The sequence below is a fragment of the Isoptericola sp. NPDC056578 genome (assembly GCF_042793275.1).
Lineage (GTDB): Bacteria > Actinomycetota > Actinomycetes > Actinomycetales > Cellulomonadaceae > Isoptericola.
Map to the genome: position 1 here is coordinate 1 of NZ_JBHTVC010000022.1, position 55,243 is coordinate 55,243.

55 protein-coding genes, 1 tRNA gene and 1 other RNA gene (1 of these 57 cut by a window edge) are annotated in these 55,243 nt (G+C 73.2%); 33 read left to right on the top strand and 24 right to left on the bottom strand.

Annotated elements, in window-relative coordinates; translation table 11 throughout:
* Positions 1-36: 36 nt before the first annotated feature.
* Complete coding sequence (gene aceE, locus ACFQ80_RS10645; protein ID WP_430563629.1) at positions 37-2,784, bottom strand: pyruvate dehydrogenase (acetyl-transferring), homodimeric type; 2,748 nt, start codon at positions 2,782-2,784, stop codon at positions 37-39.
* Positions 2,785-3,165: 381 nt separating this feature from the next.
* On the opposite strand from aceE, the gene ACFQ80_RS10650 reads away from it, so the two are divergent.
* From ACFQ80_RS10650 to chrA, 6 genes are all read left to right on the top strand, one after another.
* Positions 3,166-3,576 carry a DUF3052 domain-containing protein gene (locus tag ACFQ80_RS10650; RefSeq protein WP_429764203.1) on the top strand — a complete coding sequence of 137 codons (411 nt, stop codon included), beginning with the start codon at positions 3,166-3,168 and terminating at the stop codon, positions 3,574-3,576.
* A gap of 15 nt (positions 3,577-3,591) precedes the next feature.
* Positions 3,592-4,068, top strand: a complete 477-nt coding sequence (locus tag ACFQ80_RS10655; protein WP_430563630.1) for a peroxiredoxin — start codon at positions 3,592-3,594, stop codon at positions 4,066-4,068.
* Between the two features lie 68 nt (positions 4,069-4,136).
* Positions 4,137-4,213 (top strand) — tRNA-Val (locus ACFQ80_RS10660).
* A 486-nt stretch (positions 4,214-4,699) separates the two neighbouring features.
* Positions 4,700-5,191, top strand: coding sequence for a Chromate resistance protein ChrB (locus tag ACFQ80_RS10665; protein ID WP_430563631.1), 492 nt, complete (start codon positions 4,700-4,702; stop codon positions 5,189-5,191).
* A complete protein-coding gene (locus ACFQ80_RS10670) occupies positions 5,188-5,619 on the top strand; it encodes a chromate resistance protein ChrB domain-containing protein (protein WP_430563632.1) in 432 nt (143 codons plus the stop codon). Before ACFQ80_RS10665 ends, ACFQ80_RS10670 begins: the two co-directional genes overlap by 4 nt.
* A 21-nt stretch (positions 5,620-5,640) precedes the next feature.
* Positions 5,641-7,041, top strand: coding sequence for a chromate efflux transporter (gene chrA / locus ACFQ80_RS10675; RefSeq protein ID WP_430563633.1), 1,401 nt, complete (start codon positions 5,641-5,643; stop codon positions 7,039-7,041).
* A gap of 391 nt (positions 7,042-7,432) precedes the next feature.
* On the opposite strand, the gene ACFQ80_RS10680 is transcribed toward chrA, so the two are convergent.
* Entirely contained in the window at positions 7,433-7,996 is a 564-nt protein-coding gene (locus ACFQ80_RS10680; protein WP_430550016.1) for a helix-turn-helix domain-containing protein, read from the bottom strand.
* Between the two features lie 101 nt (positions 7,997-8,097).
* Here ACFQ80_RS10680 and ACFQ80_RS10685 point away from each other — a divergent pair, with 101 nt between their 5' ends.
* Positions 8,098-8,931, top strand: coding sequence for an oxidoreductase (locus tag ACFQ80_RS10685; RefSeq protein WP_430563634.1), 834 nt, complete (start codon positions 8,098-8,100; stop codon positions 8,929-8,931).
* A gap of 42 nt (positions 8,932-8,973) precedes the next feature.
* Here the strand turns inward: ACFQ80_RS10685 and ACFQ80_RS10690 are convergent, their stop codons facing one another.
* The gene (locus tag ACFQ80_RS10690) at positions 8,974-9,540 is read right to left on the bottom strand and encodes a dihydrofolate reductase family protein (protein ID WP_430563635.1); all 567 of its coding nucleotides are present in this window, start codon (positions 9,538-9,540) and stop codon (positions 8,974-8,976) included.
* Between the two features lie 86 nt (positions 9,541-9,626).
* Complete coding sequence (locus tag ACFQ80_RS10695; protein WP_430563636.1) at positions 9,627-10,223, bottom strand: hypothetical protein; 597 nt, start codon at positions 10,221-10,223, stop codon at positions 9,627-9,629.
* 147 nt (positions 10,224-10,370) lie between these two features.
* Here ACFQ80_RS10695 and ACFQ80_RS10700 point away from each other — a divergent pair, with 147 nt between their 5' ends.
* The 3 genes from ACFQ80_RS10700 to ACFQ80_RS10710 all read left to right on the top strand — a co-directional run bounded on the left by ACFQ80_RS10700 (position 10,371) and on the right by ACFQ80_RS10710 (position 12,698).
* Positions 10,371-11,354, top strand: coding sequence for a GlxA family transcriptional regulator (locus ACFQ80_RS10700; RefSeq protein WP_430563637.1), 984 nt, complete (start codon positions 10,371-10,373; stop codon positions 11,352-11,354).
* An 88-nt stretch (positions 11,355-11,442) separates the two neighbouring features.
* Positions 11,443-12,201, top strand: coding sequence for an SDR family NAD(P)-dependent oxidoreductase (locus ACFQ80_RS10705; RefSeq protein WP_430563638.1), 759 nt, complete (start codon positions 11,443-11,445; stop codon positions 12,199-12,201).
* Entirely contained in the window at positions 12,198-12,698 is a 501-nt protein-coding gene (locus ACFQ80_RS10710; protein ID WP_430563639.1) for a MarR family winged helix-turn-helix transcriptional regulator, read from the top strand. Before ACFQ80_RS10705 ends, ACFQ80_RS10710 begins: the two co-directional genes overlap by 4 nt.
* Positions 12,699-12,800: 102 nt before the next feature.
* Here the strand turns inward: ACFQ80_RS10710 and ACFQ80_RS10715 are convergent, their stop codons facing one another.
* The 3 genes from ACFQ80_RS10715 to ACFQ80_RS10725 are packed head-to-tail and all read right to left on the bottom strand — an operon-like array spanning position 12,801 to position 16,073.
* A complete protein-coding gene (locus ACFQ80_RS10715) occupies positions 12,801-14,414 on the bottom strand; it encodes a CotH kinase family protein (protein ID WP_430563640.1) in 1,614 nt (537 codons plus the stop codon).
* Between the two features lie 22 nt (positions 14,415-14,436).
* Positions 14,437-15,108, bottom strand: coding sequence for a DUF4956 domain-containing protein (locus ACFQ80_RS10720; protein ID WP_430550008.1), 672 nt, complete (start codon positions 15,106-15,108; stop codon positions 14,437-14,439).
* Positions 15,105-16,073: a polyphosphate polymerase domain-containing protein gene (locus ACFQ80_RS10725; protein WP_430563641.1), complete on the bottom strand. Its 969-nt coding sequence runs from the start codon at positions 16,071-16,073 to the stop codon at positions 15,105-15,107. The genes ACFQ80_RS10720 and ACFQ80_RS10725 overlap by 4 nt, the downstream gene beginning before the upstream one ends.
* A gap of 195 nt (positions 16,074-16,268) precedes the next feature.
* On the opposite strand from ACFQ80_RS10725, the gene ACFQ80_RS10730 reads away from it, so the two are divergent.
* Together ACFQ80_RS10730 and ACFQ80_RS10735 are read left to right on the top strand one after the other, a co-directional pair.
* The gene (locus tag ACFQ80_RS10730; protein WP_430563642.1) at positions 16,269-17,057 is read left to right on the top strand and encodes a response regulator transcription factor; all 789 of its coding nucleotides are present in this window, start codon (positions 16,269-16,271) and stop codon (positions 17,055-17,057) included.
* Between the two features lie 94 nt (positions 17,058-17,151).
* The gene (locus tag ACFQ80_RS10735; RefSeq protein WP_430563643.1) at positions 17,152-18,726 is read left to right on the top strand and encodes a sensor histidine kinase; all 1,575 of its coding nucleotides are present in this window, start codon (positions 17,152-17,154) and stop codon (positions 18,724-18,726) included.
* Here ACFQ80_RS10735 and ACFQ80_RS10740 read toward each other — a convergent pair.
* The 7 genes from ACFQ80_RS10740 to ACFQ80_RS10770 form a co-directional block, all read right to left on the bottom strand.
* The gene (locus ACFQ80_RS10740; RefSeq protein ID WP_430563644.1) at positions 18,718-20,841 is read right to left on the bottom strand and encodes an HlyD family efflux transporter periplasmic adaptor subunit; all 2,124 of its coding nucleotides are present in this window, start codon (positions 20,839-20,841) and stop codon (positions 18,718-18,720) included. The genes ACFQ80_RS10735 and ACFQ80_RS10740 overlap by 9 nt on opposite strands.
* A complete protein-coding gene (locus ACFQ80_RS10745) occupies positions 20,834-21,844 on the bottom strand; it encodes a hypothetical protein (protein ID WP_430563645.1) in 1,011 nt (336 codons plus the stop codon). The genes ACFQ80_RS10740 and ACFQ80_RS10745 overlap by 8 nt, the downstream gene beginning before the upstream one ends.
* Before the next feature lie 70 nt (positions 21,845-21,914).
* Entirely contained in the window at positions 21,915-23,132 is a 1,218-nt protein-coding gene (locus ACFQ80_RS10750) for an ABC transporter permease (protein WP_430563646.1), read from the bottom strand.
* Positions 23,129-23,881 carry an ABC transporter ATP-binding protein gene (locus tag ACFQ80_RS10755; protein WP_430563647.1) on the bottom strand — a complete coding sequence of 251 codons (753 nt, stop codon included), beginning with the start codon at positions 23,879-23,881 and terminating at the stop codon, positions 23,129-23,131. The genes ACFQ80_RS10750 and ACFQ80_RS10755 overlap by 4 nt, the downstream gene beginning before the upstream one ends.
* Entirely contained in the window at positions 23,878-25,257 is a 1,380-nt protein-coding gene (locus ACFQ80_RS10760) for an efflux RND transporter periplasmic adaptor subunit (protein ID WP_430563648.1), read from the bottom strand. The genes ACFQ80_RS10755 and ACFQ80_RS10760 overlap by 4 nt, the downstream gene beginning before the upstream one ends.
* A gap of 115 nt (positions 25,258-25,372) precedes the next feature.
* On the bottom strand, positions 25,373-27,136 hold the full coding sequence (locus ACFQ80_RS10765) for a serine/threonine-protein kinase (protein ID WP_430563649.1): 1,764 nt from the start codon (positions 27,134-27,136) through the stop codon (positions 25,373-25,375).
* A 157-nt stretch (positions 27,137-27,293) separates the two neighbouring features.
* Positions 27,294-27,857, bottom strand: coding sequence for a TetR/AcrR family transcriptional regulator (locus ACFQ80_RS10770; RefSeq protein WP_430563650.1), 564 nt, complete (start codon positions 27,855-27,857; stop codon positions 27,294-27,296).
* 118 nt (positions 27,858-27,975) lie between these two features.
* Between ACFQ80_RS10770 and ACFQ80_RS10775 the strand changes: the two genes are divergently transcribed.
* On the top strand, positions 27,976-28,710 hold the full coding sequence (locus ACFQ80_RS10775; RefSeq protein WP_430563651.1) for an SDR family NAD(P)-dependent oxidoreductase: 735 nt from the start codon (positions 27,976-27,978) through the stop codon (positions 28,708-28,710).
* A gap of 190 nt (positions 28,711-28,900) precedes the next feature.
* Here ACFQ80_RS10775 and ACFQ80_RS10780 read toward each other — a convergent pair whose 3' ends face one another.
* Together ACFQ80_RS10780 and ACFQ80_RS10785 are read right to left on the bottom strand one after the other, a co-directional pair.
* On the bottom strand, positions 28,901-29,596 hold the full coding sequence (locus tag ACFQ80_RS10780) for a sigma factor (protein ID WP_430563652.1): 696 nt from the start codon (positions 29,594-29,596) through the stop codon (positions 28,901-28,903).
* Positions 29,597-29,741: 145 nt separating this feature from the next.
* The gene (locus ACFQ80_RS10785) at positions 29,742-32,534 is read right to left on the bottom strand and encodes an AAA family ATPase (RefSeq protein ID WP_430563653.1); all 2,793 of its coding nucleotides are present in this window, start codon (positions 32,532-32,534) and stop codon (positions 29,742-29,744) included.
* A gap of 129 nt (positions 32,535-32,663) precedes the next feature.
* Here ACFQ80_RS10785 and ACFQ80_RS10790 point away from each other — a divergent pair, with 129 nt between their 5' ends.
* The 3 genes from ACFQ80_RS10790 (at position 32,664) to ACFQ80_RS10800 (ending at position 36,236) form a co-directional block, all read left to right on the top strand.
* The gene (locus ACFQ80_RS10790) at positions 32,664-34,394 is read left to right on the top strand and encodes an L-aspartate oxidase (RefSeq protein ID WP_430563654.1); all 1,731 of its coding nucleotides are present in this window, start codon (positions 32,664-32,666) and stop codon (positions 34,392-34,394) included.
* A gap of 122 nt (positions 34,395-34,516) precedes the next feature.
* Positions 34,517-35,467 carry an alpha/beta hydrolase gene (locus ACFQ80_RS10795; RefSeq protein WP_430563655.1) on the top strand — a complete coding sequence of 317 codons (951 nt, stop codon included), beginning with the start codon at positions 34,517-34,519 and terminating at the stop codon, positions 35,465-35,467.
* A 34-nt stretch (positions 35,468-35,501) separates the two neighbouring features.
* The gene (locus tag ACFQ80_RS10800; RefSeq protein ID WP_430563656.1) at positions 35,502-36,236 is read left to right on the top strand and encodes an alpha/beta fold hydrolase; all 735 of its coding nucleotides are present in this window, start codon (positions 35,502-35,504) and stop codon (positions 36,234-36,236) included.
* 95 nt (positions 36,237-36,331) lie between these two features.
* Here ACFQ80_RS10800 and ACFQ80_RS10805 read toward each other — a convergent pair whose 3' ends face one another.
* Positions 36,332-37,753, bottom strand: a complete 1,422-nt coding sequence (locus ACFQ80_RS10805) for a dihydrolipoyl dehydrogenase family protein (protein WP_430563657.1) — start codon at positions 37,751-37,753, stop codon at positions 36,332-36,334.
* Positions 37,754-37,900: 147 nt separating this feature from the next.
* Between ACFQ80_RS10805 and ACFQ80_RS10810 the strand changes: the two genes are divergently transcribed.
* The 6 genes from ACFQ80_RS10810 to ACFQ80_RS10835 are packed head-to-tail and all read left to right on the top strand — an operon-like array spanning position 37,901 to position 42,650.
* Complete coding sequence (locus ACFQ80_RS10810) at positions 37,901-38,260, top strand: phosphotransferase (protein ID WP_430563658.1); 360 nt, start codon at positions 37,901-37,903, stop codon at positions 38,258-38,260.
* Entirely contained in the window at positions 38,257-38,406 is a 150-nt protein-coding gene (locus ACFQ80_RS10815) for a hypothetical protein (protein ID WP_430563659.1), read from the top strand. Before ACFQ80_RS10810 ends, ACFQ80_RS10815 begins: the two co-directional genes overlap by 4 nt.
* Before the next feature lie 29 nt (positions 38,407-38,435).
* Positions 38,436-40,184 (top strand): bifunctional 3'-5' exonuclease/DNA polymerase, encoded by a 1,749-nt coding sequence (locus ACFQ80_RS10820; protein ID WP_430563660.1) that lies wholly within the window; start codon positions 38,436-38,438, stop codon positions 40,182-40,184.
* Between the two features lie 24 nt (positions 40,185-40,208).
* On the top strand, positions 40,209-41,171 hold the full coding sequence (locus ACFQ80_RS10825; RefSeq protein ID WP_430563661.1) for a Nif3-like dinuclear metal center hexameric protein: 963 nt from the start codon (positions 40,209-40,211) through the stop codon (positions 41,169-41,171).
* A gap of 22 nt (positions 41,172-41,193) precedes the next feature.
* Positions 41,194-41,943 carry a zinc ribbon domain-containing protein gene (locus ACFQ80_RS10830; protein ID WP_430563662.1) on the top strand — a complete coding sequence of 250 codons (750 nt, stop codon included), beginning with the start codon at positions 41,194-41,196 and terminating at the stop codon, positions 41,941-41,943.
* Positions 41,943-42,650, top strand: coding sequence for a histidine phosphatase family protein (locus ACFQ80_RS10835; protein ID WP_430563663.1), 708 nt, complete (start codon positions 41,943-41,945; stop codon positions 42,648-42,650). Before ACFQ80_RS10830 ends, ACFQ80_RS10835 begins: the two co-directional genes overlap by 1 nt.
* A gap of 18 nt (positions 42,651-42,668) precedes the next feature.
* Here the strand turns inward: ACFQ80_RS10835 and ACFQ80_RS10840 are convergent, their stop codons facing one another.
* Together ACFQ80_RS10840 and ACFQ80_RS10845 are read right to left on the bottom strand one after the other, a co-directional pair.
* A complete protein-coding gene (locus tag ACFQ80_RS10840) occupies positions 42,669-43,022 on the bottom strand; it encodes a TfoX/Sxy family protein (RefSeq protein ID WP_430563664.1) in 354 nt (117 codons plus the stop codon).
* 36 nt (positions 43,023-43,058) lie between these two features.
* Positions 43,059-43,895, bottom strand: a complete 837-nt coding sequence (locus tag ACFQ80_RS10845; RefSeq protein ID WP_430563665.1) for a YaaA family protein — start codon at positions 43,893-43,895, stop codon at positions 43,059-43,061.
* An 88-nt stretch (positions 43,896-43,983) separates the two neighbouring features.
* Here ACFQ80_RS10845 and ACFQ80_RS10850 point away from each other — a divergent pair, with 88 nt between their 5' ends.
* Both ACFQ80_RS10850 and rnpB read left to right on the top strand, forming a co-directional pair.
* Positions 43,984-44,367, top strand: a complete 384-nt coding sequence (locus ACFQ80_RS10850; protein WP_430563666.1) for a tautomerase family protein — start codon at positions 43,984-43,986, stop codon at positions 44,365-44,367.
* Positions 44,368-44,428: 61 nt separating this feature from the next.
* An RNA gene (rnpB, locus tag ACFQ80_RS10855) (RNase P RNA component class A) lies at positions 44,429-44,833 on the top strand.
* Between the two features lie 3 nt (positions 44,834-44,836).
* Here rnpB and ACFQ80_RS10860 read toward each other — a convergent pair.
* Positions 44,837-45,952, bottom strand: a complete 1,116-nt coding sequence (locus ACFQ80_RS10860; RefSeq protein ID WP_430563667.1) for a tyrosine-type recombinase/integrase — start codon at positions 45,950-45,952, stop codon at positions 44,837-44,839.
* Between the two features lie 252 nt (positions 45,953-46,204).
* Here ACFQ80_RS10860 and ACFQ80_RS10865 point away from each other — a divergent pair, with 252 nt between their 5' ends.
* The 7 genes from ACFQ80_RS10865 to ACFQ80_RS10895 all read left to right on the top strand — a co-directional run bounded on the left by ACFQ80_RS10865 (position 46,205) and on the right by ACFQ80_RS10895 (position 51,098).
* Positions 46,205-46,417: a helix-turn-helix transcriptional regulator gene (locus ACFQ80_RS10865; protein ID WP_430563668.1), complete on the top strand. Its 213-nt coding sequence runs from the start codon at positions 46,205-46,207 to the stop codon at positions 46,415-46,417.
* Between the two features lie 334 nt (positions 46,418-46,751).
* Complete coding sequence (locus ACFQ80_RS10870; RefSeq protein ID WP_430563669.1) at positions 46,752-47,909, top strand: AAA family ATPase; 1,158 nt, start codon at positions 46,752-46,754, stop codon at positions 47,907-47,909.
* A gap of 37 nt (positions 47,910-47,946) precedes the next feature.
* A complete protein-coding gene (locus ACFQ80_RS10875) occupies positions 47,947-48,258 on the top strand; it encodes a WhiB family transcriptional regulator (protein WP_430563670.1) in 312 nt (103 codons plus the stop codon).
* On the top strand, positions 48,255-48,692 hold the full coding sequence (locus tag ACFQ80_RS10880) for a hypothetical protein (protein ID WP_430563671.1): 438 nt from the start codon (positions 48,255-48,257) through the stop codon (positions 48,690-48,692). The genes ACFQ80_RS10875 and ACFQ80_RS10880 overlap by 4 nt, the downstream gene beginning before the upstream one ends.
* 18 nt (positions 48,693-48,710) lie before the next feature.
* Entirely contained in the window at positions 48,711-49,250 is a 540-nt protein-coding gene (locus ACFQ80_RS10885; RefSeq protein WP_430563672.1) for a hypothetical protein, read from the top strand.
* A 138-nt stretch (positions 49,251-49,388) separates the two neighbouring features.
* Positions 49,389-50,264 (top strand): phage major capsid protein, encoded by an 876-nt coding sequence (locus ACFQ80_RS10890; RefSeq protein WP_430563673.1) that lies wholly within the window; start codon positions 49,389-49,391, stop codon positions 50,262-50,264.
* 390 nt (positions 50,265-50,654) lie between these two features.
* Positions 50,655-51,098, top strand: coding sequence for a P27 family phage terminase small subunit (locus ACFQ80_RS10895; protein WP_430563674.1), 444 nt, complete (start codon positions 50,655-50,657; stop codon positions 51,096-51,098).
* Positions 51,099-51,126: 28 nt separating this feature from the next.
* On the opposite strand, the gene ACFQ80_RS10900 is transcribed toward ACFQ80_RS10895, so the two are convergent.
* Positions 51,127-51,693: a hypothetical protein gene (locus ACFQ80_RS10900; protein WP_430563675.1), complete on the bottom strand. Its 567-nt coding sequence runs from the start codon at positions 51,691-51,693 to the stop codon at positions 51,127-51,129.
* A 194-nt stretch (positions 51,694-51,887) separates the two neighbouring features.
* On the opposite strand from ACFQ80_RS10900, the gene ACFQ80_RS10905 reads away from it, so the two are divergent.
* Together ACFQ80_RS10905 and ACFQ80_RS10910 are read left to right on the top strand one after the other, a co-directional pair.
* The gene (locus ACFQ80_RS10905; protein ID WP_430563676.1) at positions 51,888-52,127 is read left to right on the top strand and encodes a hypothetical protein; all 240 of its coding nucleotides are present in this window, start codon (positions 51,888-51,890) and stop codon (positions 52,125-52,127) included.
* 65 nt (positions 52,128-52,192) lie between these two features.
* Positions 52,193-52,810 carry a hypothetical protein gene (locus ACFQ80_RS10910; protein WP_430563677.1) on the top strand — a complete coding sequence of 206 codons (618 nt, stop codon included), beginning with the start codon at positions 52,193-52,195 and terminating at the stop codon, positions 52,808-52,810.
* Here the strand turns inward: ACFQ80_RS10910 and ACFQ80_RS10915 are convergent.
* From ACFQ80_RS10915 to ACFQ80_RS10925, 3 genes are all read right to left on the bottom strand, one after another.
* Positions 52,807-53,010, bottom strand: a complete 204-nt coding sequence (locus tag ACFQ80_RS10915) for a hypothetical protein (RefSeq protein ID WP_430563678.1) — start codon at positions 53,008-53,010, stop codon at positions 52,807-52,809. The genes ACFQ80_RS10910 and ACFQ80_RS10915 overlap by 4 nt on opposite strands.
* A gap of 212 nt (positions 53,011-53,222) precedes the next feature.
* Entirely contained in the window at positions 53,223-54,398 is a 1,176-nt protein-coding gene (locus ACFQ80_RS10920) for an epoxide hydrolase family protein (RefSeq protein ID WP_430563679.1), read from the bottom strand.
* A 125-nt stretch (positions 54,399-54,523) separates the two neighbouring features.
* Positions 54,524-55,243: the 3' portion of an alpha/beta hydrolase gene (locus ACFQ80_RS10925; protein ID WP_430563680.1), read on the bottom strand. Its footprint extends 138 nt past the window's final position; the window shows 720 of its 858 coding nt (coding positions 139-858); its start codon lies beyond the right edge, outside the window; its stop codon occupies positions 54,524-54,526.

Below are 55,243 nucleotides of genomic sequence, written 5' to 3' on the forward strand. Positions count from 1 at the left end.
GTGCGGCTCGGGGCCTTCGTGCTGTGCGGCGCTACGTCAGCTGTCGCCGCCGGCGACGCCGGACGTGCCGGCGTTGACGTCGAGCAGGCGGTACTTCTCCACCGCCTTGGCCACGACGTCGGCCGGGACCTCGCCGCGACGGGCGAGCTGCTGCAGCGTCTTCACGACCATCGACGGGCCGTCGATGAGGAAGTAGCGCCGCGCGGCCGCGCGGGTGTCGGAGAAGCCGAAGCCGTCCGCACCGAGCACCGCGTAGTCACCCGGCACCCAGGCGCGGATCTGGTCCGGCACCAGGTGGTCGTAGTCGCTGGTGGCGACGAACGGACCCTGGGAGCCCGACAGCTTCTGCGTGACGTACGGGGTGCGCGGCTCCGCGGCCGGGTCCACGAGGGCGTCCTTCTCCGCGGCGAGCGCGTCACGACGCAGCTCGTTCCAGCTGGTCACCGACCACACGTCGGCCGACACGCCCCAGTCCTCGGCGAGGAGCTGCTGCGCCTCGAGCGCCCACGGCACGCCCACGCCGGAGGCGAGGAGCTGGGCCTTGGGGCCCTCGACGTCGGACGTCGCGATCCGGTGGATGCCGCGGAGGATGCCGTCGACGTCCACGTCCTCCGGCTCCGCCGGCTGGATCATCGGCTCGTTGTACACCGTGAGGTAGTACATGACGTTCTGGTCGCGGCCGTCGGACCCGTCGCCGTACATGCGCTCGATGCCGTCGCGCATGATGTGGCGGATCTCGTAGCCGTACGCCGGGTCGTACTGGACCATCGCCGTGTTGGTGCCGGCGATGAGCGGCGAGTGGCCGTCGGCGTGCTGCAGGCCCTCACCGGTCAGGGTGGTGCGACCGGCGGTGGCGCCGATGATGAAGCCGCGGGCGAGCTGGTCGCCGGCCGCCCAGAACTGGTCGCCCGTGCGCTGGAACCCGAACATCGAGTAGAAGATGTAGACCGGCACCATGGCCTCGCCGTGCGTCGCATACGACGTGCCGACGGACTGGAAGGCAGCGGCGGAGCCGGCCTCGTTGATGCCGGTGTGCATGATCTGGCCGGACTCGGACTCCTTGTAGCTCAGCATGAGCTCGCGGTCCACGGCGAGGTAGTTCTGCCCCTGCGTGTTGAAGATCTTGGCGCTGGGGAAGATCGCGTCCAGACCGAAGGTGCGGGCCTCGTCCGGGATGATCGGCACGACGCGCTTGCCGAACTCCTTGTCCTTGATGAGGTCCTTGAGCAGGCGCACGAAGGCCATCGTGCTGGCGACGTGCTGCGTGCCCGAGCCCTTCTTGAGGATCTCGTAGGCCTTCGGCTCCGGGAGCGTCAGCGGCTTCGGCGTCGAGCGGCGCTCGGGCAGGAAGCCGCCCAGGTGCCGGCGGCGCTCCAGCATGTACTGGATGCCCTCGTCGTCCATCCCCGGGTGGTAGTACGGGGGCAGGTACGGGTCGGCGTCGAGCTGCTCGTCCGTCAGCGGGATGTGCAGGTTGTCGCGCAGCGCCTTGAGGTCGGAGTTCTTGACCTTCTTCATCTGGTGCGTGGCGTTGCGGCCCGCGAAGCTCGAACCGAGGGCGTAGCCCTTGACCGTCTGCGCGAGGATCACCGTCGGCTGGCCCGTGTGGGCCCGGGCCGCGGAGTACGCCGCGTAGATCTTGCGGTAGTCGTGACCGCCGCGCTTCATGTTCCAGATGTCGTCGTCGGTCATGTTCTCGACGAGGGCCTTCGTCCGCGGGTCGCGGCCGAAGAAGTGCTCGCGGATGAACGCGCCGGACTCCGCGCGGTACGTCTGGTAGTCGCCGTCGGGCGTGGCGTTCATGAGGTTGACCAGGGCGCGGTCCTTGTCCGCGTTGAGCAGGGCGTCCCACTCGCGGCCCCAGACGACCTTGATGACGTTCCAGCCGGCGCCCTTGAACTGGGCCTCCAGCTCCTGGATGATCTTGCCGTTTCCGCGCACCGGGCCGTCGAGGCGCTGCAGGTTGCAGTTCACGACGAACGTCAGGTTGTCGAGCTGCTGGTGCGCCGCCTGCTGCAGCATGCCGCGCGACTCCGGCTCGTCCATCTCGCCGTCGCCGAGGAACGCCCAGACGTCCTGCTGGCTGGTGTCCTTGATGCCGCGGTTGTGCAGGTACTTGTTCGTCCACGCCTGGTAGATCGCCGACGCCGGGCCGAGGCCCATCGAGACCGTCGGGAACTCCCAGAAGTCCGGCAGCATGCGCGGGTGCGGGTACGAGGGCAGGCCGCCGCCGGCGTGCGACTTCTCCTGGCGGAACCCGTCGAGCGTCTCGGCCGACATGCGGCCCTCGAGGAAGCTGCGGGCGTACTGGCCGGGGGAGGAGTGCCCCTGGAAGTACACCTGGTCGCCGCCGCCCGGGTGGTCCTTGCCGCGGAAGAAGTGGTTCAGGCCCACCTCGTACAGCGTCGCGACGGACGCGTAGGAGGAGATGTGGCCGCCCACGGAGATCTCGGGGCGCTGCGCGCGCGTCACCATGACGGCCGCGTTCCAGCGGATCCACGAGCGGTAGCGCCGCTCCATCGCCTCGTCGCCGGGGAAGTACGGCTCGTCGTGCACGGCGATCGTGTTGACGTAGGGCGTCGCGAGCGTCGCGGGGATGTGCACGTTGCGCTCCCGCGCGCGGCGCAGCAGGTTGAGCATGACGTAGCGCGCCCGCGGGCCGCCCTTGTCGTCGATCAGGCCGTCGAACGACTCGACCCACTCGCCGGTCTCGGCGGGGTCGATGTCCGGGACGGCGCTGAGCAGGCCGTTGATCAACGGTCCGGTCTCGTCGTACGAAGCCACCAGCAACCTCTCTCATCTTCGGACGGTGTGCGGCACATGGTCGCCGCCCCGGTCCGTGTCAGGCATCCCGTCGTGAAGGCACCATGGCGCGTGGTCGCGACGGTGCGGACCACGAACGGGTGGTCATCACTCATTGTGTCCCCAGACGGCCCGGGGGAACACCATCGGGCGGTCAAGGATCCGTGATCTACGTCATGCCGCAGGTCGCCGATGTTGCCGAGGTCACTGTGCAGCCCCGCTCCGAGCAAACCACGGGCGTGTGGGGGTTGCCGGGCGGACGTGCTTCCGGTGGACTACGTTGGCGCACACGACAGACGTGCGCCCCGCGCGCGCGTCCGTACGTGTCGGTGATGGTCAGACGGAGAGGAACGAAGGTCCAAAGTGGGTAAGCAGGCGGAATCCCCGGCAGCTCGATTCGGGTTCACGCCCGGTCAGGTCGTGCAGGAGTTCGGGTGGGGAGACGACGTCGACGACGCGCTGCGGGCCGAGGTCGAGGCCGCGGTCGGGAGCGAGCTCGTCGACGAGGACTACGACGACGTCACCGACGGCGTCATCGCGTGGTGGCGCGACGAGGACGGCGACCTCACGGACATGCTCGTCGACGTCCTGACGGTGCTCGACGACGGCGGCCTCATCTGGCTGCTGACGCCGAAGCCGGGGCGCGACGGCCACGTCGGCCACGACGAAATCCAGGAGGCCGCGACCACCGCCGGCCTGCACGCGACGAGCACCTTCGCGGTCGCGCCCGACTGGTCGGCCACCAAGCTGGCCAACCGCGGTCGTGGGCGCTGACGCGGTGACCGGCCGGTGACGGCCTCGGCCCCCGAGGTGCGCCGGCGCGCGGGCGACCCCGCTCCCGACTTCACGCTGCCGGACACCCACGGCACGCCCGTGCACCTCGCCGACCTGCGCGGCGAGCCGGTGCTGCTCGTGTTCTTCCCGTTCGCGTTCTCGGGCATCTGCACCGGTGAGCTGTGCGAGCTGCGCGACAACATCGAGGACTTCGAGGCGGCCGGGGTGCGGGTGCTGGGCGTCTCCACCGACCCGGTCTTCACGCTCAAGGCCTGGCACGAGCAGGAGGGTTTCGGCTTCGACCTGCTCAGCGACTTCTGGCCCCACGGCGCCGTCGCCGACGCCTACGGGGTGTTCGACCCCACCAGCGGCCACGCGCTGCGCGGCACGTTCCTCGTCGACGCCGACGGGATCGTGCGGTGGTCGGTCGTCAACCCGCGCGGCCAGCGGCGCGACCTCCAGGCCTACCGCGAGGCGCTCGCCGAGATCTGACCCAGACGAGGGCCGCGCGGCTGTCCGGCGGGCGCTCCGTCGCCGGGTATTCTTTGCTGCGCTGTCCAGGGCCTGTAGCTCAGCTGGTCAGAGCGCCACGCTTACACCGTGGATGTCGGGGGTTCGAGTCCCTCCGGGCCCACCACCCCCGCATTTCTTGCGCTGACCTGCAGCTCTGCTCCCGCCGTCCGTGGACGCGGATGGACACCAGAGGTCCCGAACGGCCGTTCATTCCCCCCGCCGCACCCCCGCGGGGGAACGGCGGAGTGCCCCACCTTCCTCGCGGGAGGGGGCGGCAACGGCGGCCGGTAAGCGTTCCTTCGGCGAGCTCGAGGCTCGTCGAAGCAAGACCACCCACAAGGTCATCAGCTGGCGCGCGCGGTACATCGGCCCGGACGGTGTGCGGCACTCGCGGGTCTTCGGCTCGGCAAGGGCAGCGACGCCGTCCTCGGACGGGTGAAGACCGAGGCGAGCTACCGGACGGTCGCGATGCCGGAGGAGCTGGCCGGCTCCGGGCGTGGGTTCTGGAGACGTCGGAGACCACACCGGGCGGCGGTCGCGATGATTGTCGCCCGAGCGAGCCGGCCGTCCACCCTTGACGGTCGGATGTAACCACGGTTACATCTATCGCGTGAGTGGGGAATGGGTGCTGCTGAGCTACCGGCTGCCGCGAGAGCCGTCCGCGCCGCGGGTGGCGTTGTGGCGCCGGTTGAAGCGGCTCGGGGCGGCGCAGGTCTCGGACGGTCTGGTCGCGTTGCCCGCGGACGCTCGCACCCGTGAGCAGCTGGAGTGGGCGTGCGAGGAGGTCGTCGAACGCGGCGGCTCCGCGAGCGTGTGGCTGGCCCGTCCCTCGACGTCGTCGCACGAGCGCGAGCTTGCCTCGGCGATGGCCGCGGACCGTGCGGCCGAGTGGGTCGAGGTGTCCGATGCCGCCCGGATCGCTCTCGACGCCGCGCCGACCGAGCAGCGCAGCGCCTTGACGCGGCTGCGGCGCGCCAGCCGGCAGGTGGCGCGCCGCGACTTCTTCCCCACGTCCGAGCGGGACGCCGCGCGTTCGGCGCTGCGTGACCTGGAGGTCCAGGTTGCCACCTACGACGACGCCCCCGCCGGGAGGTCGCGATGAGGTGGGCGACCCGTGCCGGGGTGCACATCGACCGGGCTGCGTGCGCGTGGCTGATCCGCCGCTTCCTCGACCCGCAGGCGCAGTTCGTGTTCGTCACCGACCCAGGCGACGTCCCGGCCGACGCCACCGCGTTCGACATGCGTGGCGTGGAGCTCGGCCACCGCGGCCCGCACTGCAGCTTCGAGACCATCCTCGAGCGGTATGGCCTCACCGACCCGGTCCTGGCCCGCATCGGGCAGATCGTGCACGAGGCCGACCTCGACGACGACCGCTTCGACGCCCCCGAGGCCCCCGGGCTGGACGTCGTCCTGCGCGGCCTGTCCATGACCGGGGACGACGAGGCGACCCTCGCCGTGTCCGGGCCGGTCTTCGACGGCCTGTACGAGTACTTCCGCCGCTCCTACCTGCTCGGCCACGAACCGGCCTGAGCGCCACCACCGAGGATCGCCATGGACGAGCACCCCCTTGACCTGCCCGGCCCCTCGGGCTCCGTCGCCGAGCAGCGCGACCTGGTCCCGTTCCGCACCGCGGTGCGGGCATGGTTCGCGATCTCGTGGCAGACGTTCGGCGGCCCGGCTGGTCAGATCGCCGTCATGCAACGCACCCTCGTCGACGACAAGCGGTGGATCGGCCAGGGCCGCTTCCTGCACGCCCTGAACTACTGCATGCTCCTGCCCGGCCCCGAGGCCCAGCAGCTCGCCGTCTACACCGGCTGGCTCCTCAACGGGCTGCGTGGCGGCCTGGTCGCCGGGATCTTCTTCGTCCTGCCCGGCATGCTCTGCCTGCTCGCCCTGTCCGCGATCTACGTCGCGTTCGGCGACACCCCGCTGGTCACCGGGGTCTTCGCCGGGTTGGCTCCCGCATTGCTGGCCATCGTCGTGCAGGCCGTGACCCGCGTCGGGAAGCGGGCACTGACCAGCCCCGCCCTGATCGCGCTCGCCGTCGCGGCATTCGTCGCACTGACCCTCTTCGCCGTCCCGTTCCCGCTCGTCGTTCTCGGCGCCGGGGTCCTCGGCTGGCTCGTGCACCGGTACGCACCCGGCCTCATCACCGTGCGACGTCCCGCCACCGTCGATGACGGCCCCGCGCCCCTCATCCCCGACGACACCCTGCACTCCGAGCAGCCCTCCGGACGACGCGCCCTGCGTGTCCTGGCCCTCGGGCTGCTCGCCTGGACCGTCCCCGTGGTCGTGGTCGCCCTCACCACCGGCGTGGGCAGCACCGTGACCCAGCAGGGTGTGTTCTTCTCCGGCACCGCGCTGGTCACCTTCGGCGGCGCGTACGCCGTCCTGGCCTACGTCGCCCAACGTGCCGTCGAGACCTATGCCTGGGTCACCCCCACCGAGATGACCAAGGGCCTCGCCCTCGCCGAGACCACCCCCGGCCCTCTCATCATGGTCGTCCAGTTCGTCGCCTTCCTCGGCGCCTACCGCAACCCCGGCGACCTCGACCCCTGGGTCGCAGCCACCCTCGGCGCCCTGCTCACCACCTGGGTCACCTTCGTGCCCTCGTTCCTGTTCATCTTTCTCGGCGCCCCTTACGTCGAGAAGCTGCGGGGCAACCACACGCTCAGCGCAGCGCTCGCGGCCGTCACCGCTGCCGTCGTCGGCGTGATCGCCAACCTCGCCCTCTACTTCGCCACCCATACCCTCTTCGGAGCCTCGACCACCTGGACGACCGGCCCGTTCCAGCTCGAGGTCCCGGACCTCACCACCGTTCAGCCACTCGCCGTCGCCATCGCCGTGACCGCGGCCTGCATGCTCTTCGTCGCGCGCTGGTCCGTCCTACGCACCCTCGGCGCTTGCGCCGCGATCGGACTCGCCACGACCCTCGTCGGGGCGGCGCTCTGATCACACGTGTTGACGCTGAGGCGTGCCACGGCGAGGGCCCCGTCGGGTCGATGCCGAGTCTCCACAACTCGAGCTGCCGTGTCAGAACTGACCGTTTCTGACGTCCCGTGGCCTGTGCTCGACCTGCCGCCGACGCGCCGCTCAGCAACCTGGCTCACACCGTCTCGCTGCGCGTGATCATGGCCGGGCAAGGGGCTTCGACGAGCATTCTGGGCGGCGACGCATCGTGCGGTGCGCTCGACCGCGCACGACGCGTCCTGCCTGACGAGCGCAGGCCGCAACGAGGGCGTGGCTTCCGCGATCGGTGGGCTCAGCGACGAGACGGGTGCTGCACGCGTACGGCAGAGGTACCGGGTGGCCGGTGCGGGGCTGTCCGGGTCGGACGCCCTGATCAATCCCGCGTCGTGATTCCGGGCAGGATCAGCTCGAGCCACCGCTGCCGGACAGGTGCGGGTTGATCCATCGGCGCCGTCGCCATGAGGAGATAGATGTCGGCGACCGTCACGGTCGACCGGACGTCGCCCGCGAGCTGCGCCAGGTGGATGAGTTCTCCGATCGCCGCGGCCGCGCGCGCCTCGTCCGGCTGGTCTCCGTGACCTTCCACGCCGAGCGCCTTGGCTGCGACCTTCACCGCGTGGTGGTGCGCGGTCGACTCCGCGACGCGATCGAGGAACCCCACGACCTCGTCGACCGCGCGCGCACCCTGACGCGCACGTCCCAGCGCAGCCTCGGCGTCGTCGGCCACCTCGGCGACGTACTCGGCGATCACCGCTCCCACGAGGTCGGTCTTGTTCGGGAAGTGCCGGTAGAGGGTGCCGACGGCCACGCCGGCCGACCGTGCGATCTCGTCCATCCCTGCGTCCGGTCCCGTGGCGCTGATCTGCTCCCGGGCTGCCGCCAGGATGCGGCCACGGTTGCGGACCGCGTCGGCTCGTAGCGGACGACTCTGGCTCATCAGTGCTCCTCCCGGTGAGACGCGACCGCACGCTTGCGCGATCGTGAATCGTGGTTCAGCATAGATGGTGAACCACGATTCATCTTACATCGGGAGAGAACATGACCACCAAGGTCGCCCTCGTCACCGGAGCCTCCTCGGGCATCGGTGAGTCCACCGCACGCAAGCTGCAGAGCATCGGATACACCGTCTACGGCGCCGCACGCCGCACCGACCGGCTGCAGAGGCTCGCCGCGGACGGCGTCCGCCCGCTCCGGATGGACGTGACCGACGAGCAGTCGATGAAGGACGGCGTGGCGACGATCGTCGCCGACACCGGCCGGATCGACGTGCTCGTCAACAACGCCGGCTACGGGTCCTACGGCGCGATCGAGGACGTCGACATCGACGAAGGTCGCCGCCAGTTCGAGGTGAACGTGTTCGGCGCGATGAACCTGACCCAGCTCGTGCTGCCCCGCATGCGCGAGCAGAAGTCCGGGACGATCGTGAACATCACGTCCATGGGCGGCAAGATCTACACCCCGCTCGGCGGCTGGTACCACGGCACCAAGTTCGCCCTCGAAGCGCTCAGCGACTGCTTGCGGCTGGAGCTGGCTCCGTTCGGCATCGACGTCGTCGTGATCGAGCCGGGCGGGATCGCCACCGAGTGGGGCGGCATCGCCGCGGACAACCTCGAGAAGACCTCGGCGAACGGCCCGTACGAGCGTCAGGCCGAAGCGGTGGCCAGGTCGCTGCGATCGGAGGCCAACACCCGCCGCAACTCCCCGCCGTCGGTCATCGCCGACGCGATCGCGAAGGCGGTCGCCGCCCGCCGCCCGAAGACCCGCTACGCAGTCGGGTACGGCGCACGCCCCCTCATCGCCGCCGGGAGGATTCTCGGCGACCGACAGTTCGACGCACTCATCACCCGCGCCAGCGGAGTCCCGCGCGACTGACACCCAGACCCCGGGCGTGGTCGGTCGACGAACGGGCAACGCTCAACGTCTGGTCTCGTATCGTGTCAGGACCACACCACCGGGGAACTCTCGCCTCTCCACCAGATCAAGGCTCACCCAGTGCTCGAGCGCCGTGAAGAACGGTCTGCCGGCACCCACGAGCACCGGGTGGGTGACGATCGCGTACTCGTCGATCAGCCCGGCGCGCATGGCGGTCGCGGCGAGCGTGGGGCCGCCCCCGATGTCCAGGGGGCCGCCGTCCTCGGCCTTCAACCGGGTGATCTCGTCGACGACGTCACCGGTGACCACGCGGGCGTTCCAGCCGACAGGCCTCGGCGTCGAGGAGAAGACCACCTTCGGCATGTCTCGCCAGCGGCGGGCGAACTCGACCTGGGCCGGGGTGACGCCGGGCTGCTGATCGGCGGTCGGCCAGTGCGAGCTCATCGTCTCCCACAGCCTGCGCCCGTACAGCGCCAGGCCGGTTGCGGCGACCCGATCGGACCACCACTGGAACCACTCGTCGCTGGGCCGGCTCCAACCGAGGTCGTCGTCCGCCGCGGCCACGTAGCCGTCCAGGCTCACGTTCATCCCATAGGTCAGCTTCCGCATGTCATCTCCTGAGTGTCGATCGTCGGTGGTCGACAGGCTCGATCGGTGTGCCTGCCGGGAGGCGGTAGAACGGCGTCGGCGCCCTCTCAGCCGAAGAACGTCAGGGCGATGCAGCCCAGGCCGAGCGGGACATCGAGGAAGAGGCAGGCCTCCGCCATCGACCGGGGCACCACCTCGTCCCTCCGGTGATGGACGACGTCCCACACGCCGTGGCCGGCGAGCGCGAGCCCCGCGACCACGAGACCGGCCTGGGGATCGATCGCCAGCGCGGTCACGGCCACGGCTCCGAAGCCGACGAGCGCAAGTGCTTGCGGCACTGCGGCTCGCGTCGCCCCGCGCGTCGCGCTGATGCTGAGGAGCACCAGGGCGGTGATGCCCACCCCCGTCCACCAGGGGATCCCCGCGGCCTCGCTCGCCACGATCACGAGCGACGTGCCGAGGACGCTCGCCCACGCGACCCACCGGCGCCCGAATGCCGCCGCGGCGAGGTAGCAGAGCGCGGCCGCGCTCACCCCGATGGCAAGCGTGGCGCGGTCACCCACCCCGGTCGCGAGCAGAGCGGCCGCGACGCCCAGGCCCAGCGCGGCCGGCCAGCGGCTCACGACGCGGCGCACGGTGGCGCCGGACGACGGTTCCAGGGCGGGTGCCGCGGTGCTCGTACGAATCGTGGGTTCCGCGCTCATGTCGTCCTCGCTCCGTCGGGTGGGTGGTGCGTCGTGCAGCCGCGACCTCGTGGACCCAGGCTCCCTCTCGATTCGGGTACGCCCCGGGGGTACCGTCTGGAGTGTCCAGATCCTTGGACCAGGCGTCGCGAAATCGGGGTGGGGCTCATGGACGAGCGTGTCGTCGCGGTCATCGGGTACGCCGGTGCGGAACTTCTCGACATCGCCTGCGTGACCTCCACGCTGGTCCTGGCGAATCGGCTCGGCGCCCGTCCCGGGTACCGGCTCGTGCTGCTCACGCCGGGGAATGCGCCTGTCGCGTGCGACTCCGGCCTGGTGCTGGCGAGCCAGGGCTCCTTGCAGCGCTGGGTCGAGCCGGTCGACACGGTCGTCGTGACCGGCGGGCTCGGGCACGAGGACGCCGGAGCTGATCAGCTCGTGGTCACGCACGTCCGTCGGCTCGCCGCGCTGAGCCGTCGGGTCGCATCCGTGTGCACCGGGGCGACGGTGCTCGCGGCGGCAGGTCTGCTCGACGGGCGCCGTGCGACCACCCACTGGCGGTTCGCGGACCGGCTCGCCCGCGACTACCCGGCCGTCCGCGTCGACCCGGCGCCGATCTACGTCCGGGACGGTCGCGTCTACACGTCGGCCGGGGTGACCAGCGCCCTCGATCTGACGCTGGCGCTGGTCGAGGAGGACCACGGCCCGGAACTCGCGCGCCGCCTCGCCCGGGATCTCGTGACCTACCTCCAGCGTCCGGGGAACCAGGCGCAGATGAGCTCGTTCACCGCGGCGCCGCAGGTGCGCGACGCGTACGTCCGGTCGGTCACGGACCTGGTGACCACGCAGCTCGACGCCGATCTCTCGCTTCGTGCGTTGTCCGCCCACGCCGGTATCAGCGCGCGCCAGCTCAGCAGGCTCTTCGTCCGGCACGTCGGCCGCACCCCCGGGCGCTACGTCCGGCGGGTACGCACCGAAGCAGCCGCGCACCTGCTCGCGTCGACCGACCGCACCGTCAGCGCCATCGCGCGCGACTGCGGTCTCGCCTCTGCCGAGTCGCTGCGGCAGGCGTTCGTCGCCGAGTACGGCATCGCGCCGTCGCGGTACCGCACGGCTCATCGGCGTGCGACGCGGGTCGTCTCGCCGTCCTGACCTGACACGGGCGTCCGGGCGCGATGCCGAGCTCGAGAGCGGTGATACTGTCGCCAAGACAGTAAATTGCTCGCTCAGGAGGCCGTCCATGTCCACCACCGCACGCTTCGCCGACAAGGTCGCCCTCGTGACCGCCTCGGGCGCGGGGATCGGCGCAGCCGTCGCCACCCGGCTCGCCGCCGAGGGGGCCTCGGTCGTCGTCTCCGACGTCGACGCGGAGGCCGGGGCGAAGGTCGTCGAGGGGATCACCGCGTCCGGTGGCCGTGCCGTGTTCCAGGGTGCCGACGTCAGTGACGCCGCGGCCGTCGAGGCGCTGGTCGCGACCGCCGTCGAGACGTTCGGCGGGCTCCACCTGGCGGTGAACAACGCGGGCGTCGGCACGCGGCCGACGCGCGTGCACGAGATGCCGGTCGAGGCCTGGGACCGGGTGGAGGACATCACCCTGCGGGGCACGTTCCTGTGCCTGCGGGCGGAGATCGCGCACATGGCCGCCCACGGCGGTGGGTCGATCGTCAACACCGCGTCGATCGCCGGGCTCAAGGCGTCGCCGGGCATGTCGCCCTACTCCGCGGCCAAGGCGGGTGTCGTCTCCCTCACGCACGCGACGGCCCTGGAGTACGTCCGCGACGGGATCCGCGTCAACGCGGTCGCGCCCGGCGCGATCGAGACCGCCGCGCTCGCGTCGCTCCCCGCCGGGGCGCGCGCGGGCTACGCCGCCGACGTGCCCATGGGGCGCCTCGGGCGCCCCGAGGAGATCGCCGCGGCCACCGCGTTCCTCCTGTCCGACGAGGCGGCCTTCGTCACCGGCGTGGTGCTGCCCGTCGACGGCGGCACGCGGATCGCATGACGCCCGCGACCGGTCCCGAGACCCGGCCCGCGGACGCGGCGGACGTCCCCGGGTACCGCTCGGACCTGCTCGACGCGCTGGTGCGCGTCATGGGCCTGTGGTCCGGCGGAGACCTCATGGCGTCGATCGCGCGCCGCGAGGGCGTGGACCTCGACGCCCCCGCGATCGTCGTCATGACGGTGCTCTGGCGGCATGGTCCCCGACGTCCGTCCGACGTCGCGGAGCACCTGTCGACGGGCGCGTCCAACGTCAGCAAGATCCTCGGCCGCCTCGAGGCCAGGGGGCTCGTCGAGCGGCGGCCCGACCCCGCCGACGCCCGCGCGTCCCGCGTGCACCTCACGCCGGCGGGCGTGGACGTCGCCCGCCGGTTCGTCGAGGGCGGCGACCGGCTGGTGGACGAGCTCCTCGCGGGGTGGGAGGTCTCCGACCGTCGTGCGCTCGCCGTGCTGCTGCGTCGCCTCGAGACCGCCACGGAGGACCATCTGCGCCGGTCGTGACCACCGCGCGTCCGACCCCGCACCGACCCTCCCCGCCACGAACCCCGCAGAGGAGACGCCGAGGCGGGGGAGCGGCCGTCGAGACCACCCCTGCCCGCGTCGTCACCGGCCGGATGACCCGGCGTCCGACTCGTCGGTGCCGCCGCCGACGAGCTCTCGGACCGACTCCGCGTCCGCGTCGATCGTCGCCTGGTCGACACCGTCGGTGGCGGGCACCCGTGCGGCCACCTCGTCGACCAGGTCGGCGGCCTTCCCGCTGTCGATCCACTCGGCGGTCAGGTCGTCGACGGCGGCGTCGATCTTCGCGGCGAGGCCGGCGTCCTCCTTGAACCGGGTGACGAGCGCGTTCTGGCTCGTCATCCCGCCCATGCCACCGCCCCCGGCCCCTCCCGGGCCGCCCTCCATGCCCTCGGGCGGGCCCTGGGCGTCGTCGTCCGACGTGCCGCCACCCTCGCCGCCACCGGGCATCATCCCGCCCATCCCGCCGGGACCGGACATCCCGCCGAGGGCGAGGTTGAGGTCCCAGGACACGACGCTGAGGAGGCCGGTGTCGAGGTCGTAGTACAGGTAGGCGTTCTTGCCCGGCCCGGAGATGGTGTCGAAGTTGTCGATGACCTCCTGCGTGCCCAGGTACCGGGCGAAGGACTCGACGTCGACCCACTGGTCGAGCTCGTCGGCGAACTCCTCGTCCGACGCGCCGTCCAACCACCTCAGGAACGACACGATCGGCTGCAGGTCCTGGCTGCCGACGAGGTTGACCTGCTTGAAGTCGTCCGTGTACTCGGTCTGGTCGTCGCCCTGGTACTCGAACGAGCTCGTCGACAGCAGCTTGTAGAGCACCCCCTCGCCCTCGAGCCCGTCGGCGTACTGCGGGTCGGGGTTCTCGACGACGAGACGGGTCGTGGTCGGACGGTCGTTCACGGCATAGGTGGTGAACGCGTAGTCCTGCGTGGGCTGTCCCGACCGCGCCGTGAGCTCGAGCGCGACCGCCTCGTTGAGCGACGACTCGCTCGACGCGCTCGCGGGCCGGATCGAGAGCTCGGTCCTGCCCTGATAGGCACGGCCCGGCTCGTTCTCGTCGAAGCTCACGAGCAGCGGCAGGTTCTCCGGCTCGGCGGTGGTCAGGGACACCCCGGTGCCGCCGAAACCACCGCCGTCCTCGCCGCCGGGCATCCCGCCTTCCGGCATCTGGCCGTCCGCGGGCGGCTCCATGCCTTCGGGGAGCTCCATGCCCTCGGGCGGCTGGGGCATACCACCCTCGCCGCCGCCCATGCCGCCACCGATGCCGCCCGGCGCGCGCTCGCCCTCCGTGTCGGACCCCGAACGGTCGTCGACCAGCGACGAGAGCGTGGAGTTGCCCTTGAGGCGCACGGCCACGTCCTCGATCGTGGTGCCGTCGATGGTGATGTCGGCGGACATCCACTCCTTCTCGCCGTCGGCGAAGTAGGCGTCGAGCATCTCGTCGTAGCGCTCCTGCGTGTACGACAGCGAGATCTCGTGGTCCACGGAGTCGTCGAAGAGGTCGATCGACCCCGTGATGTCCTGGGTGAGGCGTTCTTCGTCGGTGACGGCGGCCGAGCTCGTGGAGTACGGCCGGATCGTCAGGTCCCCGAAGAAGGTCAGGGCGACGGCCACCCCGACGACTCCCGCGGTCAGGGGCTTCCAGTGCTGGCGCAGCCGCACCGGGAGGCGCTGGCGAAGGCTTGCGAGACTCATGTTCACCTGATTGGTCACCCGCTCACATGTCGGACTGGTCGTACCCGGTCAGGACGGTGACCTTCTGGCCGGAGTTGATCGCGCCGAGCGCCTCGATGACCTCGGCGGTCGTGACGCCGCCCTGGAGACGCACGGAGTAGAAGAGCTCGGTCAGGGCGCCGCCGCGCACGGTCTCGACGCTCACCAGCTCGAACTCCTGGGTCAGACGGATCAGCACGTCGGCGACGTCCTGCTGGTACCGGGGCTCGGGCGGCACCTGGACCTTGACCACCTGTCGCTGGATGTCGAGCTTGAACCAGTCGAAGCGCTGCATGAGGAAGATGACGAGCAGGATGATCGCGGTCGCCGCGGCGGCCAGCAGGTAGAAGCGCGTGCCGACGGCCATGCCGATCGCCATCACGAGGAAGATGAACCCGACGTCGCGGGTCTCCTTGATCGCGTTGCGGAACCGGATCACGGACAGGGCGCCGACGAGCGCGAAAGCGCGGGCGATGTTCGACCCGACGACCAGCATGATCACGGCGACGACCATGCCGATGATGACGAGGGTCTGGACGTAGGACTGGCTGTAGGAGATGTTCCGGTGCGTCCGCTTGTACACCCAGCCGATGGCCGAGGACAGGACGAAGGACAGCACCAGCGTCATCGCGACGTCGAAGACGGAGAAGGTTCCGCTCAGATCTTGCAGGTTCATCGGACGAGGACACTCTTTCGGTTCGGGGCGTCGGCGACGCCGGTCGGGGTGGTGGGGTCGGTGGTCTGGACGCTGGCGGGGTCGCCGAGGACGGCCTCGAGCTCGTCCGGGGCGTGCATGGTCGAGCGCGGCGCGAGGCCGAAGGCCTGCACGCTCTGGCAGTACTTCGAGATCCGCACGACGTCGAGGCTCATGCGGGCGGTGAGGTCCGTGACCCACGCCGGCACGCGCTCGTTGGCCTTGACCTCGAGCACGGACAGGCGGGCGGGCAGGATGAGCCGGTTCGGGGCCTCGGAGGCGAGGTGGAAGTCGCGGTCGCGGCCGCGCAGGCGGTGGTCGAGGGTGACGCGCAGACCGAGGTCGGCCTCGCGCCCCACCCAGGCCTCGCGGTGGTACCCGGTGGTCACCGTCGGGCGCAGGTCGAGCTCGCCCACCAGGGTCGACACCTCGTCGAGGAAAGCGCGCTCGCGGGGGCTGACCTCGCCCTCGGGCTCGTAGCCCTCCGGCGAGCAGAGCCGCAGCGCGTCCCGGTACGGCAGCACGACGCGGCGCTTCTGCGTGACGCGGTTGACGCGCTGCTTGATCTCGACGAAGACCGTCGAGTCCGGCGTCAGGTCGTCGGCCGTGCCGTAGTGCCGCACGCGCAGCTTGCGCCGGAACTTCAGGCCCTCGATCTTCTCCCAGTAGAACGTCAGCCGGGCGGTGTCGTAGTAGACGCTGGTGATCGGGTAGCCCCGCTCGCCGGAGTACGCGTCGTCGTCCATGTGCCGGCGCAGCTCGGCGCGGAGCTCCTCGGCCTGGTCCTGCGGCACGAGGTACTTGATCTCGAACCGGTTGAACGCGTGCAGGCGGCTCGCGGTGGCGGTGCGTGCCGAGGACGCGGGGCCGGCGGGACGACCCGGGTGCTGCGGTCCGGGGTCGCTGGCTGTCGTCCGGGTCTCGGAACGTCGGGACCGACGTCGCACGGGAGGCTCCTCTCGTCGGTGCCGGGGCGGCGCCGGGGATGAACGACGGCCGTCCGGCAGGTGAACAACCGGGAACCTGCAGGCTGGCGGGGCAACTTATGCGCCCGCTGAGATCTGCGGGTTCACGGGCGAAGACATAGCGGGCTCACAGGTTCGGTACAGGAACCGCGGGGGTCGAGGCCGCAGGCTGGCGCCATGACGTCGTCCTCCGTACCCTCCTTCACGACCGTCGGGCGTCCTGACCAGCCGCTCCTGACCCGACCGGACGGGTCGCCCGTCCGCGCCCTCGTGGTGGACGACGAGCTCAACCTCGCCGAGCTCCTCGCGACGGCGCTCCGGCTCGAGGGGATGGACGTCACGGCCGCGCCCGACGGCGCGTCGGCGCTCCGCCTGGCGCGCGAGACCGGGCCGGACCTCGTCGTGCTCGACGTGATGCTCCCGGACATGGACGGGTTCACCGTGCTGCGACGGTTGCGCGCCCAGGGCGCCCGGATGCCGGTGCTGTTCCTCACCGCGCGCGACGCCGTCGAGGACCGGGTCGCGGGCCTCACCGTCGGGGGCGACGACTACGTGACGAAGCCGTTCAGCCTCGAGGAGGTCGTCGCCCGGGTGCGTGGCCTGCTGCGACGTACGGGAGCGGTGACGCGGTCCGAGGACGGGCTGCTCGTCGTCGGCGACCTCGAGCTCGACGAGGACGCGCACGAGGTGCGCCGGGCGGGGGAGGAGGTCCACCTCACCGTCACGGAGTTCGAGCTGCTGCGGTTCTTCATGCGCAACCCGCGCCGGGTGCTGTCGAAGGGCCAGATTCTCGACCGCGTGTGGAACTACGACTTCGGCGGCCAGTCGAGCATCGTCGAGCTGTACGTCTCCTACCTGCGCCGCAAGATCGACAAGGGGCGGGAGCCGATGATCCACACGCTGCGCGGGGTGGGATACGTCCTCAAGCCCGCGGCAGGCACGCCGGACGGCGGCGCCCGTGCGTGACCATGGCCGGCGGGCGGGACGGCGGTCCGCCACCCCGGGACCTGCCGCCGCGCCGCCCCGCACCCTGAGGCCCGTCACCCTGAGGCGGCGCCTCGTGATCGTGCTCGCCGCCGTGGTCGTCGTCGTGACGGTCGGCCTCGTGACGGCCTCGACGGCGGTGCTGCGATCCCAGCTCGTCGCGCAGAGCGACCAGCGGCTGGAGCAGGCGAGCCGGCGCCTCGTGGACGGGCTGGGGCCTCGGCCGCCCGGCGTCGCCGCCGAGGACGGGTCGGCCGTCCCGGACGACGTCCCGCCCGCCGCCGGCGACGACCCTTCGGAGTTCCCCGCGGGCTTCGGCCCCGGCAGCGCCGTGGTGCGCTCCGTGGACGGCGAGCCGGAGCTGGCCGACCACGTGACGGAGGCGCTGGAGCGCACCACCCTGGACGACGCGCAGGTCGCCGCCCTCGAGGCGGTGCCCGCGGACGGCCGGGCGCACGACGTCGACGTGCCGGACCTCGGCGCGTTCCGCGCCGTGCACCGGACGAGCGGCGACGTGGAAACCGTCGTGGCCACGAGCACCGCGACGGTCGCCACGACCGTGCGGGGCTACGTCCTCGTGCAGGTGGCGCTCGGGGCGGCCGGCCTGGCGGTGGCCGTGCTCGGCGGCGCATGGCTGGTGCGGCGCTCGCTGCGCCCCCTCGACGACGTCGCCGAGGCCGCCGTCCGGGTTTCGGAGCTCGAGCTCTCCCGGGGCAAGGTCGCCGGCATCCCGCGAGTGCCCGCGGGCCTCACGGACGAGCGCATGGAGGTGGGCCAGGTGGGCGCCGCGCTCAACCGGATGCTCGAGCACGTCGAGACCTCTCTCCAGGCGCGGCACGACTCGGAGCAGCAGGTGCGCCGGTTCGTCGCGGACGCGAGCCACGAGCTGCGCACCCCGCTCGCGACGATCCGCGGCTATGCCGAGCTCGTGCGCCGCGCCCCCGACGAGCCTGCCGGCGGCACGGCCCGGTCGCTCGACCGGATCGAGTCCGAGGCGGTGCGCATGTCCGGACTGGTCGAGGACCTGTTGCTCCTCGCCCGGCTCGACGCCGGCCGCCCGCTCGACCGGAAACCGGTCGACCTCGCCGCGCTCGCGGTCGACGCGGTGATGGACGCCCACGCCGCGGGTCCGGCCCACGACTGGGTGCTCGCGTTGCCGGGCGACGGTGACGACGACGGTGATGACGACGGTGATGACGACGGCGAGGGGCGCGGTGACGGGGACGACGCCGGTCCCGGTGAGGACGCGCCGGTCGTGACCGGCGACGAGGCGAGCCTGCGCCAGGTGCTGGCGAACCTGCTCGCGAACGCCCGTACGCACACGCCGGCGGGCACGCGCGTGGCGGTGCGGCTGCTGGACCGCGGCGACGCCGTCGAGATCGAGGTGGCCGACGACGGCCCCGGCATCGCCCCCGACCTCCGCCCGGGGCTGTTCCGCCGCTTCACGCGGGGCGACGCGTCGCGTCACCGGGCCGGCGGGTCGACCGGACTCGGGCTCGCGATCGCCGACGCGATCGTGGCCGCTCACGACGGCTCGATCGAGGTCCGGTCCGCCACCGTCGGCGAGCGACGTGAGGGCGGGACCGGGACGACGTTCACCGTGCGCCTGCCGCGCGGGCGCACGGCGGACGCCGCGCCGCGCTCAGCGTGACGCGCCCGACGGCGGCTGGAAGCCCTCCGGGAAGCCGCCGCCCGGGAACCCGCCCTGCGGCCCGGTCTGCTCGTCGGAGCCACCGAGCCCGCCGAGGCCGCTCGACCCCTCCTCGTCGTCCTGCACGAGCTGCTGGTCCAGGTCGGCGAGCACGACCTCGTCGCCGGCGTCGAGTCCACCCGTGATCTCGGTGCGCTCCGGCCCGACGGCGCCCGTCGTGACCTCGACCGTGCGCACGGCGTCGCCGTCGAGCACCCGCACCGTCCGCGCGGAGCCGTCGGCGCTCACGGCCGACGTCGGGACCACGAGCGCGTCGTCCACGGTCGCGACCTCGATCGTCGCCGACGCGGAGGCGCCCTCCGGCAGCGAGCCGCCCCCGCCTGCCGCCCCGTCGGACGGGTCGAGCGCGATCGTCGCCGCGTACGAGGGGGTCGACGTCTCCGAGGAGTCGAGGACGCCCACGCTGCTCACCGTGCCGGTGTACTCGCCGCCGGTCGCGGGCACCGTCGCGGTGACGTGCTGCCCGACCTCGACCGACCCGACCTCGGCGAGGTCGAGCGTCGTGGACAGGACGTAGCCGCCGTCGCCGAGGATCGTCACGGCCGCGTCGCCCGCGCTCACGCTCGTGCCCTTCGCGGCGTCGACCTGGGCCACCGTCCCGGAGACGGGTGCCGTGAGGGTGCCCGCGGCGGCGGCCGCCGTCGCGATGTCGACCTCGCTCTGCGCGACCGTGACCGCGGCGCGGTCCGCGAGGATGCGCTCGGCCGTGACGCTGCCGGCGCTCGTGCCGGAGCCGCCGGGCGTTCCGGTTCCGGCCGTGCCGCTGGTGCCGCCCGTACCCGACGTTCCGGAGGGCGCGGAGCCTGAGGGCGCAGCGCCCCCGTCCGCGCCGCTCGGTGCTCCGCCCCGCGACGTGTCGTCCGAGCCCGCCTCGGGCGCCTGGCCCGTCGGGACGTCGCCGGGGGCGGCCCCGCCCCCGGTGCCCGTGCCGGTGCTGCCGCCGGTCCCGGAGCCAGTTCCGGAGCCAGTTCCGGAGCCGGTGCTGCCGCTGTCCGGCGTGCCCCCGGCGGAGCCGGGGGCGTCGGCGTCCTGGAGCGCCCGGACGGCGTCGTCGAGAGCGTCGGCCTCCTCGCCCAGGCTCGTCACGGCGTCGTCCAGGTCGGCCACCAGGTCGGTCAGCGCCCCCTCGGCCTTCCCGGTCGCCTGCTGGGCGGTGCCGGTCGCGACGAGCGCGTCCTGCGCGGCGACGATCGCGTCCACGCAGGCCGCGAGGTCGTCGTCCGTGGTCTCGTCGTCCGTGGTCCCGTCGTCGCCGGAAGCACCGTCGGTGGCGTCGGCTGCGGCCAGGACGGCCGCGCAGGCGCCGTCGTCGCCGGTCGCGGCGGACACGGCGTCGCCCGAGGCACCGAGCGCCGTCGTGCCCGCGGCCAGCGCGTCCTCCACGGACTCGTAACCGTCCAGGAGCGCGTCCTGGGCCGCCTCGACGTCCTTCCGGGCCGCGGCGAGCGCCGCCGTGACCGCCTCCTCCAGGTCGGTGCCGCCCTCCGTGGCCGCCGCGGCGGCGGCCGTGCTCACGGTGCCGGTCGTGCTGACGAGCCGTACCGACCCGGTAGCCGACGAGGCGTCCGTCGTCGCGGAGCTGGGCTGGACGTCGCCGGACCCGGACGTGCTCCCGGTCGCGGTGCTACCCGTCACGGTGCCGGCGCTCGTGCTGGCGCTCGTCCCGTCGGCCTGGGCCTCCAGGTCGTCGGCGAGCGTCTGCTTCGCGTCGGCGAGGGTCTCGGTGGCATCGTCGACGGCGTCCTGCAGCTCGTCGGCGTCGAGCGTGGCGAGCGTGTCGCCCGCCTCGACCTCGTCGCCCGCGGCCACCTTCACCGAGGCGACGGTGCCGGACGTGCCGAACGTCGTGTCGGCGCGGCCGGCGGACGCGACGGTCGCGCTGACGGACACGTGCTGCACGACGTCGCCCGTGGTCGCCGCCACCGTGCGGTAGCGAGCGTCGGCCGGGCGCAGGGCGAACGCCGTGCCCCCGGCACCGATGACGACCACGGCGACCCCCGCTGCGACGAGGCGCCGGCGCCGCGTGCGGCGTCGGCGGACGGCGGCGTCACGCATCGCCGTCACCGCCCTGCCCGCCGTCCTGCCCGCCGTCCTGCTCGCCGTCCTGCCCGCCGGGGAACCCGCCGCGACCGCCGAACCCGGTGGAGCAGCCGTCGTCGCCGGGCGCCGAGACGGTGAGGCTGGTCGCGGTGACCGCGCCGCCGTCGTCCTCCTCGCCCTGCGCGGTGACGCACTGCCCGACGGCGACGTCGTCGGCCGACCCGCCCTGCTGCACGGAGTACGTGGTGGCGTCGTCGACCATGACGGTCTTCTCGCCCGTCTCGCCGTCCGCGGAGGTCGTGGTCAGCGTGACCGTGGTCCCGTCGACCGCGGTGACGGCCCCGGCGGTCACGCCGCCGAAGCCGCCCCGGCCGCCGCCCGGGCCCCCGGACGGCACGTCGGTCGGCATGTCGGTCGGCATCCCCGACGGCAGGTCGGTGGGCAGGTCGGACGGCGCGCCCTCCGGACGGTCGCCGCCCCCTGGGAACCCGCCGCCGAGCCCGCCGGTGCACTCGCCGTCGACCGGTGCGCTCACGACGACGGACGACACCGCGGAGCCCTCGTCGTCGGCCGAGCCCGAGCCGGCGGACGAGGACGAGTCGCCGCCGGGCATCCCGCCCGCCGTCGCGACGACGCACGAACCCACGGCGACGTCGTCGAGCGAGCCGTCGACGGTGACCGTGATCGTGGTGTCGTCCGTCCAGCTGACGGCGGTCTGGGAGTCGGAGCCCTGGACCTGTGCCGTCGTGCCGTCGACGGCGGCCACCTCGCCCGAGACGCCGGGAGCGCGGCCGCCGCCCTGCGGGCCGCCCCGGCCCTCCTGCTGGTCCTGCTGCTGGCCCTCGGCGGCGGGCGGCGCGTCCGACGTCGCGGCGTCTGACGACGAGCACCCGGCGAGCGTGAGCGCGAGGCCCACGACCCCCAGGACGCCGTACGACGCGAGTGCGGTGCGCGAGCGTCGGGCGGGGGAGGTGGCGGGGGACAAGGTGGTGCTGGACGGGGTGGTGCGGCGGGTCATGAGGTTCTCCGGGACGTGGGGAGGGTTGGGGTGCGGCTGGCCGCCGCTCGTGATGGGGCGCGGTGCACGGCTACTCGCTCCGCAGCGCGTCGATCGGGGCGAGACGGGCGGCGCGGACGGCGGGGTAGACGCCGAACACCAGCCCGATGGCGAGCGCGACGGCGAGCGAGCCGGCCACCGCGACGGGCGAGACGACGATCGACGAGTCGAGCACCGACGGCAGGGTCACCGCGGCGAGGACACCGAGGCCGGCGCCGACGAGCCCGCCGGTGATGCCGAGGATCGACGCCTCCGTGAGGAACTGCCGCCGGATCGCCCCGGGCGGGGCGCCGAGGGCCTTGCGCAGCCCGATCTCGCGGGTCCGCTCGGTGACGGACACGAGCATGATGTTCATGACGCCGATGCCGCCGACCAGCAGGGACAGGCCCGCCACCCCGGCGAGCAGCACAGTGAGGGTGCGGTACACCGACGTCGCCGTCGACACGAGCGAGTCCTGCGAGTCGATCGTGAAGTCGGCGGCGTCCGCGCTCGTCGCGCCGTGCAGCGCGAGCAGGAGCGACTGCGCCTCCTGGTACGCGGCGGAGATGGCGTCGGTGTCGGTCGCCTTGAGGTAGATGGTGCTGACCGACGTGTCGGCGCCGCCCGTGATGCCGGACGTCATCGCCGTCATGGACACGACGGCGGTGTCGTCGAGGTTGGCCGACGCGCTCGACCCGGCCGCCTCGAGCACGCCGACGACGTCGAACGTCGTCCCGGCGATGCTCACCGTGCGCCCGACGACGCGGGTGGAGCCGAACAGCTCCGTCGCCGTCTCGGGGCCGAGCACGACCTCGTCGGTCGACCCGTCGCCGACGAACTCGCCCGAGGCGAGCTCGCGGGAGCGCACGCCGAGCCAGTCGCCGGTGACGCCGGTGACCGTGGTGGTCCAGTTGGCGTCGCCGGCCTCGAGGGACTGCGACGACTCCTTCTCGGCCGTGACGGCCGCGACGTCCGGCACGGCGACGCCGGAGCCCAGCGCGTCGGCGTCCGCCGTCGTCAGCGTGGACGCGGAGCCGAAGCCGCCGCGCACGCCGGAGGAGTCGGTGGACGACCCCGGCGTGACGATGAGCAGGTTCGACCCGAGCGAGCTGATGTCCTCGGACACGTCCTTCTGCGTGCCGAGCCCGAGGCCCACGGTGAGGATGACCGCGGCGATGCCGATGAGGATGCCCAGCACGGTCAGCAGCGAGCGCATCGTGTGCGCGCGGATCGCGTGCCACGCGGTGGCGAGGGTCTCCGCCCAGCTCATGGCGCCACCGCCCGGCCGCTCGGGGCGTCGGACGTGATCAGCCCGTCGAGCACCCGCACGACGCGGCGCGACCGTTCGGCCACCTCGTGCTCGTGCGTGATGAGCACGATGGTGCGGCCGTGCGCGTGCAGCGCGTCGAACAGGTCGAGCACGTCGGCCGTGGAGCGCGAGTCGAGGTTGCCCGTCGGCTCGTCCGCGAGGACCAGCGCGGGCTCGCCGACCAGCGCCCGCGCCACGGCGACGCGCTGCTGCTGGCCGCCCGAGAGCTGCCCCGGCCGGTTCGCCGTGCGGTCGCCGAGGCCGACGCGCTCCAGCGCCTGCACGGCCCGGGCCCGCCGCTCGGCCGGCGCCACGCCGCGGTACACGAGCGGCAGCTCGACGTTGCGCAGCGCCGACAGCGAGGGCAGCAGGTTGAACTGCTGGAACACGAACCCGATCTGCTCGTTGCGCACGCTCGCGAGGTCGGTCTCGTCCATGTCGTCCACGTCGTCGCCCGCGATCCGGTAGCCGCCGGACGTGAGCGTGTCGAGGCAACCCAGCACGTTCATGAGCGTCGACTTGCCGGAGCCGGACGGCCCCACGATCGCCACGTACTCGCCGCGCTCGATGCGCAGGTCGACGCCGCGCAGCGCCTCGAACTCCAGGTCGCCGGTGCGATAGGTCTTGCGCGCGCCCCGGAGGTCGATGACCGGGTCGGACGGCGTGTCGTCCGCCTCGAGGCCGACGACGGTCGGGCTCGGCGCGGTCACGAGTCCCCTCCTCGCCCGCCGCCGGGAGCGCCCATCTGCGAGGGGTCGAAGCCCTCGGGGAGACCGCCCTGGCCGCCGCCGCGCAGCTGGGACGGGTCGAAGCCCTCCGGCAGGTCGCCCTGCCCGCCGTCCTGCCCTCGCCCGGTGCCGGGGGTGAACGTCGTGTACTGCACGGTGTCGCCCTCGGACAGCCCCGACGTGATCTCGACCAGCTGGCCGGACGTCTCGCCCGTCTCGACCGCCTGCTCGGTGGTCGAGCCGTCGTCGCCGACGAGCGTCACGGTCGACGCGCCGTCGTCGCCCGTCGTCACGGCGGCCGCGGGCACGGACAGCACGTCGCTGCGGCGCTCGGTGACGATGGAGACGTCGACGCTCACGCCGTCGTGCAGGCCCTCCGGGTCGCCCGTCACCGTCACCGTGACCGGGTAGGCCACCGCGCCCTGCGACGTGGACGGGAGCCGGCCGATCTCGCTCACGGTGCCGAAGACGGTGTCGGTGAGGTCGTCGGACGTCATCTCGACCTGGTCGCCCGTCGCGATCGACGCGACGTCCGCCTCGCCGACGCTCACGTCGACCGTCCACGCGTCGGTGCCGACGATCGTGAACGCCGCGGCGTCCGTCGAGCCGGTGGAGCCCGACGAGCTCGCCGACCCGCCCGAGGCGCTCGGCGTCGCGCCGGTGCCGCCCTGGCCGGACGTCGAGCCGCTGCCCGAGGAGGAGCCGACCGTGTCGCCCACCGCGACCCCCACCGACGTCACCAGCCCCGCCGCGGGGGCCTGGAGCGTGGCGTGGGACATCGCGGCCTCGGCGTCGTCGGACGACTGCCGGGCGACGGCGACGGCGGCCTCGCGCGCCTCGACCGTGGCCTCGGCCGCGTCCGACCCGTCGTCGGAGTCCTGCGCGTCCGCGAGGTCCGCCTGCGCCTGGGCCAGGTCGGCCTTCGCCTGCGCCAGCGCGGCGTCGAGCTGCAGCGTGTCGACGGTCGCGAGGGTCTGCCCCTTCGTCACCGTGTCGCCCTCGGCGACCTGCACGCTCTGCACGGTGCCCGACGCCTCGAAGGACACGTCCTCCTGGACGCTCGGTGTCAGCGTGCCGGTGGTCGTGACGGACTGCTCGAACGTCGCGGTGCTCGCCTGGGCGGTGGCCGACCGGGTGGCGGCCGCCGCGTCCGGCGTGCCGGCGCGGGGCCGCAGCACGGCGAGCCAGACGACGAGCGCCGCCACCACGACGACGGCGACCGCGCCGAGCAGCACCGCGCGGCGTCCCGGGCGGCGCCCGCGCAGCCGCAGGGCGACGCGACCGCGGCGGGCCGTCGGGTCGTCGGGGACCCCCGACGACGGTGAGGTCGCGGACGACCGTGAGCGCTGGAGCAACACCCTCGACTCCCTGGATCGGTGCCGCCAGGCAGGCGGCGCGTGATCCGGAGGCTAGGGAGCGTGCCTGGGACGCGGTGAGCGCGCGGCTATGCGGTTCCTGGGAGCGCCGGCGCGATCAGGGGGCAGGGGTCGAGGTGGACCCGCCGGCGTCGTCGACGGGACCGTCGGTGGGGTCGGGTTCCGCCGGAGGCGTGGTCTCCTCGTCGGTCGGGTCCGGGTCGGGCTCCGTCGGCTCGTCCGTCGGTGTCGGCGTCGACGTCGGCTCGTCGGTCGGGGTGGGGGTCGAGGTCGGCTCGTCGGTCGGGGTGGGGGTCGACGTGGGGGGGGGGGTCGAGGTCTCCGACGGCGTCACGCTGGGCGTGGGCGTGCCGGTCGGGGTGGGCGTCGACGTCCGGTCGGGGCGCGACGTCGGCTCGTCCGGGGCCTGGGTCGTCGGGGCGGTCGTGGTCGGCGTGCGCGACGGCGTGGGCGACGGCGACGGGCTGTGCGTGACCGGCGCGACCGGGGAGCCGCCGTCGGCGTCGCGGAAGAACCAGAAGGCGCCGGCGCCGAGGGCGGCCACCAGGAGCGCGGCCACGACGATCAGGAGGATCCGACGCCGGCGGGACGGCTCTGGCTCCCCGGCGGCGGGCACCCCGGCGACGGGGGTGTCCGCGGGCGGCTCGGCCGGCGGCCCGCCCAGCATCTCGGTGGGCGCCTCCCCGGAGTCGGGGAGGGGCTCGGTCGGCTCGCCGTCGTCCGGGAGAGGTGCCAGGGGCTCGGTCGCGTCGACCGCCCCGAGCATCCGGGTGCGCTGGAGCTCCGCCTCGGCCGCCGCCGCGGCGGCGGCGAGACCTGCGGCGCCGATCGCCGCCGTCCGGTGCGGGTCCTGGGCGGCGATCTGGCCCATCGTCATGGTCTGGTCGCCGTCCGGGGTCTCGGGTCCCGCGTCGGGATGGGGGACGGCCACGCGGGGCGCCCCGGCGAGCAGGGTGGCGACCGTCTCGGCCATCGCGCCGGCGGTCGCGAACCGCCGGGCCGGGTTCTTCGCCATCGCACGGGCCACGAAGCGGTCGACGGCGGCGGGGACGGCGGCCCGCCGGGCCGACGGCGCGGGCACGGGAGCCCCGACGTGGGCCAGCAGGACGTCGCCCGGCCGGGCGCGCTCGTACGGGGGGTGCCCCGTGAGGGCGAAGTAGGCGAGGGCCCCGACCGAGTACAGGTCGCTGCGCCCGTCGAGGGGCCGGCCCTGTGCCTGCTCGGGGGACATGTACGACGCCGAGCCGGCGACGCGCTCACCTTCGCCGTCGCCGCCGCCGGGCGCGGTGAGGCCGAGGTCCAGCAGGCCGACCGTCATGCTGCCGTCGTCGTGCCGGTCGACCACGACGTTGCGCGGGCCGACGTCGCGGTGCACCAGCCCCGCCTCGTGCACCGCCGCGATCCCTTCCAGCAGCCCGCCGACCACGGAGAGCGCCACCGGCCAGGGCAGGCCGGTGCCGCCCGCCAGCTCCGACAGGGGGGTGCCGGGCAGGCGACGCATGAGGAGCCAGGGGACGTTCGCGCCCGCGACCTCGTCCTCCCCGGTGTCGAGGACCTTCGCGACACCCGGGTGGTCCATCAGGTCCGACGCCGCGACCTCGCGGGCGAGGCTGGCCCGTGCCGCCTCGTCGTCGACCAGGTGCGGGTGGAGCACCTTGACGAGGAGCGCCGGCGCGTCGCCGGACCCGTCAGCGGTCTCGTCACCAGTCTCGTCACCGGTCTCGTCGGACACGCCGGGCAGGCGGGTGGCCTCGTAGACGGTGTACGTGCCACCCGTGCCGAGGATGTCTCCCAGCACGTACTTTCCGCCGAGCACGACGTGCCCGGCCGTCGGCTCGTCGGCCGGTTCCTTCGGGGTCACGCCCGGCACCGCCGGGGGAGCGGAGCGTCGATCGGGAGGCCTGTGGGCGAGGGCGTCGGGGCGGCGGCGAACTCGGTCATTTCAGTCATGGGCCATCACAGGATAGGCGGTGCGGACGGGTGCCGCACATGGGCTTGCTCCCGGCCGAGACCGTCGGTCAGGCGTCGGGCGACGCCTCGTCGATCGTACGCAGGCCCGCCAGCAGGATCTTCTGGAAGTAGGGCCAGCGCTCGGGGTCACCGGCGGCGCACGCCCCCTGGTAGGCGGCGGTCATGAGTCCGATCACGTCGCGCCCCGTCAGCCCGGATCGGGCCTGGCCGGCGTCCCGGGCGCGGCGTGCGAGGAGGTCCGCGATCTCCTCGAGGCGCTCGCGCCGCTCGACCAGACCCGGCACCGTGAGCTCGGCGGTGGCCGCGACCTGGCAGAACGCTCGATCACGGGCCTGCAGCTCTGTCCCGGCGGCCACGAACGCGCTGAGCGCCTCCATCGGGTCCTGCTCCGACAGGAGCTCTTCTGCGCGCTCCGCAAGGCCCTCGACATGGCGGGCGACGACCACCGCCACGAGGTCCTCCTTGGTGGCGAAGTGCCGGAACACCGTGCCCTTCGCCACCCCCGCGCTCGCGGCGATCTCCGCCACGGAGGCGTCGAGGCCGGCGTCGGCCAGGACGGTCGCCGCGGCCGTCACGAGTGCCTCGCGGTTCCGCATCGCGTCCGCCCGCATGTCCACCACCTCCTCCGCCGGGACGCTAGCACGTACATGACCCGAGGGTCATCTTGGGTGGTAGCCTCAACAAGGTGACCGAGCGGTCACCTTGACGAACGAGGGAGCAGACATGGACATGACCGGTCGAAGGGCCTTGGTGGTCGGGGCGTCGTCGGGGATCGGCGCCGCCGTCGCGCTGGCGTTCGCCGGCGCGGGCGCGCACGTCGTGGCGGCCGGGCGGCGTCTCGACCGCCTCGAGGAGGTGGCGTCACGGGCAGCGGGCCTGGCGGGGCACGTGACGCCGCGGGTGCTCGACGTCGCCGACGAGGCGTCGGCACGGGCCGGGGTCGCCGCCGCGGCCGAAGTGCTCGGCGGACTCGACGTCGTCGTCAACAACGCGGGCGTCATGCTCTCCGCCACGGTGCAGTCCGCCGACCCCGGAGAGTGGGAGCGGATGACGCGGACGAACCTTCTCGGCACCCTGCACGTGTCGCACGCGGCACTGCCGCACCTCGTGGCCAGCCGGGGCACGCTGGTGCAGACCTCCTCGACCTCGGGCCGCACCGCCTCGGCAGGGTCGGGTGTGTACGCCGCGACCAAGCACGGAGTCAACGCGTTCTCCGAGGCGTTGCGGCAGGAAGTCGCGTCGCAGGGCGTGCGCGTCGTGGTCGTCGAGCCGGGCATGGTGGACACCGAGCTCGCGGGGCACCTCTCGGACCCTGCGATGCGCGAGCTCGCCGCACGGATGGCGGGCGAGATCCGCGTCCTCGACCCCGAGGACGTCGCCGAGACCATCCTCTTCGCGGTGACTCGCCCGCCGCACGTGTCCCTCAACGAGATCCTGCTGCGGCCCACCCAACAGGTGCGCTGACCGGCACCGGCGGCAGGCAGGGGTGACGAGGGGGTCCAGTCGCTCTCTGCTTCCGGCATGGCGGCCCGGCGGCCCGCCCCGGTGAAACCCGGTGAGTCTCGTCCTTACCTGCGACTCGACCCTCCGCCTGTCCGCCCGGACGACCGTGCACCGGGGGCGCGTGTGACACCCGTGTCCCCGAACCCGGGCTCTAGGCCGCTGCCGCCACGCCCCGGTACGTCAGGAGCTCCTCCAGCGCCGCGACCTCGCCCTCACGTGCCGCCACCAGGAACGCGTGGACGAGGCGCCGGTGCGTCGAGCGCGCGACCGGGGTCCGCACCGGGCCGTCGGCGAGACGACAGGCGGCGCGGCGCACGAGCTGCCGCGCGTTGACCGCACTCGTGCGCAGGATGCGTGCGACGTCGTCGTACGGGTAGTCGAAGACGCTGCGGAGCAGGTATGCGCCGAGCTCGCGGCCCGACAGCCGTGCCAGGAGCAGGCCGAGCGCCTCCGCGACGGCGGCCGTCTGGTCCGCCCGGACGGAGGGGTTGGTGAGGTCGTCGGACGTCCGCGCGTCCTGGACGTCGCCGGGGCGTTCGTGTCGTCGTCCGGCCGACTGGACGACGTTGATCGCGAGCCGGGTCGTCGTGGTGGTGAGGAACGCCTCGGGGTTGCGCACCCGCGTCCGGTCCGTGCGCTGCCATCGCAGCCACGCCTCCTGGACCACGTCCTCAGCGCTGCCCGCGTCGCCTCCGACCACCCTGGAGGCGACGCGGAACAGCCGGGCTCGCTGCGAGACGAAGAACGCGCTCGCACGTTCGAGGTCGGCGCTGTCGGGGTCGTGCGTAGGGCCCTCCTGCGTGCGAGGGCTGGTGAGGGGGCTGGTCTCGGTCGTCGACGCGTCCATGGCGACTCCTTCGGGTGGATGTCGCCCGGCAGGACGACGTTCCCACCGTCCGGTCGTGGCGCGGCCCACCGCGCCACGCACCTCCGTGGTCGGTTGCGTGGTCGGTCGAGTGGTCGGGAACGTGGTCGGAAGGGTCGCGCCGTCCTCACGCTCGTGCGGGCGCGCCCTCGCTCTCCGCGCCGGAGCGCCCCAGAGCGCGGGAGAGCTCCCGGCGCGAGGCGATGCCGAGCTTCGTGTACACCTTGCGCAGGTGCCACTCGACCGTGTGCGGGCTCAGGAAGAGCTCCGCGCCGATCCTGGGGTTGGACATGCCGTCCGCGGCCAGCGCCGCGATCTGCGCCTCCTGCGGGGTGAGCCGGGCGCTCGCCCGCTCTTCCCGCGCGCGCACCTTGGCCCCGGTCGCGATCAGCTCGCGGCGCGCGCGCTCGGCGAAGGCGACGGCGGGCATCGCCGCGAACATCTCGTACGCGGTGCGCAGCTGCTCCCGGGCCGCGGTGCGTCGGCCCGCGCGGCGCAGCCACTCGCCATAGAGCAGATGGGTGCGGGCGACCTCCGCGGACACGCCGTCCCGACCCAGGTGGTCGATCGCGGTGCGGTACAGCTGGTCGGTCTCGGGCCCCTCGTCCAGAAGCGCCCGGCAGCGCGCCCGGATGCCGTGCGCCCACCCCGTGTCAGCCACCCGTGCCAGTGACTCCAGGCGTTCGAACGCGGTCGCGGCTCGTTCGAGCTCGCCACAGCGCACTGCGGCCTCGATGTGCTCGATGAGCGACAGGCCCACGAAGTTGAACCCGTCGTGCTCAATGACGGTGCTCGATGCCGCGAGGGCCTCGTCGTAGCGCGCGAGGCCGTTGTAGAGGACACCCTGGACGTAGCCGGCGGCGGCGAGAAGCGAGGCCTCGCCACCCTGCGCGGCCCGGGCACGCGCCTCGTCGAACAAGGCGACGGCGGGACGCTCCTCGCCGCGCCACGCCATCAGGACGAGCGACGCGTAGGCGAACGGGGCGTTGCCGGTGGCGGCCGCGACCGCGTCCGCCTCGCCGATCTTGCGTCCCGCGCCCGCGAAGTCGCCGTGGAAGACGTCGACACCGGCCGTGTAGACGAGCAGGGGCGGCAGCACACCAAGGGCACCGATGTCGCGGGCCAGCCGCACCGCGCGCGCGGAGATCCGGTCCCAGGCCGTGAAGTCCCACGCGTGGTGGAAGAACGCCTCGAGGGCGACCGGGGCCAGCAGGAGCCATCGCATGGCGGCCTCCGGCCCGGGCAGCTCCTCGCGCGCGAACGGGTCGAGCGCCGCACGGATAGCACCGACACCGTGCTCAGGACCGTCGGCCAGGAGGGTCGCGATGGCGTCGAGCAGCGCGTCCGACGGACCGGAGCCGAGGAGCGCCGCGTCCAGGCCGCGGGCCGCCGACGCGGCCGCGGCGACCCCCGCGGGCCCGTGGACGCGTCCGGAGAACACGGCGGCGCTGATCGCCTCGAGATAGGTCTCCCGCGCCAGCGGCGACCCCGCCGCGGCGAGCCCTGCCGCGGCGTCGAGCAACAACGGGGCGGCCTCGTCGCTGCGGCTGCGCGCGAACAGCACGCGGGCGCGGAGCCGGTTCACCCGTGCCCGGTCCGGCGGGCCGAGGGGGGACAGGTCGGCGAGGGTCGCGAGCTCTGTCGCCCGGTCCGGGGCCGCGGCCGAGAAGTGGGCCTCGGCCGCGGCCAGGGCACGCCGTCCGCGCCGTCCCGCGTCGGGCGTCAGCTCCGCGGCGCGCTCGAGCAGCACGGCCTCGGCGGCCATGCCGCCGCGCTGCCGCGCGCGTCCGGCAGCCCGCTCCAGTGCATCCGCGACCTCCTCGTCGGGACCTTCGCAGGCCTGTGCGGCATGCCATGCACGGCGGTCGGGATCGTGCACCGGGTCGGTGGCCGCAGCGAGCGCACCGTGCACGAGGCGGCGCTCCGTCGGGCTCGCCGCACGGTAGACGGCGGAGCGGGCGAGCGGATGCCGGAAGCGGACCGACTCCCCGAACTCGACGAGCCCGGCGGCCTTGGCGGGTGCGGCATCGGGCGCCACGCCCAGGTGTTCGGTCGCCTTCACGAGCAGGCGTGTGTTCCCGACCGGCTCCGCCGCGGCGACCAGCAGGAGCAGCCTGGTGGGCGAGGGGAGCGCTCCCAGGCGCCGGGCGAAGTCCTCCTCGACGCGGTTCGCGACGGAGCCGCGTCCGGTCGCGTCCAGCCCGTAGGCCAGCTCGGCGGCGCTACGTCCGCGGTACAGCTCCAGCAGGGCGAGCGGGTTCCCGTGCGTCTCGGCGACCAGCCGGTCCCGCAGCCGGCGCTCGAGCCGCCCGCCGACCGCCCGGTCGAGCAGCTCCCCGGCAGATCGAGGGTCGAGGCCGTCGACGCTCAGCTCCGGCAGGCCGGCCAGGGCCGTCGCGCCCTCCGGATCGCGCACCGCGGCCACCAGCGCGACCGGCTCGGCCAGGAGCCGGCGTGCGACGAACTCGAGCGTCCGGAGGGACGCCTGGTCCAACCACTGTGCGTCGTCGACGACGACGAGCACCGGTCGTGTCTCGGACGCCCGGGTGAGCAGGGTCAGCACCGCGAGACCGACCAGGAAGCGTGCGGGCGGGGCGCCGGTCGCCGTGCCGAACGCGACCTGCAGGGCGTCACGCTGCGGGCCCGGCAGGTCCCGGGCCTGGTCGAGGAAAGGCGCACAGAGCTGCTGCAGCCCGGCGTACGCCAGCTCCATGTCCGCCTCGACGCCGAGGGTCCGGGTCACCGTGACGCCCGACGCCTGGGCCGCGGCGTAGTCGAGCAGCACGGACTTGCCGACGCCCGCCCCGCCCCGCAGGACGCGGACGGCCGAGCTGCCGCGACGAACGGTCGTGAGGACCTCGTCGAGAGCGGCGCGCTCGACGAGACGTCCGACCAGGTGGGGCAGGGGATTCGCGCTCATCGGACTCCTGGGCCTCGCGGGGCGCGCACCGGCGCGGTCGCCCTCCGGGGCAGATTACCGGCGGGTGTCACATCCGGCGCCGCCACGCGGTCGGTGCTGGGTCACCGGACGTCAGTCGCAGGAGGAACCGTGTCCCCACGCATCCATCAGCTCGCCACCTCGGTCCTCGTGATCGGCACCGGCGGCTCCGGCCTGCGTGCCGCGATCGAGCTGGCCGAGACGGGGGTGGCCGTGCTCGCGGTCGGCAAGCGTCCCGCGCCCGACGCGCACACGTCCCTCGCCGCCGGCGGGATCAACGCGGCCCTGGCCACGACCGACCCGGCCGACACCTGGGAGCAGCACGCCGCCGACACGCTCCAGGAGAGCTACCTCCTGGCCGACCCGCGGACCGTTCAGGTGGTGACGCAGGGCGCGTCCCGCGGGATCGACGACCTGGAGCGCTACGGCATGCGCTTCGATCGCCAGGCCGACGGACGGATCGCGCAGCGCTACTTCGGCGCCCACACCTATCGGCGCACCGCGTTCGTCGGCGACTACACCGGCCTCGAGGTGCAGCGGACGCTGGTCGGGCGCGCGGCCGAGCTGGAGATCCCGGTGCTGTCGACGGTCTACGTGACGCGGCTTCTGGTGGACGACGGCGTCGTCTTCGGCGCCTATGGTTTCGACCTCGTCGACGGGTCGCGCTACCTCGTCCACGCCGACGCCGTGATCCTCGCGACCGGCGGCCATACGCGGATCTGGCGGCGCACGTCGTCGCGGCGCGACGAGAACACCGGGGACTCGTTCCGACTCGCGGCCGAGGCAGGCGCCCGTCTCCGTGACGCGGAGCTGGTGCAGTTCCACCCGTCGGGCCTGATCGAACCGGAGAGCGCCGCCGGGACGCTCGTGAGCGAGGCGGCCCGCGGCGAGGGCGGCGTGCTCCTCAACAACCTCGGGGAGCGCTTCATGGCGCGGTACGACCCGGAGCGGATGGAGCTGTCCACCCGTGACCGTGTCGCCCTCGCGTCGTACAGCGAGATCAGGGCCGGCCGTGGCACCCGTGCCGGCGGCGTGTGGCTCGACCTCTCGCACCTGCCGCGGGAGACGATCCTCACGCGGTTGCCGCGCGTCTACCAGACGCTCATGGACCTGCAGGTGCTGGACGTGACGCGTGACCCGATCGAGGTGGCGCCCACCGCGCACTACTCGATGGGTGGTGTGTGGGTGCGGCCGGAGGACCACAGCACCGACGTGGCGGGGCTCTTCGTCATCGGCGAGGCGTCGAGCGGGCTGCACGGGGCGAACCGGCTCGGGGGCAACTCCCTCATCGAGCTCATGGTGTACGGCAGGATCACCGGCCGGGCTGCTGCCGAGTACTCGGCCGGGCTGGCGGCACAGCGCCGGTCGCTCGGCGCGGTCCGCGACGCCGAGTCGTCGGTCGACCGCCTGCTCGCGGCCGACGGGGAGCAGAACGTGCGCGCGATGCAGCGCAGCGTCCGCGACCTCATGACCGAGCACGCCGGTGTCGTGCGGGACGAGTCGGGCCTGCGTGCGGGGCTCGGCGCCCTCGGCGAGGTCGAGGACCGGATGACGCGGGCGGGGATCCACATCGACATCGCGGGCTACCAGGACCTCGCGCACGCCTTCGACCTCCGGTCCGCCGTCCTCGCCGCGCGCGCCACGCTCGAGTGCGCCCTGGAACGTCGGGAGTCGAGGGGATGCCACAACCGGTCCGACCACCCCGACCTGGACCCGGAGCTGCAGGTCAACCTCGTGTGGTCCCCGCACGGTGGCGTGCGCCGGGAACGGATCCCGGCCGTCCCGACGGACATCGCCGAACGCATGCACGACGTCTCCGCCGACGGGAAGCTCGTGGAGTAGCGGGGTGTCACGCCGCCGACGGGTGCCCGGTCGTTCAGGACGACGGCGCACGCCGTCCACCGGACGGCCGCCACGGCAGCGCGGTCCGGCGACCTTCAGCCGAACCCAGGAAGGACATCCTCATGAGCGACCACGTCCTCGAACCCGAGGCCCAGGCCATGGCCGACGCGACCGCCAGCCCGCCGTACTTCTACGAGATGACGCCCGACGACGCCCGCAAGGTCCTCGCCGACGTCCAGTCGCAGCCCACGTCGCTGCCCGACGTCGAGGAGGAGTGGTTCGCGGTGCGCGCCTCCGTGGGCGACGTCCGGGTCCGTGTCGTGCGGCCGGTCGGGAGCGTCGGGCCGCTGCCCGCGGTCCTGTACATCCACGGCGGCGGCTGGGTGCTGGGCGACGCCGCAACGCACGATCGTCTCGTCCGCGATCTCGCCACCGGCGCCGGCGTCGGCATCGTGTTCGTCGAGTACGACCGGTCACCGGAGGCGCACTACCCGGTCGCGATCGAGCAGGCCTACGCGGCGGCGCGGTGGATCACCACGCACGGCGCGGACGCCGGCCTCGACCCCGCCCGGATCGCGGTCGCCGGCGACTCCGTGGGCGGGAACATGGCGGCGGCCGTGACGATCCTCGCGAAGCAGCGGGGCGACGTGACGTTCCGCCACCAGTCCCTGTACTACCCGGTGACCGACGCCGCACAGGACACGGCGAGCTACCTCGAGTTCGCGGAAGGGCCGTTCCTGCTCGCGAAGTCGATGGCGTGGTTCTGGGACGCCTACCTGCCGGACGTGGCGCGACGGCAGGAGATCACCGCGTCGCCCCTGCGTGCCTCGCTGGACGACCTCGCGGGGCTGCCGGAGGCGTTCGTCGTGGTGGACGAGAACGACGTGCTGCGCGACGAGGGCGAGGCCTATGCGCGCAAGCTCGTCGCCGCCGGTGTGCGGACGACGACGGTCCGCTACAACGCGACGATCCACGACTTCATGATGCTCAACCCCCTGCGGCCGTCGGCCGCGTCGTCCGGCGCGATCGCGCAGGCCGTCGACGTCCTCCGCACGGCGCTCCACGCCGGCTGAGCCACCCACCCACTCTTCACGACAGGAGAACCTGATGGACACCCAGTACCCCACCGTCGTCCTCGTGCACGGCGCGTTCGCCGAGTCCGCGAGCTGGAACGGCGTCATCGACCGGTTGCACGAGCGGGGCGTCGAGGCCGTCGCGGCCGCCAACCCGCTGCGGAGCGTGGCGGGCGACGCCGCCTACGTCCGGGACGTCGTCGCCGGGATCGGCCGACCCGTGCTCCTGGTCGGGCACTCGTACGGCGGGATCGTGATCACCGAGGCGGCGGCCGGCCATCCGGACGTCGTCGGCCTCGTCTACGTGGCGGCGTTCGCGCCCGACCACGGCGAGAGCGCGTTCGAGCTCTCGAGCAGGGCGCCGGGCAGCACTCTCGGTGAGGCGCTGACGGCCTATCCGGTGAGCACGGGAGGTGCCGAGCTCGCCATCCGGCTCGATGCGTTCCCGGGACAGTTCGCGGCGGACGTGCCACTGGCAGAGGCGACGCGGCTGGCCCGCACGCAGCGACCGGTCACCGAGGCTGCCCTGCGGGACGGGCTTCCCACCGACGTGCCGGCGTGGCAGTCCCTGCCGTCGTGGTTCGTGTTCGGCGACCAGGATCGCAACATCCCTGCCGCCGAGCTGCGGGCCGAGGCGCAGCGGGCGCGGGCGCGGGGCGTGAACGAGGTGGCGGGGGCCTCCCACGCCGTCGCGGTCTCCCGCCCCTACGAGGTGACCAGCACGATCCTCGAGGCACTCGGCGCGGACCTCGCCGAAGACGTCGCGTGACTCGTCGGTGACGCGGGGCGGGGCGGCCTGCGTCGTCCCGCCCCGCGTGACGTGGTGCACGACGAGAGTCCGCGGGTCGGTGCCCGCGCCGCGGCTCAGTGGTCGAGGTCGGCCAGCGCGCTCTCGATCGCCCGGTGGAACGTCGGGTAGGCGTAGATCATGTGCCGCAGCTCGGGGACGGGGACCCGGGCCTGCACGGCGAGGGTGAGGACCGCGAGGATCTCGCCGCCCGCCGGCCCGGCGGCGGTCGCGCCGACCAGCACGCCGGCGTCGGCGTCCACGACCAGCTTGATCAGGCCCTCGTTGCCGGGCCCGTGCACGAACCCGCGCGACGACGCGGCGAGGTCGGTGAGGCCCGTGCGGACCGTCGTCCCGGCGTCGCGGGCGGCGGCCTCCGTGAGCCCGACGCCGCCGATCTCCGGGTCGGTGAACGTCACGTGCGGGACGGCGCGGTAGTCGGCACGCTCCTCGCCGCCGGCGTCCCCGCCGTTTCCGCTGTCGCCCCCGGCCGCGAGGATGTCCGCGACCGCGATGCGCGCCTGGTACATCGACACGTGGGTGAACGCCCCCTTGCCGGTGACGTCCCCGATCACCCAGACGCCGTCCGCCGCGCGCAGCCGGTCGTCGACGGGGATCGTGCGGCCCGTGTCGTCGATGCCGACCGTCGCGACGCCGAGCGCCCGCAGGTCGGTACGGCGGCCCGCGGCCACCAGCAGCCGCTCGGAGACCAGCTGCGTGCCGTCGCCGAGGGTCAGGGTGAACCCGCCGCCGTCGTGCGAGACCGACGACACCTTGGCACCGGTGCGCACCCCGATGCCCTCGGCGGCGAAGCGGCCGGCCAGGAGCGTGCTCGCCTCGGGCTCGTCGGGCGCCAGCAGGCGCGGGCCCGCCTCGACGACCTCCACGGCGGTGCCGAACCGGGCGAAGACCTGCGCCAGCTCGCAGCCGATGGCGCCGCCGCCCAGCACGGTGAGCGACGCCGGCGCCTCGGTCGCGCGCACGGCGTCGCGGTTGGTCCAGTAGGGGGTGTCGGCCAGGCCCTCCACCGGCGGCACGGCCGGCTCGGTGCCCGGGTTGAGCAGGACGCCGCGCGTCGCGCGGAAGCGGCGCTCGCCGTCGGCCGTCGCCACGACGACCTCGCCCGGTCCGGCCAGGCGCCCACGGCCGCGCACGACGCGCGCGCCCGCCTTCTCCAGCCGCTCGACGGCGGCGGTGTCGTCCCAGTCGGCGGTCGCCTCGTCGCGGACGCGCGCGGCGACGGGCGCCCAGTCCGGCACGACGTCGACCCGCCCGGCCAGCGTGCCCGCCCGGCGGGCCTCGGCGAGCGCGTCCGACGCGCGCACCATCATCTTGGTCGGGATGCAGCCGAAGTAGGGGCACTCGCCGCCGACCAGCCGCGCCTCGACCGCGACGACGTCGAGCCCTGCGCGGGCCAGCCGACCGGTCGCGTCCTCCCCGCCCGGACCGGTGCCGATCACCACGACGTCGACGGTCTCGACGGGCTGCTCGGTCGTCATGCGGTCCTCCTCGTACGGGGTGCGGGTTGCGGGCTGCGGGCCCGGCCGGCCGGGGACGCCGACCTGGGCCAGCGCACCACATCGGCGCGCTCGTCGCGCGGCGAGATGCCGGTGCCGGTGGTCGCACACCTCTGCCACGCTGGCGCGATGGAGCTGATCGCCGCGGGTCCCGACGTCTTCGTCCTGGACGACCACCGGGTGCTGCGCCGCTACCGCGACGGCCGTCCCGCGCACCGGGACGCCACCCTGCTCGCCGCCGTCGTCGACGCGGGGTACCCGGCGCCCGCCGTGCTCGGGGTCGACGGCCCCGGCATGCTGCTCGAGCGGCTGGCCGGCCCCACGCTGGCGGACGAGCTGCTGGCGGGCCGCCGCGACGCGGGCGAGGCGGGAGCCCTCCTCGCGTCGCTGCACGCGCGCCTGCACGCCCTGCCCTGGCCGGACGGGCCCTCCTGCACCTCGACCTGCACCCGTCGAACGTGGTGCTGGCCGCGCGCGGGCCCGTGGTGATCGACTGGACCGACGCCCGGACCGGGCCCGGCTATCGCGACCACCTGGGCGAGGCGGTCGCGCGGCGTCGTGCCGTTCCCGTGCTGACCGACCACGAGCTCGCGCGGCTGGACGACGCCCGGGCGCTCGCGGCCCGACCTGCCTGAGCGTCGGTGGGGGACGGCAGGATGGCGTCGTGCACGTCGTCCTGACCCGAGAGCCCGGCGGCACGGTCCGCGTGCACGACGGTACGCAGCGTGCCGTGCCCGCCGCGGACCTGCCCGCGCTCGTGGCGGACGCGGAGGACGGCGCGCGCAAGGGGGGCGTCGTGCCGCGCTGGACGTGGGACGACACGAACCGCTGGTACCTCGGCCTGCTGCGGGCGGGCGTCCGCGTGGAGCGGTCGCACGACCTGCGCCTCGTGCACCGCGTCCTGCGGCACTCCACGGCGACCGCGGGCTCGGAGCTCGCGGGGTCGCCGGCCGGCGCGTGGGACACGATGACCCCGACGCCGGCGGGCGCGGCGCCGCCGGTGGGCGCCCGCCGCGCGCCGCAGGGCGAGGCGCTCTTCGACCTCGCGGCACCCGCGCCGTCGGCCCCGGCCCCGCAGGGGGACGAGGCGGTCGACCCCGTGGCGGAGCTGCGGCGGCAGGAGGACGCGGTGCGCGGCTCGACGGCCCCCGGGCGGCTGCGGCTGCTCGCGGCGGGGGAGTCGGCGGGCGCGCTGGTCGCGGCCGAGATGCACCACGCCGGGTTGCCCTGGCGCGCCGACGTGCACGACGCCGTCCTCACCGAGGCGCTGGGCCCCCGGCCGCCCGAGGGGCAGCGACCCGCGCGGCTCGAGGAGCTCGCCCGGCAGATCCGGGCGGCCCTCGACGCGCCGCCGTCCCTCAACCCCGACTCGCACCCCGACCTGCTCAAGGCGATGCAGTACGCGGGGGTCGGGGCGCGCAGCCTGCGCAAGTGGGAGCTCTCGACGATCGACCACCCGGTCGTCCCGCCGCTGCTGGAGTACAAGAACCTCTACCGGCTGCTCACCGCCAACGGCTGGCACTGGCTCGACGAGTGGGTGACCGACGGGAGGTTCCGCACCGAGTACGTGGTGGGCGGCGTGGTGACCGGACGCTGGGCCTCCACCGGTGGCGGGGCGCTGCAGCTCCCGAAGGGCGTGCGGCGCGCGGTGGTCGCCGACCCGGGCTGGTGCCTCGTCGTGGCGGACGTCGCCCAGCTCGAGCCGCGCGTCCTGGCGGGCATGGCGGGCGACGAGGCGATGGCGACGGCGGGCCGCGCCGGCGACCTGTATGCCGGCATCGTCGCGTCCGGGGCGGTGCCGACGCGGGAGCTGGCCAAGGTGGGCATGCTCGGCGCGATGTACGGCGGCACCACGGGGGCGAGCGCCCAGGTGCTGCCGCGGCTGGGCCGGGAGTACCCGCGGGCGATCGCGCTGGTGGAGGAGGCGGCCCGCACGGGGGAGCGCGGCGGCGTCGTGACGACGTGGCTCGGCCGGTCGTCCCCCGCCCCCGGCTCCGCCTGGGACGAGGCGCAGGCGGGGGCGTTCGCCGACGACGCGGGGGCCGACGCCGCGGCGCGCGCCCGGTCGGCGACCCGGTCGTGGGGGCGGTTCACCCGCAACTTCGTGGTGCAGGGCACCGCGGCGGAGTGGGCGCTGTGCTGGCTGGCCTCGATCCGCCGCCGCCTCTGGGCGCTCGGCGCCGCCGGGGGAGCGCGGCCCGGCCTGGCCCCCGCCCCGTTCGCCGACCGCCCGCACCTGGCGTTCTTCCTGCACGACGAGGTGGTGGTGCACGCCCCGCGGGAGCTCGCCGACGTGGTCGCGGCCGAGGTGCGCGCGGCCGCCGAGGAAGCGGGCCGACTGCTGTTCGGGGACTTCCCGGTCGACTTCCCGCTGACCGTCGCGGCGGTCGACTCCTACGCCGACGCCAAATAGCGACCGAGCCTTAGGGTCGGGGCCATGACCACCGGCACCGGAGACAGCACCGCACCGCGCACCCCCGCGAACCCTCCGAGGCTGCGCGACGTCGTCGCCGCCCTCGAGGACCTCTACCCGCCGTCGACGGCGGAGGGCTGGGACGCCGTCGGCCTGGTGGTGGGCGACCCGGCGGCGCCGGTGCGCAAGATCCTTCTCGCCGTGGACCCCGTGGCCGCGGTGGTCGACGAGGCGATCGCCTGGGGCGCGGACCTGCTCGTCACCCATCACCCCCTGTTCCTGCGGCCCGTGCACTCGGTGGCGGCGACGACGTTCAAGGGCGACGTCGTGCACCGGCTGCTCACCGCGGGCTGCGGCCTGTACGTCGCGCACACCAACGCCGACGCCGCCCCGCGCGGCGTCGCGGACGCGCTCGCGGACCTCGTCGGCATCACCGACCGGAGCCCCCTCGTCGTCGGGGACGACGGCGACGGGGTCGTGCGGGGGATCGGCCGGATCGGGCGGCTCGCCGAGCCCACGACGCTCGGTGCGTTCGCCGAGCGCGTCGCGGCCGTGCTGCCGGCGACGGCGCAGGGCGTGCGCGTCGCCGGCGACCTCGACGCCCCGGTCGCGACCGCCGCCGTGGTGGGCGGCTCCGGGGACTCGCTGTTCGACGCCGTCCGAGCCGCCGCCGTCGACGTCTACGTGACCGCCGACCTGCGCCACCACCCCGCCTCGGAGCTGCGGGAGCGGGCGGACTTCGAGGCGGGACCCGGCGTCACGGCGACGCCGTTCCTCGTGGACGTGGCCCACTTCGCGAGCGAGTGGCCGTGGCTCGCGTACGCCGCCGACGACGTCCTGGCGCGGCTCGGGGAGCGGGCCGGAGGGGTGACCGGAGACGGTTCCGGAGACGGTACGGTGACCACGAGGGTGAGCACGATCGGCACCGACCCGTGGACCGCGCGGGTGCCGAGCACCGTGCGCGAGACCGACCGCCCCACCAGCTGAATCACTGCGAGAGGACCCGCCCGTGGCCACTGCACCCCCCGAGGACCAGCGCCGACTGCTCGAGGTCCAGGCCCTCGACACCCGGCTGCAGCAGCTCGTCCACCAGCGCCGCAACCACCCGGCGCTGGCGACCATCGCCGAGCTCGACGGCCGCATCGGCGACCTGCACACGTCGCTCGTCGACTCGCGCACCGCCGTGGCCGACCTCGAGCGCGAGCTCGCCAAGGCGGAGTCCGACGTCGTCCAGGTGCGCACCCGGGCCGAGCGCGACCAGCAGAAGCTCGACTCCGGCGCCCTGTCGGCGAAGGACTCCCAGGCCCTGGTGAGCGAGCTCGAGTCCCTGGCCCGCCGCCAGTCGGTCCTCGAGGACGCCGAGATCGAGGTCATGGAGCGCCTGGAGGCGCACCAGGCCTCGCTGGCCGAGGTGGAGTCGGCGCACGCCGAGCTCGAGGCCGCGAAGGCGAAGGCCACCGCCGAGCGGGACGAGGCCTGGGCCGAGATCAACGCGACCGGGTCGAAGGTCAAGGCGGAGCGCGAGGCGACCGCGGCCGGGCTCGACGCCGGCCTGGTCGCCCTGTACGACAAGCTGCGCGCCCAGCTCGGCGGTGTCGGCGCCGCGGCGCTGCGGGGCGGCCGGTGCGAGGGCTGCCGCCTCGACCTCAACCCCCGCGACCTCGCCGCGGTCAAGGCGGCCCCGCCCGAGCAGGTCGTGCGGTGCGAGGAGTGCGGCCGCATCCTCGTGCGCCCGGCGGACGACGGCGCCGCGGCCTGATGACCCGACCGTCCGGAGCGAGCCCGGCGGCGGGCACCGGGGCGGGCACCACCCTGCGCACCGTCGTGCTCGTCCGGCACGGCGTGACGGAGCTGACCGAGGCGCGCGCCTACTCGGGCGGCGGCGTCCCCGGGCCGCCGCTGACGACGCGGGGACGCACGCAGGCGGCGCGCGCCGCGGACGCCGTCTTCCGCCTCGGCAAGGACCTGTGGCCGGACCTGCCGCGCGCGGGTGCCCTCGTCGCCTCGCCCCTCGTGCGCACGCTCGAGACCGCCGCGGCGGTCGGGCGGCGCACCGGCCAGCACGTGCGCCCGGACGACCGGTTCGCCGAGTGCGTGTTCGGTGACTGGGAGGGCCTCACCCCCGACGCCATCGCCGCCGGCTGGCCCGACGAGTTCGCCGCCTGGGCCACGACGGGCACCGACCGGGCGCCCGGCGGCGAGTCGTACGTGGACGTGGGCGAGCGGGCGTGGGCCGGGCTGCGGGACGTCGTCACCGCGACGGACCCGGGCGCGGCGACCGTCGTCGTCGCGCACACCGTGACGATCCGCGCCCTGGCGGGGCGTTCGCTCGGTGCGCCCGCGTCGTCGTGGCGGCTGCTGCGCGTGCCTCCCTGCTCGCTCACCGTGCTGCGCTTCGGCCTCGGGGAGGACGGCGAGCCTGCGCTCGCGGAGGTCACCGCGGCCGGTTTCCCGACCGACGCCTGAGCCCGCGCGCCGCGCCGCCTACCCCTTCGCCCTGGTGGGCCGGGGCGGCCGGGGAGGGGTGGCCAGGGCGAGGTCGACACCGCGGGCCACCCAGTGGTGCAGCGCGTCCTCGTCGGCGGTGACCGACGCCGCCACCCCGACCGTCCCGCGCATCACGCGTTCGCCCATCCGCAGCTCGTGCGCCCCGTCGGCGAGAGCCGCGTCGTAGCCGTCCGTGCCGACGCGCACCATGAGCTCGTCGCGGGTGATCCCGACGGCCATGTGCGTGTGCACCATGAACGCCAGCCCGCCGAACATCTTCTGCTCGGTGAACTCCGCGCGCTCGGCGACGGCGTCGCGCACGCGCGCGGCGAGGACCTCGTCGTAGGCCATGCGGCCAGTGTCGCCGGGTGTCCGACGACCCGCCCGTCAGGCGATGACGACCTCGAGGGTGCGCGGGCCGCGCCGGGTGGCGGCGTCGTGCAGGGTGGCCTCGACCATCCGGTACGACAGGCCCGTCCCGACCTCCGTGCCGATGACCTGACCGTCGAGCTCGCGGGCGGCGTCGAGCAGCTCCGCGGCGCTGGTGGGCGCCGGGCCGGAGCGGCGCAGCAGGTGGCCCGCGAGCACGCCGCGCGTGTGCTTGGCGTTGTGCGAGACGACGGCGCGCTTCCCGTTCGTCTCGCGCACCACGCGGACGGCCACCCAGTCGGCGGCCGCGTCGCCGGTCGTGGCCGGCTTCCACGCGGCGAGGTAGGCCGCCGAGCGGCAGTCGACGACGACGTCGCCCGCGGCACGCGCGTCGAGAGCGGCGGACAGGTGCGACCGCCACGCGGTGGCGAGCTTGCCGACACCGGGCAGGTCGACGCCCATCGAGAGGCGGTACGCCGGGATGCGGTCGGCGGGGGAGACGGCGCCCCACAGGCCCGAGAAGACGCGGACGTCGTCGGCGGCGCGGCGGGCCGCGTCGCCGGGCAGGTCCGCGAGGCCGGCCGCGGCGTACAGCACGCCGGTGTAGACCTGGGCGGCGGGCGCCGTCGGCGCGGCCTTGAGGTCGGTGTTGCGCGTGACCTCGTCGCCGAGCGACGCGCCCACGCCCAGGAGGTCGGTGGCGTCCGGCCGGGCGCTCGCGGCGGCGAGCGCGTCGAGCACCGCGCGGCGTTGGTCGGTGAGGTGCGCCGCCGCCGTGAGGCGGGCCAGGTCGACCGGGGCGGCACCCTCGGGCGCGGGGGTCTTGCCCTCGGAGGGCGGCAGGCAGATCAGCACCCGGACACCCTATGACCGGGCCGGGCGGGGTCTCGGTTGCCGGACCTGCCGGTGACAGTGCGGTCCGTCACCGCTAGCGTCGCCGGGCATGGTCCAGGTGAAGATCTACGGCAACCGACGGGTGTGGGGTCAGCGGCGCACGGAGGTCTCCGACGCGCTGCACGCGGCGCTGGTCGGTGCCTGGCAGATCCCCGAGGACAAGCGGTTCCACCGGTTCCTGCTGCTGGACGACGGCGACATGGTCGCACCCCGCTCGGACGTCTACCTGATGATCGAGATCGTGGCGTTCGCCGGGCGCTCGCGGGAGGCGAAGCGCGAGCTGATCCGGCGCGTGTACGACGACGTCGCGCCCGCCCTGGGCGTCGCGGCGGACGACGTCGAGCTGGTCGTCATCGAGTCGCCCGCCGAGAGCTGGGGGATCCGCGGCCGCTCCGGCGACGAGCTGTCGCTGAGCTACAAGGTCGACGTCTGACCCTGCCGGCGGTGAGAGGGCGTCCGACCGGCTCGACGGCGCATAGACTGTGCGACGCGGACGAGTCGGTCGGACGGTCGCGTCGGCGGTGCCCTCGGGCGCCGTCGCCGAGGAACGTCCGGGCTCCGAAGGGCGAGGTGGTGGCTAACGGCCACCCGGGGTGACCCGCGGGACAGTGCCACAGAAAACAGACCGCCGTCGCCGGGCGACCGGTGGCGGTGAGGGTGAAACGGTGGTGTAAGAGACCACCAGCGCGGCCGGTGACGGTCGTGGCTCGGTAAACCCCACCTGGAGCAAGGTCAGACAGACTGTGTTTGAGGGTTGCCCGCCCGATTCTCTGTTGAGAAGCACAGTCGGGTAGACCGCTCGAGCCCTGCGGCAACGCAGGGCCTAGATGGATGACCGTCGCCCGCGCCCGGGTAACCGGGCGCGGGAACAGAACCCGGCGTACAGACCGGCTCGTCCGCTTTTATCGCTCTGACGTGCGAAGACGCGTCACGCCGTCGAGCGCTCGGTCTTGATTCGGTCTCGTCAGCAGCACGGAGTCGACCGCCTCGCGCGTCCGGTCGTCGCTGTCGGGCCACAGATGCGCGTACGTGTCGAGGGTCTCCTGCGCGCTCTTGTGGCCGAGGCGCGTCTGCACGACCTTGACCGACTCGCCGTGTCGGATGAGCAGGCTCGCGTAGTAGTGGCGTAGTTCGTGGAAGGTGGCCGTCACCCCCGCCGCGTCCGTCGCCCGGTGCCACGTCTCGTTGAACGACGAGCGCCGCAGAGGTGCCCCGGTCGTCGACGTGAAGACGAGACCACTCGGCCCCGGGGCGACGAGCGTCTGATGAGCCGCGAGCGCGTCGGCGGCGACCTGGGGGAGCGGGATCGTCCGGTTGCTCGTCGGCGTCTTGACCGGGCCGAAGGACGGCGCGGAGCCGTCGACGGCGCGCAACTGACGGTCGACCTTGATCCTCCGGTGCAGAAGATCGATGCGATCCCAGGTGAGCCCGAAGACCTCCCCCTGACGCATCCCGGTAGCAGCGGTCAGGATCACGAGCGCGCGGTATCGCTCGGGCACGAGATCCGCGAGCGACTCGATCGTTGCCGTCGGGATCGGAACGACCTTTTTCTTCTCGATCGCGGGCAACTTCACGCCGACGCACGGCGTCGTCGCGATCTTCTTGTCGGCGACGGCCGACTTCATTACGGACGACACATATCGCCAAATCACGGTGACGGTCGACGGTGACAATTTCTCGCTCATCGTCTTCACGAGCGTCTGCATCGTGCCCTGAGTGATCTTCGAAAGTGGCATGTTGCCGATAGCGACGTAGACATGATTCCGAAAGTGTCGGTCGATCTGATCGACCGTTGCCGGGCGATGCACCTGGCGGGCGCGCCACTCATCGGCGTACTCGCCGAAGGTCATCTTCCCTGCACGCGGGTCGGCGTACTGGCCTGTCACCAGCGCGGCCCGCTGCTCGTCGAGCCAGCGCTGCGCGTCGACCTTGCGGGGGAAGTTGCGCGACCGCTGCTTGCCGTCGTCGGCGTAGTACCTCGCCCGCCAGGTGACCTTCCCGGTGAGCGTGCTCGTCATCCTGCTGATCGACACGAGCTCTTCCCTTCGCGGCTGACGTGCCCTCCGGAGCACGTTCGATCTAGTTCGGCGCAACTGTACCGAACCGGCGCGATAACGAGTTACAGAGGTGTGATTATTCGCGTCTCGCGCGGCAGATGTTACAAATTTTGCCCACATGTGTGCAGATCGCTTGGCGCTGATGCCGTTGTCTGCGCACGGTTCGTGCGGCGGGGGCCACGCCCCGGGACGTACGAGCCGAAGGGACGAAACATGAACTGGACGAGACGCAAGATCGAGAACGTGAAGCAGGTCTCGGAGCGGACCGGCATCCCGGAGGGCACGCTCCGCGCATGGCGCCACGAGGGCGACAAGGGGCCGCGGTCGTTCAAGGCCGGCCGGCGGATCGCGTACTACGAGGACGACGTCGACGCCTGGCTCGAAGCCCGGTACGCCGAGACGGGTCGTGGGGGAGTCGTCGCCTGATGCGTCCCGGAGACGCCGCCGCCCCCGGCGGGAAGACCGGGGGCGGACCGACTATCAGCGACAGCCCGAACGTACCCGCAGACGCTGACGAGCGCGACGCCCGCGCGGCACGCGCCCGTCGAGACGCTCGCCGTATCGACGAGCGTCGTCGCCAGCAGCGCCGGCTCGACCGAGAGATCACCCGCACGGTCGCGGGCGATCACGTCGACCTTTTCCCTCACAAGCAGCCGGTCGATGCGCCCTGGTGCTGCGGCTCGCTCTCGATCTCCGAGCGACGGGGCGCGTCCTGCGGCCCGGACGACTGCACCCGTGACCGGCTGATCGGAGATGCCTCGTGACCAGCAACGGACAGATGCACCGGACGGGGCTCGTCACCCTGGCCGACGTCCTTCCCGAGCGGGTCGCGTGGCTCTGGCCGGGCCGGCTGCCCGCCGGGAAGCTCGTCGTCATCGACGGGGACCCGAGCACCGGGAAGTCGACGCTTGCTCTCGACCTGGCGGCCCACGTCTCGACCGGCGCGCCCTGGCCGGACAGCGCGCCGTGCGGGAAGGGTGACGTCCTGCTGCTCTCCGCGGAAGATGGCCTCGCCGACACGATCTCGCCGAGGCTCGTCGCTGCCGGCGCAGACCGTCGGCGCGTGCATGCCCTGCTCGGGATCGAGGTCGTCGACGGCGACGGCGACGTGCGGCAAGTACCGCCGTCGCTGCCGAGGGACATCGGCGTCATGCGCGAGATCGTCGACGCGTACGGCGTGCGCCTCGTCGTGGTCGACGTCTTGATGGCCTATCTCAACGGCACCGTGGACTCGCACCGGGACCAGGACGTCCGAGGCGTTCTGCACCAGCTCGCCACGATGGCGGAGGACACCGGCGCGACGGTCGTGCTGATCCGTCACCTCAACAAGGCCGGCGGCGGGAACGCGCTGTACCGCGGCGGCGGGAGCATCGGAATCGTCGGAGCCGCCCGGGCTGCGTTCCTCGTCGCCCGCGACCCGGACGACATCGACCGGCGCATCCTCGCCGTGACGAAGTCGAACCTCGCTGCTGAGGCCCCGGCCCTGGCTTACCGGCTCGTGTCCGACCCGGAGACGGACTGCGCCCGTGTGGTCTGGGAGCCCGAGCCCGTCGACGGGATGACCGCGACGGAGCTGCTGCGCGGGCCGATCGACGACGACGAGCGCAGCGAGCGGGACCAGTGCGCGGAGTGGCTTGCTGACTACCTCATGACCGCCGGCGGCGAGGCCCGGCCGGACGACATCCAGAAGGCCGGCCGGATCGCCGGATGGTCGATCGACCAGCTCAAGCGGTCGAAGAAGAAGGCCGGCGTCAGGTCCGCGACCGCCGGAATCGGCAAGGGCTGGGTCTGGACGCTCGCCCCCAAGGGAGCGCCCAAGGGAGCAAGGGAGCAGTCTCCGGGAAGCCGCTCCCTTGCTCCCTTGCCTGCTCCCTTGTGCGGGACCGAAGCCGACGAGAGGGAGGTATCTGCCCCATGACCAACCTGTCGACGACCGACGAGATCGGAGGGCCACCGTGACCGCCCGGCCCGGCCGCGGGACGGTCGTCCCCGGCCGCGGCGAGAACCTCCGCGCCGATCACGAGGCTCTGTTGCAGGTTGTCATCGCGGCCGAGCGCAGCGGCTCGTCGGTCCCGTGCAGGGACGGCTCGCTGACAGTCACGGCGGCATGGACGGCGACCGATACGAAGACCCAGGCCGCCGCCGCCCGAGAGTGCTCCCGGTGCCCCGTGCTCGCGGAGTGCCACACGTACGCCCGGCTCCACTCGCAGGAGCTCGGCGTGCTCGGCGGCACGACCGAGGCCGACCGACGAAGGGAAGCATCATGACGACCGACAAGAGCAGCACCTTTTACTGCAAGTGCTCGCACGGGCGGCACGTCCACGGGCCGACCGGCAATGGCCCGTGCAGGTCGTGCTCGTGCGACACGTTCGAGCCCGGCCCCGTGCCGCCCGGGCTCGACCCGCCGACCTGGCCCCTGCCGGACGCGCCACCGCCCGACGCCGTGCCGGCCCGGCCGCTCACCCGCGACGACCTGCTCGACCTGAACGCCCGGGTTGGGCACGTCGTGACCGTGTCTCAGCCGGGCGCCGTGATGCTCGACCCGGACGGCATGCCCGTGGGCGTTGAGCCGTCGACCTCGTGGGCTCCCGAACCGATGGAGCGCCCGAGCTTCACGCTCGCCGAGGTCCGCGCGGCGGGCGTCACGCCCGGGGAGATCCCGAACATCGATGTCGTCGACACCGGCGACGTCTCGGACTAGTCCCAGAAGGAGATCACCATGACCACGACAACCGACACGACCCGCCCCGACGCCCAGACGCCCGCCCAGGACTCGCCGCAGCGTCCCCAGGACGCCCCGGAGACTCGGGGCGCTGACCAGGGCACGGACGACGCTACGGACGCCCAGAATCGCCCAGACGACCCCGAGCCCGACCAGGGCGACGGGCGCCCGGACCGCGAGGCCGCGCGCTACCGAACCCGGCTCCGTGCCGCAGAGGCCGAGCGCGACCAGCTCGCCGAGCGCGTCACGGCGATGCAGCGCGCCGAGGTCGAACGGATCGCCGGCGAGCGGATCGTCAGCGGCTCGGCGATCTGGGCGGCCGGGACGACGCTCGACGACGTGCTCGACGACGACGGCCAGGTCGATCCCGAGAAGGTGGCCGACGCCGTGAAGCAGGCACAGGCCGACCTCGGGCTCGCGCGGCGCCCGCGTGTCCCGCGTTCCGATCCGTCGCAGGGTGTCGACGCGACGGTCGCGGAGAAGGAGCCGTTCGCGAAGGCGTTCGCGCCGCGTGACGCGAGCGGCCGGATCTCGTAATCTGGCAGGTGAGCGCCGGTTTCCGGTCTGCGGCCGGTCCCGCGCTCACGCGGCCCCCGTGGGGCTCGCCCGGAACGGCCAGGGGCCGCCGGACGGACATCTTTCATGTCCTGTTCGGCGGCCTCGCGCATGTCCGCGATGACCGCCAGGAAGGCGGTCATCATGGCCGTGGAAACCACCGTCACGTCTGCGAAGGCGTGGGCGCCCGACATCTTCGTCTTCGACCCGGGCGACGTCGTGCCCGACTCGCTCCCGCTGCTCGCCTCCACCGTGCTCGGCTCTATCGAGGGTGACGAGCCCGTCGTCCGCGTCGCCTATGTCGACGATGCCGAGGCCGACTTCGTGGCGGAGGGCACGGAGATCCCCGAGGCGGACCCGGCGCTCGACGAGGTCGAGATCGCGACCGGCAAGGTCGCCACGTTGGTCCACCTGAGCCGCGAGCTCTACGTGCAGAACGGGACGGCGACCAACCTCGCCACCTCCGTCCAGCGGGCCGTCACCACCAAGGCGAACGCCGTCTTCCTGGCGCAGCCGGCACCGGCATCCGGGAAGACCACGCCGCCCGCCGGGCTGCTCAACGTCCCGGGCATCGTCGACGGCGGCGCGGTGTCCGGGAGCCTGGACGCGCTAGCCGACGCCGTCGCCACCGTGGAGACCGCGGGAGGGATCGCGACGACGATCCTCGCGTCGCCGCTCGCGTGGTCTGGTCTGCGGAAGCTAAAGGCCGGGACCGACTCGAACGCGAGCCTGCTCGGCGCCGGCACGCAGGACGCGGAGCGCTATCTGCTCGGCGTTCCCGTGATCGTCACGGCTGCGATGCCCGACGCGGGTCTGATGATCTACGACCGCAGCGCCGTCGTGTCCGCGGTCGGACAGGTTCTCGTCGCGACATCCGAGCATGTCTTCTTCACCAGCGACGGGATCGCGCTCCGCGCGACGTGGAGGTTCGGCCAGAACGTGGTTCGTCCCGACCGCGTCGTGAAGCTCACGGTCGGCTCGACGAGCGGCTCGTGATCGTGAGCAACACGAAGAGCGTCACGAGCACGACCGCGACGACGACCGCGACGACGCGCACCACGATGCCCGCGACGAACGGGACGGCGACGCGTCGGCCCGTCTCGCCAGGGTGGCGACCGACGCGGGACGCCGACGGTGCGCCCGTGTGGGAGAAGGTGCGCCCGCCGCTGGGGACCGGGCAGGTCTGGGTCCGTACGCGTGACGGACATGAGGCGGCCGTGAATCCCTGGCTGCTCGCGTGAAAGACCGGGCCGGTCGCGTTTCGAGCCCCTCTCGGCGCGGCCGGCCCCGCCCCCCACCGGGGGACCCCACCGTGCGACGGCCTAGACCGCCGGTGAGGTCGCTCCGACCACGAGCACTGCCGAGACTTCGAAATTCCGGAAGGTCATGAAGACCGAGACGACGAAGAAGACGCCCGTCCCGCCCGGGCTCGGCTCCCGAGGCCGCAGGTACTGGCGGGACATCCTCGCCGACAACGAGCTCGGCCCGTCGGAGCTCGTGCTGCTCGCCGAGATCTGCAAGACGCTGGACCTCATCGACCAGCTCGACGCGCAGGTGCGCGCCGACGGGCTCACGGTCGAGGGCAGCGCGGGGCAGCAGCGCCTGCACCCGGCGATCACGGAGATCAGGGGGCAGAGGCTCGCGCTCAACCGGCTGATCGGTGCGCTCGATCTCGACGACGCCGACGACGTCGACGAGAAGGTGCCGACGCCGGCGTCGCTACGTGCGAAGCACGCCGCCGAGGCGCGCTGGATGAAGAAGAACGGGACGACGCCCGATCGTCCACGACGGCGCCTGATCGTCTCTGGGAGCGGCTCAAGCCCGGTCTAGGCACGCCCGGCGGACGACGTCGTGACGGTCATGCCGGGACGGAGGCAGGTCGCCGCAGGAGCCGCCGCCAGGATCTGCGAATCCACGACGGTTGCTCTTCGGGAACCGTCATGTCCGCGTCTAGTTCTACAGCCATGGCGTCGAACACCTTGTTCTCGTGCTTCTCCCAGACGCTGAATCCCGGCTGCTCTTCCCTGACCGCCTCTGCGCACGCACCGCGGAACCATTCGCCGTACGCACCGATTGCCCGTCGCACTTCCGATCCGGCGACAAGTTTCGCCCGCCGCTCGCAGGAGTCCCGCTCGTGTGAGCACGTACCGAGATCGCGAGCGAAGGCTGCGACCCGATCGGGCGGAGCGAGGGCCGAGCCGGTGCTGTCCATCCACGCTGAGACGTCGTCGATCATCTTCTGGGTCTGGATGAGGAACGCCGCGTAGGCGTCGCGCCGAAGGTCGCCGCGCGCCTGGCGCCTCTCATCGCTGCGCAAGCGTCGCTGCCATCGATGCGTGAGCCTGACCGTGATGAGCCCGAAGACGCTGGTGACCGCGACGCCGCTCACCACGCCGATCGCACCCGTCCAGTCGCTCCAAGCCATACAGGCAAGGTCCCACGCCGCCGAGCGCCGCGGAACATGATCGACGGGTGATTCTGACCTAGCGCGGCCTACCGTTCGCCTCTAGGCTGGCGGTCTCGGCGCACCGTCGCGGCATGGCATGGCTGGATCCGGAGTAGCGCAGCGTCGAGGCGCTCCGGGTCCCGTTCCCCACCTCCGAGAGAACGGTCGAGCCCATGCCCGAGAAGAAGACCGTCAAGGTCACCCCGAAGACGGTCAAGGTCACCCGCACCGGAGGAACCGGCCGCGATCTGCGCGAGGTCATGAGCGACCTACACGAGCAGCGTCGTCTACACGAACAGCAACGGCTCGCCGCTGACGCCTACGCCTACCGCCTGCGGCAAGCCGAGGCGCTGCTGCGAGAAGCCGGGTACGTCGAGCAGCTCGATGGGACGTGGGCGCCCCCGTCGGACTAAAAGTTGGGCAACTTCACCCGGGTTGGTTGCCGCCACGACCCATGTGCGCGACTAGGTTCGCGACCATGGCCGTTCCGTCGCCGTCGCCCGTCCACGTCGTCGTCGAGAACATGGCGGGCACTTCCGGGACGTCGATCTGGGTCCCGTTAGCGGTCTCTCTGCTCGCGCTTGCCGGTGTCGTCTACACCAACTGGCGCACCGGGAAGAATCTCATCCGGGCCGAGAACACTCGCCACAAGAACGAGATGCGCCGGGCGGCCCGAGAGCAGATCGCCGATGCGGTACGTGAGACGTACGGAGATCTTGAGGCCGCGCGTCGTGAGCTTGTAGACGCACTCGCAGATCTGGACGTTCACAACCCGCCGTCCGAAGTTGACGACCTTGAGGGTTGGGTCATCGACCTTGTGAACGAGGATCGCATCCTCTTCGAGATCGCGAACAACAAGCTGTTCGACGCGAGGGACGCCGTCACCCTGTATGGAGCCGAGCCCGTCCGCGAACAGACAGAGTCAGTGCTCTTCGTCTGCAATCTCGTATCCCGTGCCTTCGACAGGCTGGCAGCGAGCGAGACGCTGCGCGATGACGTCGAGCACCTTCAGACGGTCGTCACACAACTGGAGAAGGCGACCGACGAGTTGCTGACGCTCATCCGCCAGGAACTGCACGGCGAGGCCGAGAACTAGATCTCGACGTCGAGCGTCGCAGCGACGCCGACGTGACCGTGACGCCCGTCGTCGAAGACGATGTGCAGACCGTCACGAGCGCGCTCGACGGCGCCGACGAGACGGTCTCCTTCGTACGTCGTGAACACGGCGCGCCGTCCGATCAGGTCGTCGAGACGCACGTCGTCGCGTGCGAGGTCGACGGTGGCGAAGGTGGTCACGGTGGTCTCCTACGGTGGCGCTGAACGGTCGGGCGCGGTCTTGATTCGGACTTGATTCGGTCTCACGAGAGCCGATCTGGACCGTCTAGAACACTGTAGATCCAACGGAGCGAGAGCTAGAGATCCGCGAGATTCCAACGGTTTGAGCCCTAGCAGCATCTAGCGACATGGTGACCGGAAAGAACCCGGCGTACAGACCGGCTCGTCCGCACTCATCTGCTCGCGGCCAGCACGGCCGCGAGGCCGTCCTGCAGGTCCGTGACGAAGAAGTCGGGGACCTCCAGCGACGGGAAGTGCCCGCCGCGCTCCGGCTCGGTCCACCGGACGATGCGCCGGTAGCGCTGCTCGGCCCAGGCGCGCGGGGTACGCGACTCGATGTCGCCGGGGTACATGGTGAGGGCGCAGGGGACGTCCACGTGCAGGTCGGGGTCCAGGGAGCCGGGACTCTCGGCGTAGATGCGGGCCGCCGAGGCGCCGGTCCGGGTCAGCCAGTACAGGGTGACGTCGTCGAGGATCCTGTCCCGGGAGATCGTCTCGAACGGGCTGTCCTCGGTGTCGGACCACTCGGCGAACTTGTCGAGGATCCAGGCGAGCAGGCCGACGGGCGAGTCGACGAGCGAGTACCCGATGGTCTGTGGCCGGGTCGCCTGCTGCGTCGCGTACGCCCGGTGGTGGAGCCAGAAGTCACGGGTCTCCTCGGCGTGCCGGCGCTCCTGCGCCGTCAGGCCGTCCGTCGTCATCCCGGGCGGTGGCAGGGCGAGCGTGGTGTGGATGCCGAGCACGTGCGCGGGGAACCTCCCGCCGAGGACCGCCGTGACGTTGCCGCCCCAGTCGCCGCCGTGGGCGAGGAACTCGTCGTAGCCGAGCCGTCCCATCAGCTCCACCCACGCGGCCGCGGTCTTCTCGACGCCCCATCCGGTGACGGCCGGTCTGTCGCTGTAGCCGAAACCGGGCAGCGACGGGACGACGACGTGGAACGCCGGCGCGCCGGGGTCCGTCGGATCGGCCAGCTCGTCCACCACGTCCACGAACTCGGCGACGCTGCCCGGCCAGCCGTGGGTCAGGGCCAGCGGAGTGGCGTCCGCGCGCGGCGACGGGCGGTGCAGGAAGTGGATGCCCAGGCCGTCGACGGTCGTGCGGAACTGGCCGATCTCCTCGAGGCGCCTCTCGAACTTCCGCCAGTCGTACCCGGTGCGCCAGTGGTCGACGACGTCCACGAGGTCGGCCAGGGGGACCCCCTGGTCCCACCGGCGCGGGTCGGGCGCGGGGCGGCGGACCGTCTCGGTCTCCGGCAGCCGTGCCGCGGCGAGCCGTGCGCGCAGGTCGTCGAGGTCGGCGTCGGTGGCGCGGGACTCGAACGCCTGGACGTCGCTGGACAGGTGGGGCATGGGGGCTCCTGGTCGTCGCGAAGCCGGCTCCGCCGTCGGGAGCCGACCTCACGGTTCTACCAAGCGGCCCTGACACACCGGGGGGGTGGATCGCCCCCCCGGCGCGTCCGCCCGCGCGTCCGGCGTCAGGCCGTGGCCCGCTCGGTCCCCTGCGCGTGCTCGAGGGCCCAGGCGAGGGCGTGGTCGGCCACCTGCTCCCAGCCCGGCGCTCCGCAGGTCCAGTGGTCGCGGTCCTCGAACTCGTAGTACTCGGTGAGCGCCGAGGACTTCTCCCAGTGCTTGGCGTTCGACCGGTTCACCGACGCCGGCATGATGTGGTCCTGCCCGCCGGCGATGAACAGCAGGGGCGCCCGGTCGGTGCTGAAGTCCACCCAGGTCTCCTGGTGCCCGGGCTTGAAGTTGGCGATCAGGCCGTAGTCCCACACCCAGCGTCCGGGCGCCGGGATCGCGTAGCGCTCCCACACCGCCCGGGACTCCTCCTCCGAGAGGGTGTTGGTGAACGCGTAGTGGAACTCCTCGGGCGTGAACCCGACCGCACGGTGGCGGTTCGCGGGGTTCTTGAGCGCCGGGAAGATCGACCTCGCCTGGGACGGCGGGGTGACCCGGACGCCCTCGGTCGGGGCCGAGTCGATGACCACGCCCGCGGCGCCGAGGCCCCGGGCCAGCAGCATCTGGGTGAGGAGGCCGCCGAAGGAGTGGCCCATGATGATCGGCGGCCGGTCCAGGGCGGTGATGACGCCGGCGAGGTGCTCGACGGTCTCGGGGACGGTCAGGTCCGCGATGACCTGCGGGTTCTCGCGGAGGGCCTCGACCTCGATCTCGAACCCGGGGTACGCGGGCGTCAC

Excerpts from the sequence above, each read along its gene's own strand:
- ACFQ80_RS10780 (WP_430563652.1), bottom strand. The coding sequence starts at position 29,596 with ATGGACGCGTCGACGACCGAGACCAGCCCCCTCACCAGCCCTCGCACG.
- ACFQ80_RS10910 (WP_430563677.1), top strand. The coding sequence starts at position 52,193 with ATGGCCGTTCCGTCGCCGTCGCCCGTCCACGTCGTCGTCGAGAACATG.
- ACFQ80_RS10880 (WP_430563671.1), top strand. The coding sequence starts at position 48,255 with ATGACGACCGACAAGAGCAGCACCTTTTACTGCAAGTGCTCGCACGGG.
- ACFQ80_RS10805 (WP_430563657.1), bottom strand. The coding sequence starts at position 37,753 with ATGACGACCGAGCAGCCCGTCGAGACCGTCGACGTCGTGGTGATCGGC.
- ACFQ80_RS10770 (WP_430563650.1), bottom strand. The coding sequence starts at position 27,857 with ATGCGGGCGGACGCGATGCGGAACCGCGAGGCACTCGTGACGGCCGCG.
- ACFQ80_RS10800 (WP_430563656.1), top strand. The coding sequence starts at position 35,502 with ATGGACACCCAGTACCCCACCGTCGTCCTCGTGCACGGCGCGTTCGCC.
- ACFQ80_RS10745 (WP_430563645.1), bottom strand. The coding sequence starts at position 21,844 with ATGACCCGCCGCACCACCCCGTCCAGCACCACCTTGTCCCCCGCCACC.
- ACFQ80_RS10890 (WP_430563673.1), top strand. The coding sequence starts at position 49,389 with ATGACCGCCAGGAAGGCGGTCATCATGGCCGTGGAAACCACCGTCACG.
- ACFQ80_RS10795 (WP_430563655.1), top strand. The coding sequence starts at position 34,517 with ATGAGCGACCACGTCCTCGAACCCGAGGCCCAGGCCATGGCCGACGCG.
- ACFQ80_RS10775 (WP_430563651.1), top strand. The coding sequence starts at position 27,976 with ATGACCGGTCGAAGGGCCTTGGTGGTCGGGGCGTCGTCGGGGATCGGC.
- ACFQ80_RS10885 (WP_430563672.1), top strand. The coding sequence starts at position 48,711 with ATGACCACGACAACCGACACGACCCGCCCCGACGCCCAGACGCCCGCC.
- ACFQ80_RS10865 (WP_430563668.1), top strand. The coding sequence starts at position 46,205 with ATGAACTGGACGAGACGCAAGATCGAGAACGTGAAGCAGGTCTCGGAG.
- ACFQ80_RS10680 (WP_430550016.1), bottom strand. The coding sequence starts at position 7,996 with ATGAGCCAGAGTCGTCCGCTACGAGCCGACGCGGTCCGCAACCGTGGC.
- ACFQ80_RS10860 (WP_430563667.1), bottom strand. The coding sequence starts at position 45,952 with ATGACGAGCACGCTCACCGGGAAGGTCACCTGGCGGGCGAGGTACTAC.
- ACFQ80_RS10690 (WP_430563635.1), bottom strand. The coding sequence starts at position 9,540 with ATGCGGAAGCTGACCTATGGGATGAACGTGAGCCTGGACGGCTACGTG.
- ACFQ80_RS10905 (WP_430563676.1), top strand. The coding sequence starts at position 51,888 with ATGCCCGAGAAGAAGACCGTCAAGGTCACCCCGAAGACGGTCAAGGTC.
- ACFQ80_RS10685 (WP_430563634.1), top strand. The coding sequence starts at position 8,098 with ATGACCACCAAGGTCGCCCTCGTCACCGGAGCCTCCTCGGGCATCGGT.
- ACFQ80_RS10750 (WP_430563646.1), bottom strand. The coding sequence starts at position 23,132 with ATGAGCTGGGCGGAGACCCTCGCCACCGCGTGGCACGCGATCCGCGCG.
- chrA (WP_430563633.1), top strand. The coding sequence starts at position 5,641 with ATGGACGAGCACCCCCTTGACCTGCCCGGCCCCTCGGGCTCCGTCGCC.
- ACFQ80_RS10825 (WP_430563661.1), top strand. The coding sequence starts at position 40,209 with ATGACCACCGGCACCGGAGACAGCACCGCACCGCGCACCCCCGCGAAC.
- ACFQ80_RS10895 (WP_430563674.1), top strand. The coding sequence starts at position 50,655 with ATGAAGACCGAGACGACGAAGAAGACGCCCGTCCCGCCCGGGCTCGGC.
- ACFQ80_RS10695 (WP_430563636.1), bottom strand. The coding sequence starts at position 10,223 with ATGAGCGCGGAACCCACGATTCGTACGAGCACCGCGGCACCCGCCCTG.
- ACFQ80_RS10810 (WP_430563658.1), top strand. The coding sequence starts at position 37,901 with ATGGAGCTGATCGCCGCGGGTCCCGACGTCTTCGTCCTGGACGACCAC.
- ACFQ80_RS10700 (WP_430563637.1), top strand. The coding sequence starts at position 10,371 with ATGGACGAGCGTGTCGTCGCGGTCATCGGGTACGCCGGTGCGGAACTT.
- ACFQ80_RS10835 (WP_430563663.1), top strand. The coding sequence starts at position 41,943 with ATGACCCGACCGTCCGGAGCGAGCCCGGCGGCGGGCACCGGGGCGGGC.
- ACFQ80_RS10850 (WP_430563666.1), top strand. The coding sequence starts at position 43,984 with ATGGTCCAGGTGAAGATCTACGGCAACCGACGGGTGTGGGGTCAGCGG.
- ACFQ80_RS10740 (WP_430563644.1), bottom strand. The coding sequence starts at position 20,841 with ATGCGTGACGCCGCCGTCCGCCGACGCCGCACGCGGCGCCGGCGCCTC.
- ACFQ80_RS10900 (WP_430563675.1), bottom strand. The coding sequence starts at position 51,693 with ATGGCTTGGAGCGACTGGACGGGTGCGATCGGCGTGGTGAGCGGCGTC.
- ACFQ80_RS10785 (WP_430563653.1), bottom strand. The coding sequence starts at position 32,534 with ATGAGCGCGAATCCCCTGCCCCACCTGGTCGGACGTCTCGTCGAGCGC.
- ACFQ80_RS10920 (WP_430563679.1), bottom strand. The coding sequence starts at position 54,398 with ATGCCCCACCTGTCCAGCGACGTCCAGGCGTTCGAGTCCCGCGCCACC.
- ACFQ80_RS10670 (WP_430563632.1), top strand. The coding sequence starts at position 5,188 with ATGAGGTGGGCGACCCGTGCCGGGGTGCACATCGACCGGGCTGCGTGC.
- ACFQ80_RS10705 (WP_430563638.1), top strand. The coding sequence starts at position 11,443 with ATGTCCACCACCGCACGCTTCGCCGACAAGGTCGCCCTCGTGACCGCC.
- ACFQ80_RS10840 (WP_430563664.1), bottom strand. The coding sequence starts at position 43,022 with ATGGCCTACGACGAGGTCCTCGCCGCGCGCGTGCGCGACGCCGTCGCC.
- ACFQ80_RS10730 (WP_430563642.1), top strand. The coding sequence starts at position 16,269 with ATGACGTCGTCCTCCGTACCCTCCTTCACGACCGTCGGGCGTCCTGAC.
- ACFQ80_RS10720 (WP_430550008.1), bottom strand. The coding sequence starts at position 15,108 with ATGAACCTGCAAGATCTGAGCGGAACCTTCTCCGTCTTCGACGTCGCG.
- ACFQ80_RS10710 (WP_430563639.1), top strand. The coding sequence starts at position 12,198 with ATGACGCCCGCGACCGGTCCCGAGACCCGGCCCGCGGACGCGGCGGAC.
- ACFQ80_RS10715 (WP_430563640.1), bottom strand. The coding sequence starts at position 14,414 with ATGAGTCTCGCAAGCCTTCGCCAGCGCCTCCCGGTGCGGCTGCGCCAG.